47 protein-coding genes and 1 riboswitch (1 of these 48 cut by a window edge) are annotated in these 57520 nt (G+C 68.9%); of the genes, 16 read left to right on the top strand and 31 right to left on the bottom strand.

What is annotated here, in order from left to right:
• From gltX to AB6A65_RS10605, 3 genes are all read left to right on the top strand, one after another.
• Positions 1–725, top strand: the 3' portion of a protein-coding gene (gene gltX / locus AB6A65_RS10615; protein ID WP_371038357.1) for a glutamate--tRNA ligase. The gene continues 691 nt to the left of window position 1, outside the view; 725 of the gene's 1416 nt are visible here — the last part of the coding sequence; its start codon lies off the left edge, out of view; the stop codon is at positions 723–725.
• Positions 726–839: 114 nt separating this feature from the next.
• Positions 840–2135 (top strand): citrate synthase, encoded by a 1296-nt coding sequence (gene gltA, locus AB6A65_RS10610; protein WP_371038356.1) that lies wholly within the window; start codon positions 840–842, stop codon positions 2133–2135.
• 172 nt (positions 2136–2307) lie between these two features.
• The gene (locus tag AB6A65_RS10605) at positions 2308–2961 is read left to right on the top strand and encodes an alternative oxidase (RefSeq protein WP_371038355.1); all 654 of its coding nucleotides are present in this window, start codon (positions 2308–2310) and stop codon (positions 2959–2961) included.
• Between the two features lie 6 nt (positions 2962–2967).
• On the opposite strand, the gene AB6A65_RS10600 is transcribed toward AB6A65_RS10605, so the two are convergent.
• The 10 genes from AB6A65_RS10600 to AB6A65_RS10555 all read right to left on the bottom strand — a co-directional run bounded on the left by AB6A65_RS10600 (position 2968) and on the right by AB6A65_RS10555 (position 14347).
• A complete protein-coding gene (locus tag AB6A65_RS10600; protein WP_371038354.1) occupies positions 2968–3744 on the bottom strand; it encodes an enoyl-CoA hydratase-related protein in 777 nt (258 codons plus the stop codon).
• An 81-nt stretch (positions 3745–3825) separates the two neighbouring features.
• The gene (locus AB6A65_RS10595) at positions 3826–4281 is read right to left on the bottom strand and encodes a cytochrome c-type biogenesis protein CcmH (RefSeq protein ID WP_371038353.1); all 456 of its coding nucleotides are present in this window, start codon (positions 4279–4281) and stop codon (positions 3826–3828) included.
• Positions 4278–6266, bottom strand: a complete 1989-nt coding sequence (locus AB6A65_RS10590; RefSeq protein WP_371038352.1) for a heme lyase CcmF/NrfE family subunit — start codon at positions 6264–6266, stop codon at positions 4278–4280. Before AB6A65_RS10590 ends, AB6A65_RS10595 begins: the two co-directional genes overlap by 4 nt.
• A 55-nt stretch (positions 6267–6321) precedes the next feature.
• Positions 6322–6909: a holin family protein gene (locus AB6A65_RS10585; protein WP_371038351.1), complete on the bottom strand. Its 588-nt coding sequence runs from the start codon at positions 6907–6909 to the stop codon at positions 6322–6324.
• Complete coding sequence (locus tag AB6A65_RS10580; RefSeq protein WP_371038350.1) at positions 6900–7511, bottom strand: holin-associated N-acetylmuramidase; 612 nt, start codon at positions 7509–7511, stop codon at positions 6900–6902. The genes AB6A65_RS10585 and AB6A65_RS10580 overlap by 10 nt, the downstream gene beginning before the upstream one ends.
• A gap of 97 nt (positions 7512–7608) precedes the next feature.
• Entirely contained in the window at positions 7609–8058 is a 450-nt protein-coding gene (gene ccmE, locus AB6A65_RS10575) for a cytochrome c maturation protein CcmE (RefSeq protein ID WP_371038349.1), read from the bottom strand.
• A gap of 19 nt (positions 8059–8077) precedes the next feature.
• Positions 8078–9106, bottom strand: coding sequence for an N-acetyl-gamma-glutamyl-phosphate reductase (argC, locus tag AB6A65_RS10570; protein ID WP_371038348.1), 1029 nt, complete (start codon positions 9104–9106; stop codon positions 8078–8080).
• A 28-nt stretch (positions 9107–9134) separates the two neighbouring features.
• Positions 9135–9947 carry a glutamate racemase gene (locus AB6A65_RS10565; RefSeq protein WP_371038347.1) on the bottom strand — a complete coding sequence of 271 codons (813 nt, stop codon included), beginning with the start codon at positions 9945–9947 and terminating at the stop codon, positions 9135–9137.
• Positions 9948–9960: 13 nt separating this feature from the next.
• On the bottom strand, positions 9961–10839 hold the full coding sequence (locus AB6A65_RS10560; protein ID WP_371038346.1) for a lysophospholipid acyltransferase family protein: 879 nt from the start codon (positions 10837–10839) through the stop codon (positions 9961–9963).
• Positions 10840–10927: 88 nt separating this feature from the next.
• Positions 10928–14347 carry an indolepyruvate ferredoxin oxidoreductase family protein gene (locus tag AB6A65_RS10555; protein ID WP_371038345.1) on the bottom strand — a complete coding sequence of 1140 codons (3420 nt, stop codon included), beginning with the start codon at positions 14345–14347 and terminating at the stop codon, positions 10928–10930.
• Between the two features lie 183 nt (positions 14348–14530).
• On the opposite strand from AB6A65_RS10555, the gene AB6A65_RS10550 reads away from it, so the two are divergent.
• Positions 14531–15436, top strand: coding sequence for a LysR family transcriptional regulator (locus tag AB6A65_RS10550; RefSeq protein ID WP_371038344.1), 906 nt, complete (start codon positions 14531–14533; stop codon positions 15434–15436).
• Between the two features lie 254 nt (positions 15437–15690).
• On the opposite strand, the gene AB6A65_RS10545 is transcribed toward AB6A65_RS10550, so the two are convergent.
• Both AB6A65_RS10545 and AB6A65_RS10540 read right to left on the bottom strand, forming a co-directional pair.
• A complete protein-coding gene (locus AB6A65_RS10545; RefSeq protein WP_371038343.1) occupies positions 15691–15867 on the bottom strand; it encodes a hypothetical protein in 177 nt (58 codons plus the stop codon).
• 166 nt (positions 15868–16033) lie between these two features.
• The gene (locus tag AB6A65_RS10540) at positions 16034–16294 is read right to left on the bottom strand and encodes a hypothetical protein (protein ID WP_371038342.1); all 261 of its coding nucleotides are present in this window, start codon (positions 16292–16294) and stop codon (positions 16034–16036) included.
• A 120-nt stretch (positions 16295–16414) separates the two neighbouring features.
• On the opposite strand from AB6A65_RS10540, the gene purL reads away from it, so the two are divergent.
• The gene (gene purL, locus AB6A65_RS10535; RefSeq protein ID WP_371038341.1) at positions 16415–18574 is read left to right on the top strand and encodes a phosphoribosylformylglycinamidine synthase subunit PurL; all 2160 of its coding nucleotides are present in this window, start codon (positions 16415–16417) and stop codon (positions 18572–18574) included.
• A gap of 87 nt (positions 18575–18661) precedes the next feature.
• On the opposite strand, the gene AB6A65_RS10530 is transcribed toward purL, so the two are convergent.
• Positions 18662–19540 (bottom strand): NAD(P)-dependent oxidoreductase, encoded by an 879-nt coding sequence (locus AB6A65_RS10530; protein WP_371038340.1) that lies wholly within the window; start codon positions 19538–19540, stop codon positions 18662–18664.
• Between the two features lie 91 nt (positions 19541–19631).
• On the opposite strand from AB6A65_RS10530, the gene AB6A65_RS10525 reads away from it, so the two are divergent.
• Positions 19632–22106, top strand: a complete 2475-nt coding sequence (locus AB6A65_RS10525) for a penicillin acylase family protein (protein WP_371038339.1) — start codon at positions 19632–19634, stop codon at positions 22104–22106.
• Here the strand turns inward: AB6A65_RS10525 and AB6A65_RS10520 are convergent.
• Positions 22101–23030, bottom strand: a complete 930-nt coding sequence (locus tag AB6A65_RS10520; protein WP_371038338.1) for a DMT family transporter — start codon at positions 23028–23030, stop codon at positions 22101–22103. The two genes, AB6A65_RS10525 and AB6A65_RS10520, sit on opposite strands and share 6 nt — an antisense overlap.
• A gap of 79 nt (positions 23031–23109) precedes the next feature.
• Between AB6A65_RS10520 and AB6A65_RS10515 the strand changes: the two genes are divergently transcribed.
• Complete coding sequence (locus AB6A65_RS10515) at positions 23110–24054, top strand: LysR family transcriptional regulator (RefSeq protein WP_371038337.1); 945 nt, start codon at positions 23110–23112, stop codon at positions 24052–24054.
• Between the two features lie 21 nt (positions 24055–24075).
• On the opposite strand, the gene hflX is transcribed toward AB6A65_RS10515, so the two are convergent.
• The 5 genes from hflX to AB6A65_RS10490 form a co-directional block, all read right to left on the bottom strand.
• Positions 24076–25350, bottom strand: a complete 1275-nt coding sequence (hflX, locus tag AB6A65_RS10510; protein WP_371038336.1) for a GTPase HflX — start codon at positions 25348–25350, stop codon at positions 24076–24078.
• A 16-nt stretch (positions 25351–25366) separates the two neighbouring features.
• Positions 25367–25606, bottom strand: a complete 240-nt coding sequence (gene hfq, locus AB6A65_RS10505) for an RNA chaperone Hfq (RefSeq protein ID WP_371038335.1) — start codon at positions 25604–25606, stop codon at positions 25367–25369.
• 168 nt (positions 25607–25774) lie between these two features.
• On the bottom strand, positions 25775–27289 hold the full coding sequence (locus AB6A65_RS10500; protein ID WP_371038334.1) for a TrkH family potassium uptake protein: 1515 nt from the start codon (positions 27287–27289) through the stop codon (positions 25775–25777).
• Positions 27290–27296: 7 nt separating this feature from the next.
• Positions 27297–28673 (bottom strand): Trk system potassium transporter TrkA, encoded by a 1377-nt coding sequence (gene trkA, locus AB6A65_RS10495; protein WP_371038333.1) that lies wholly within the window; start codon positions 28671–28673, stop codon positions 27297–27299.
• A 93-nt stretch (positions 28674–28766) separates the two neighbouring features.
• Positions 28767–31187, bottom strand: coding sequence for an FAD-dependent oxidoreductase (locus tag AB6A65_RS10490; RefSeq protein ID WP_371038332.1), 2421 nt, complete (start codon positions 31185–31187; stop codon positions 28767–28769).
• A 211-nt stretch (positions 31188–31398) separates the two neighbouring features.
• Here AB6A65_RS10490 and AB6A65_RS10485 point away from each other — a divergent pair, with 211 nt between their 5' ends.
• Positions 31399–33807 carry an FAD-dependent oxidoreductase gene (locus AB6A65_RS10485; protein WP_371038331.1) on the top strand — a complete coding sequence of 803 codons (2409 nt, stop codon included), beginning with the start codon at positions 31399–31401 and terminating at the stop codon, positions 33805–33807.
• Positions 33808–33863: 56 nt separating this feature from the next.
• Positions 33864–34478: an NTP transferase domain-containing protein gene (locus tag AB6A65_RS10480; protein ID WP_371038330.1), complete on the top strand. Its 615-nt coding sequence runs from the start codon at positions 33864–33866 to the stop codon at positions 34476–34478.
• On the opposite strand, the gene AB6A65_RS10475 is transcribed toward AB6A65_RS10480, so the two are convergent.
• The 3 genes from AB6A65_RS10475 to AB6A65_RS10465 form a co-directional block, all read right to left on the bottom strand.
• Complete coding sequence (locus tag AB6A65_RS10475; RefSeq protein ID WP_371038329.1) at positions 34451–35074, bottom strand: Hint domain-containing protein; 624 nt, start codon at positions 35072–35074, stop codon at positions 34451–34453. The genes AB6A65_RS10480 and AB6A65_RS10475 overlap by 28 nt on opposite strands.
• A 198-nt stretch (positions 35075–35272) precedes the next feature.
• Positions 35273–37003, bottom strand: a complete 1731-nt coding sequence (locus AB6A65_RS10470) for a Hint domain-containing protein (RefSeq protein ID WP_371038328.1) — start codon at positions 37001–37003, stop codon at positions 35273–35275.
• Positions 37004–37691: 688 nt separating this feature from the next.
• Complete coding sequence (locus AB6A65_RS10465; protein WP_371038327.1) at positions 37692–38933, bottom strand: Coenzyme F420 hydrogenase/dehydrogenase, beta subunit C-terminal domain; 1242 nt, start codon at positions 38931–38933, stop codon at positions 37692–37694.
• 165 nt (positions 38934–39098) lie between these two features.
• Between AB6A65_RS10465 and AB6A65_RS10460 the strand changes: the two genes are divergently transcribed.
• The 4 genes from AB6A65_RS10460 to AB6A65_RS10445 all read left to right on the top strand — a co-directional run bounded on the left by AB6A65_RS10460 (position 39099) and on the right by AB6A65_RS10445 (position 42814).
• Complete coding sequence (locus AB6A65_RS10460) at positions 39099–39776, top strand: rhomboid family intramembrane serine protease (protein WP_371038326.1); 678 nt, start codon at positions 39099–39101, stop codon at positions 39774–39776.
• A 140-nt stretch (positions 39777–39916) separates the two neighbouring features.
• Complete coding sequence (locus tag AB6A65_RS10455; RefSeq protein ID WP_371038325.1) at positions 39917–40399, top strand: UDP-N-acetylglucosamine--LPS N-acetylglucosamine transferase; 483 nt, start codon at positions 39917–39919, stop codon at positions 40397–40399.
• Entirely contained in the window at positions 40396–40977 is a 582-nt protein-coding gene (locus AB6A65_RS10450; protein ID WP_371038324.1) for a glycosyltransferase, read from the top strand. Before AB6A65_RS10455 ends, AB6A65_RS10450 begins: the two co-directional genes overlap by 4 nt.
• Before the next feature lie 220 nt (positions 40978–41197).
• Complete coding sequence (locus AB6A65_RS10445; RefSeq protein WP_371038323.1) at positions 41198–42814, top strand: hypothetical protein; 1617 nt, start codon at positions 41198–41200, stop codon at positions 42812–42814.
• 153 nt (positions 42815–42967) lie between these two features.
• On the opposite strand, the gene AB6A65_RS10440 is transcribed toward AB6A65_RS10445, so the two are convergent.
• Positions 42968–43684: a VPLPA-CTERM sorting domain-containing protein gene (locus tag AB6A65_RS10440; protein ID WP_371038322.1), complete on the bottom strand. Its 717-nt coding sequence runs from the start codon at positions 43682–43684 to the stop codon at positions 42968–42970.
• Between the two features lie 494 nt (positions 43685–44178).
• Here AB6A65_RS10440 and AB6A65_RS10435 point away from each other — a divergent pair, with 494 nt between their 5' ends.
• The gene (locus AB6A65_RS10435; protein ID WP_371038321.1) at positions 44179–44856 is read left to right on the top strand and encodes a VPLPA-CTERM sorting domain-containing protein; all 678 of its coding nucleotides are present in this window, start codon (positions 44179–44181) and stop codon (positions 44854–44856) included.
• A gap of 449 nt (positions 44857–45305) precedes the next feature.
• Here the strand turns inward: AB6A65_RS10435 and AB6A65_RS10430 are convergent, their stop codons facing one another.
• From AB6A65_RS10430 to AB6A65_RS10410, 5 genes are all read right to left on the bottom strand, one after another.
• Positions 45306–45818, bottom strand: a complete 513-nt coding sequence (locus AB6A65_RS10430) for a hypothetical protein (RefSeq protein ID WP_371038320.1) — start codon at positions 45816–45818, stop codon at positions 45306–45308.
• Positions 45815–46480, bottom strand: a complete 666-nt coding sequence (locus AB6A65_RS10425; RefSeq protein WP_371038319.1) for a hypothetical protein — start codon at positions 46478–46480, stop codon at positions 45815–45817. Before AB6A65_RS10425 ends, AB6A65_RS10430 begins: the two co-directional genes overlap by 4 nt.
• Positions 46481–46621: 141 nt before the next feature.
• A riboswitch (SAM-I-IV-variant riboswitch) is annotated at positions 46622–46725 on the bottom strand.
• Between the two features lie 71 nt (positions 46726–46796).
• Positions 46797–49502, bottom strand: coding sequence for a cation-transporting P-type ATPase (locus AB6A65_RS10420; RefSeq protein WP_371038318.1), 2706 nt, complete (start codon positions 49500–49502; stop codon positions 46797–46799).
• Positions 49503–49541: 39 nt separating this feature from the next.
• Positions 49542–51272, bottom strand: a complete 1731-nt coding sequence (locus tag AB6A65_RS10415; protein WP_371038317.1) for a cation:proton antiporter — start codon at positions 51270–51272, stop codon at positions 49542–49544.
• Positions 51269–51508, bottom strand: coding sequence for a helix-turn-helix domain-containing protein (locus tag AB6A65_RS10410; protein WP_371038316.1), 240 nt, complete (start codon positions 51506–51508; stop codon positions 51269–51271). The genes AB6A65_RS10415 and AB6A65_RS10410 overlap by 4 nt, the downstream gene beginning before the upstream one ends.
• A gap of 138 nt (positions 51509–51646) precedes the next feature.
• Here AB6A65_RS10410 and AB6A65_RS10405 point away from each other — a divergent pair, with 138 nt between their 5' ends.
• Positions 51647–52507, top strand: coding sequence for a universal stress protein (locus tag AB6A65_RS10405; RefSeq protein ID WP_371038315.1), 861 nt, complete (start codon positions 51647–51649; stop codon positions 52505–52507).
• 302 nt (positions 52508–52809) lie between these two features.
• Complete coding sequence (locus AB6A65_RS10400; protein WP_371038314.1) at positions 52810–53958, top strand: glycosyltransferase; 1149 nt, start codon at positions 52810–52812, stop codon at positions 53956–53958.
• Positions 53959–54517: 559 nt separating this feature from the next.
• Here the strand turns inward: AB6A65_RS10400 and AB6A65_RS10395 are convergent.
• The 3 genes from AB6A65_RS10395 to AB6A65_RS10385 form a co-directional block, all read right to left on the bottom strand.
• On the bottom strand, positions 54518–55411 hold the full coding sequence (locus AB6A65_RS10395) for a glycosyltransferase family 2 protein (protein ID WP_371038313.1): 894 nt from the start codon (positions 55409–55411) through the stop codon (positions 54518–54520).
• On the bottom strand, positions 55386–56216 hold the full coding sequence (locus tag AB6A65_RS10390; protein ID WP_371038312.1) for a CpsD/CapB family tyrosine-protein kinase: 831 nt from the start codon (positions 56214–56216) through the stop codon (positions 55386–55388). Before AB6A65_RS10390 ends, AB6A65_RS10395 begins: the two co-directional genes overlap by 26 nt.
• Before the next feature lie 27 nt (positions 56217–56243).
• Positions 56244–57520: GumC family protein (locus tag AB6A65_RS10385; protein WP_371038311.1), on the bottom strand; the 1277-nt coding region annotated here is incomplete at its 5' end.

The raw sequence follows: 57520 nt of genomic DNA, 5'->3' as shown, positions 1-57520 counted from the left end.
CGCTGATCCACGGCCCGGACGGCAAGAAGCTGTCGAAGCGCCACGGCGCGGTGTCGCTCACCGAGTACCGCGACATGGGATATCCGGCGCAGGCGATGCGGAATTATCTCGCCCGCCTCGGCTGGAGCCACGGCGATCAGGAGGTGTTTACCGACGAGGAGCTTCGGCGCCTGTTCTCGCTCGAGGGCATCAACAAGGCGCCCGCGCGGCTCGACATGAAGAAGCTCGACAGCATCAGCGGCCGCCACATCGCGGCGATGGAGGATGCTGCGCTGCTGCATGACCTGGAAGCTTTCCTGGCCGCGACGGGGCGTCCGCCGCTCGGCACCGAGAAGCGCGCGCGCCTCCTCATGGCGATGCCGTACCTCAAAGAGCGCGCAAAGACCTTTCCGGAACTCCTTGAAAAGGCGCATTTCGCCCTCGCCGACCGCCCCGTGGAGCCGGACGAGAAGGCCGGACGGGCGCTCGACAATGTATCCCGTGGCATACTGGGAGAATTGACGCCGCAGGTGCAAAGTGCTAGCTGGTCGCGCGACACGCTGGAAGATGTCGCGACCCGCTTCGCAGAGGAAAAGGGCATGAAATTCGGCCAGCTCGCAGCGCCGCTCCGCGCCGCGCTGGCAGGACGCGCAGCGACACCCAGCGTCTTCGACATGATGCTGGTTCTCGGTCGCGAGGAAACCGTGGCGCGACTGGCCGACGCCGCCCGCGCCGGGGAAGAGTGAGACGGGGCGCGCCCGGGGCTTCGACGTCACGCGCGCGCAGCGGCCGGTCCAGCCGGCCCCGGTCGCCAACCGCAATGCGCCCGCGTCCCGGGCGCCGGAGACGAGGGAACCGAGATGCCTGAGAGCACGAAGACGGCACAGCTCACCATCGACGGCCAGAGCTACGACCTGCCCATGTTCAGCCCGACGGCGGGGCCCGACGTCGTGGACATCCGCAAGCTCTACAGCCAGGCGGGCGTGTTCACCTACGACCCCGGCTTCACCTCCACGGCCTCCTGCGATAGCACGATCACCTATATCGACGGCGGCAAGGGCGAGCTGCTCCATCGCGGCTATCCCATCGACCAGCTCGCCGAGAAGTCGCACTACCTCGAGGTCTGCTACCTGCTGCTTTACGGGGAACTGCCCGACGCGGCGCAACTCGAGGATTTCGAGAGCCGCGTGACCAACCACACGATGCTGCACGAGCAGATGCAGAACTTCTTCCGCGGCTTCCGGCGCGACGCGCATCCGATGGCGATCATGGTGGGCGTGGTCGGCGCGATGTCGGCCTTCTACCACGACAGCACCGACATCTCGGATCCCTGGCAGCGCGAGGTGGCCTCCATCCGGCTCATCGCCAAGATGCCCACCATCGCGGCCTGGGCCTTCAAGTATTCCGTCGGCCAGCCCTTCGTCTATCCGCGGAACGATCAGGACTACGCCTCGAACTTCCTGCGGATGTGCTTTGCCGTGCCGGCCGAGGATTACGTGGTGAACCCGATCCTCAGCCGCGCGATGGACCGGATCTTCACGCTGCACGCCGATCACGAGCAGAACGCCTCCACCTCCACGGTGCGGCTTGCCTCCTCGTCGGGGGCCAACCCCTTCGCCTGCATCGCGGCCGGCATCGCCTGTCTCTGGGGGCCGGCCCATGGCGGCGCCAACCAGGCCTGCCTCGAGATGCTCAAGGAGATCGGGGAGGTCGAGCAGATCCCGGAATACATCGAGCGCGCCAAGGACAAGGACGACCCGTTCCGCCTGATGGGCTTCGGGCACCGGGTCTACAAGAACTTCGACCCCCGCGCGAAGGTGATGAAGCAGTCGGCCGACGAGGTGCTCGAACTTCTCGGCGTGGGCGACAACAAGGTCCTCCAGGTCGCAAAGGAGCTGGAGCGCATCGCCCTCTCCGACGACTATTTCCGCGACAAGAAGCTCTTTCCGAACGTCGATTTCTATTCCGGCATCATCCTTGAGGCGATGGGCTTTCCCACCTCCATGTTCACGCCGATCTTCGCCGTCTCCCGCACCGTGGGCTGGATCAGCCAGTGGAAGGAAATGATCGCCGATCCGCAGATGAAGATCGGCCGCCCGCGGCAGCTCTACCTCGGCGCGACGAAGCGCGATTACGTGGACATAGAGGACCGCTGAGACCCGCGCCCGCGACGCGCGGCACCGGCACCACTGTCGAAGAAAGGGCGCGGCGGCCACGTCCGCGCCCTTTGCCGTTCGTGCCGCTGCGCTTTGCCGCAGCGGTCGCAGGCTGCGGAGCGCGCCAAGTCTCCTATCTTTTCTGTCAGGAACATGAAGACAGGAGAAAGAGATGGAACAGCCCCGCCGCATCGACACGCAAGGCGCCGAATTCGTGCCCGTGCATGTGGCGCCCCGCGACGTTCACGATCGCGTCGCGCTGCGCGTGGTCAAGGCGATGCGCTTCTTCGCCGATCGTTTCTTCGCAAGCCGTTACGGCCACCGCGCCGTGGTGCTGGAAACTGTCGCCGCCGTTCCCGGCATGGTCGGCGGGCTCTTGCAGCACCTCAAGGCGATCCGCCACATCCGCGACGACCAGGGATGGATCCGCGAATTGCTGGACGAGGCGGAAAACGAGCGGATGCACCTGATGACCTTCATCAAGATCGCGCAGCCCACGCGCGTCGAACGGGGCCTGATCCTCTTCGGGCAGGCGGTGTTCTACAACTTCTACTTCTGGCTCTACCTGTTCGCGCCGCGCACCGCGCATCGCGTCGTCGGCTATCTGGAGGAAGAAGCCGTGGTAAGCTACACGAACTACCTGGGAGAGATCGACGCGGGCCGCGCGGACAACCCGCCGGCGCCCGCGATCGCGATCGAGTACTGGGACCTGCCGCCAGACGCGCGGCTGCGCGATGTCGTGATCGCGGTGCGCGCCGACGAGGCGCATCACCGCGACACCAATCACGGCTTCGCCGACGCCTACGCCAGCGGCACGGGCAACTGAACGGCTTCAGCGCCCCTCGAAGGTCGCGGGGCGCTTCTCGAGGAAGGCAAGAACGCCTTCCTTGAAATCCCGGCTCTTGCCGCATTCGCCCTGCAAGCGCGCCTCCAGCAGAAGCTGATCGTCCAGCGTGGCCTCGAAGGCGCCGCGGATCGCCTGGCGCACCGCGTTGAACGCCTGCGTCGGGCCCTTGGCAAGGTGCTCGGCGCGTCCGCGCCAGCGCTCCTCGAAGGCGTCGTCGGCCACGGCCTCCCAGATCATGCCCCACGCATCGGCCTGGCGGGCCGGAATGCGCTCGGCGAAGAGGGCGGCGCCCATGGCCTTGGCCAGCCCCATTTGCCGCGGCAGAATCCAGGTGCCCCCCGCGTCGGGAATCAGCCCGATCCGCGTGAAGGCCTGAACGAAATACGCGCTCTCGGCGGCGATCACCACGTCGGCCGACAAGGCAAGGTTCGCGCCGGCCCCGGCGGCGGGACCGTTCACCGCGCTCAGCACCGGGACAGGGCAGTCATAGATCGCGCGCAGCATGGGCACATACTCGTCCCGCAGCACGCGTTCCAGATCCATCTCGTCGGCGTTGGCCCGGTCGCCGAGATCCTGCCCCGAACAAAAGGCGCGCCCCGCGCCGGTCAGCACGACGACGCGCGCCTGCGTCCCGGCCGTGCTGACCGCGTCCCCGATCTCTGCTCGCATCTGGGTGTTGAGCGCGTTCATCTTGTCGGGCCGGTTCAGCGTGACGACCGCTGTCTCGTCCACGATCTCGAGCGTGATGGTCTGGTAATCCATGTCCCCTCCTCCGATGCGTCTTTGCCGCGTTCTACCGGACAGGACGACGGAGGAAAGACAAAAGGCGCGCCGTGCCCGCGCTCACTCTCTCAGCAGGGCTTCGAGGCGCGCCCGCTCGTCGGAGCTCAGGCTTTCATCCGAGGGCGTCTGCGCTCGCGACCTGCCCCGCAGGTAGAAACCCGCGATCAGCAGCCCGACAAGCAGCATCGCGGGCGCGGCGCCCCACAGGATCCAGTTCGCGCCGGTTGCCGTGGGGCGAAGCAGAACATATTCGCCGTAACGATCGACGACGAACTCCACCACTTCGGCGTCGCTGTCGCCGGCCACCAGCCGTTCGCGCACCAGAAGCCGGAGGTCGCGGGCAAGCGGCGCGTTCGATTCGTCGATGCTCTCGTTGCGGCAGACGAGGCAGCGAAGACCCTCGGACAACTCCCGCGCTCGTTCCTCCAGTGCCGGATCGTCCAGCACCTCGTCCGGCTGAAGCGCGGCGAGCGGCGTTGCGAGGACCAGCGTCAGGACAAGCAGCAATCGCCTCATTCCGCCGGCACCCCGCGCGGCTCCAGCTTCTCACGCTGGCGTCGTGCCCCGGCCGCCACCCGGTAGCGACGGTCCGACAGGCTGAGCGCGCCGCCCAGCGCCATCAGCGCAGAGCCCGCCCAGATCCAGTTCGCCAGCGGCTTGATGTAGGTTCGCACGGCCCAGCCGCCATTGTCCTGCGGATCGCCGATCACGACATAGACGTCACGCAGGAGGCGGTAATCGATGGCCGCCTCTGTGGTGGGCATCCGGGCCACGGGGTAGTTCCTCTTTTCGGGCGTAAGCGTGGCCACCTGGCCCCCATCTTCGGTCGCCAGCGCGACCCGCGCCATCGTGGAGTAATAATTCCGGCCGACAGTGGGATCGTAGGGCAGCTCCTCGACCCCCTCGAGCGTCAGCACGAAATTCTCGACGCTCCAGCTCTCGCCCTCCTGAACGACCCGGATGTCTTCCTTTTCCCATGCGGTCAGCCCGGCGATGCCGACGATGATGACGCCGAACCCGGCATGTGCGACCGCGCGGCCCCAGTCGGCCCGCGGCAGTCGGCGCAGGCGGACGGCACGCCGTCCCGCGCGCTGCCAGAGATCCATGGCCGCGCCCGAGACGAGCCACGCGCCGAGCATGAGACCGATAGGTCCGAGGAGCGAATTGCCCGTCTGCATCGTCCAGACAAGCCCGCCCACCGCAAGGGCGAGGATCAGCGCAGGCGTCAGCGTGCGCAGCGACTTGCCAAGCCGGGCCCGCTTCCAGGGCATGACCGCGCCCAGGGGCAGGATCGCCCCGAGCACGACCATGAAGGGCGTGAAAGCGGCGTCGAAGAAGGGCGGGCCCACGCTGAGCTTCCGGTCGAAGAACATCTCGGCCACCATCGGCCAGAGCGTCCCCACGAAAACGACGAAACAGGACACGGCCAGAAGCACGTTATTTGCGACGAGTGCACTTTCGCGGCTGACCACGCCGAAGACGCCCCGCGCCTCCATCACGCTGGCGCGTGCGGCGAAAAGGATCAGTGCGCCGCCCATGAAGGCCGCGAGGATCATCAGGATGAACACCCCGCGCTCGGGATCGGTGGCGAAGGCGTGAACGCTGGTCAGAAGGCCCGAGCGCACGATGAACGTGCCGATCAGCGAGAACCCGAAAGCCAGGATGGCAAGGAGGATCGTCCAGCTTTTCAACGCTTCGCGCTTCTCGACCACGATCGCCGAATGCAGCAGCGCAACGGCGAGGAGCCACGGCATGAAGGAGGCGTTTTCCACCGGGTCCCAGAACCAGAAACCGCCCCAGCCGAGCTCGTAATACGCCCACCAGGAGCCGAGCGCGATGCCGATGGTCAGGAAAACCCAGGCCGCGAGGGTCCACGGCCGCACCCAGCGTCCCCACGCGGCGTCCACCCTACCCTCGATCAGGGCCGCGACCGCGAAGCTGAAACAGATCGAGAGGCCCACGTAACCCAGGTAGAGGAAGGGCGGATGCAGCGCGAGGCCGGGGTCCTGCAGGAGCGGGTTGAGGTCCTGCCCGTCGAAGGGTGGCACCGCCATGCGCAGGAAGGGGTTCGACGTGAAGAGGATGAAGGCCAGGAAGGCGACGCCGATCATGCCCTGCACGGCCAGCACCCGCGCGCGGAGCGTGGGCGGCAGGTTGTTGCCGAACCACGCCGCCATCGCGCCGAAGAGCGCGAGGATCAGCACCCAGAGCAGCATCGACCCTTCGTGATTCCCCCACACGCCCGTGATCTTGTAGATGAGCGGCTTGGCCGAGTGCGAGTTCAGCACCACCAGGCGGAGGCTGAAATCGGAGGTCACGAACGCCCAGGTGAGCGCCGCGAAGGAAAACGCCAGCAGCATGAACTGCGTGGTGGCCGCGGGTTCGGCCACGGCCATCCAGCCGGGCCAGCGCCTGTGCGCGCCGACGAGCGGCACGACGGTCTGGAAGATTGCGACCAGAAAGGCGAGGACGAGGGCGAAGTGGCCGAGTTCTGTAATCATGCCCCGAATATAGCGGGGCGCGCGCGTCCGGCCAATCGGATTCGGTGCACCCGCATCAGCTTGTCGCGCCGGCCCCGCGCAAGGCACGCCATTCCGCAAGCGCCGCGTTCTCTGCGACCGCATCCGGAGGCACGGCGCGCGGCGCCGCGCCTGTGGTCTCTGCCGTCTCTGCCGCCTCCGCGCGTGTCATGCGCTGCGCCGCCGCCTCTGCCAGTTCGTGGGCACGGGCAAGGCCGAGCGCCGCCTCGCGCTGGAACTCCTGGCCCTTGGCTTGGTGGCGCGCGCCGAAATAGAAGCTGACGATCGCGCCCAGAAGCCACCAGAGAGGCTCTGGCACGACGGCGAGGCCCTGCATCCTCTCGGCGAACCAGACGGGCGACGCCATCGCCGCGCCGAAAAGCGCGAGCGTGCCGAGCGCCATGGCCGGGCGCGGTATGCGATTGGCGGCGTCGATGAAGCGATCGAAACGTCCCCGGCGCGGCAGGGCGAATTCGGCCGCGAACTGGGCAAGCGCCGCCTGACGGAAATCGGCGTTGCGGCGCGCCTCGGCCTCGGCGTTCACGCGGAAGACTTCCGCCGTATCGGCGAGGACGTTGCGCTCGCCACCAAAGAGAATGTCCAGAAACCGGCCAATCAGTCCCATGCCGACGTCCTTTCCGCGAATTGCTCGTCCGTCATGCGAAAGCGCGGCGCGATGAAATGCTCGGCCCGAAGGATCCAGCCGCCCTTTCCGCCCGTGCGCGTTCGGGCGTATTTGCGGCTGGCCGGGCGCGCGTCGGCGAGCCGCAAATAGTAGTTGCGCCGCGCAATACCGTAAGCGTCGGCGATGTGATCGGGCGCGGCCGCCGTGGCCCGGGTTGCCGCCGCCTCGGTCTCGGGCCCGATGATGCCATCCACCGTCACGCGCAGGCTCATATCGCCCAGAAGCCGCTGAAGGATACGGACCGCGTTGGCGCCGGCGTTGACGTACATGTCGAAGAGCTGCGGCTGAAGCGCGTCGGGCAGGCGCGCGAGCCCCGGTCTCTCGAAATAGTGGCGCACGAAAATGTCTACCGCCTCGCGCTTCGTGAGGCGCCGGACGTCGTTTTCCGTCACCCTCCCGTCCCCGTCGAGGTCGCGCCCGAGGCGCCGAAGGGTGTGGATGGTCACGCCGTGATTTGTTGCGCCGCCCGGATCATCTGGATCGTTCACGAACCCGCCTTCCCGGGCGACGATCTCCTCGGCGATTTCGCGAATGCCTGGCATCGTCCCGCACCTCTGCCTGAGTGGTGCGGGAAAGCTGGCGCTCTGCGGTTAAGAGCGCGCTGGGGGAGCGTGCGTTGCGTGTTGCTGCGCGGGCAGGTCAGGACCCGCCGGAGGAGGGCTTGTACACGCCCTGCTCCTTGAGCGCGTCCGCGACTTCCTTGGGCATGTAGGTCTCGTCATGCTTGGCAAGGATCTCGTCGGCCACGAACACGCCGTCCACGAAGCGTCCGGTCCCGACCATGCCCTCGTTTTCCGCGAAGAGATCGGGCAGGACCCCGGTGAAGCGCACGGGGATGGAGGCGCCGCCATCCGTCACCGAGAAGCTGACGGTCTCGCCCTGCCCGCGCATCAGCGTGCCGCTTTCGACCAGCCCGCCCAACCGGAACGTTTCGGTCGGCGCGGGCGGTTCGGCCAGAACCTGGCTCGGGGCGCGGAAGAAGTTGATGCCGTCCCGCATGGCATAGCCGATCAGCCCGGTGGACAGGACGAGCGCGAACGCGGCGACCATGATCACTTGGATCCGACGTTTCTTTTTCAGGCCTTTCATGCGCGCACCGCCCTCGATCTCACGGGAAACAGGGCGCCAGCATGAGCCCTGTATGCTCTGGTATATGTAGCATCAGGTTCGCGTTCTGCAAAGCCTGACCGGACGAGCCCTTGGTCAGGTTGTCGAGGGCGGCCACCACCATCGCGCGCCCCGGAACCCGGTCGCCAGAGACGCCGATATGGCAGTAATTCGAACCCCTTACATGGCGAGTCGACGGCAATTCGCCAAACGGCAACACCTGCAGGAACGCCTCGTCGCGATAGGCCTGCGACAGCGTGTCGTGGATCGCCGGCGCCTCGCCCTTCACGTAGGCGGTGGCGAGGATGCCGCGGTTCGCCGGCATGAGGTGGGGCGTGAACTGCACGTGAACGGGACGGCCCGCGAGGGCCGAGAACTCCTGGTCGAACTCGCCCAGATGCCGGTGCGTGCCCCCGTAGCCGTAGGCATGATAGCCCTCGGAGAGTTCGGCATGCAGCAGAGGCTCCTTCAGCGACCGACCGGCGCCCGACACCGCGCATTTGAGGTCGAGAACGATGTCGTCGAGGTCGATCAGTCCGCCCGCCACGAGCGGACGCAGCGCATACTGCCCCGCGGCGGCGTTGCAGCCCGTGCCGGCGACCAGCCGCGCGGCGCGAATTTGCTCGCGGTAGAACTCGGTCAGACCGTAGACGGCCTCGGCCTGCAGATCCTGCGCGCCGTGGGGCTTTCCGTACCACGTCTCGTAGTCTTCCGGGCTGCGAAGCCGGAAGTCGGCGGAAAGGTCCACGATCTTCACGCCGCGCGGCAGGTCGGCGATCACCGCCTGGCTCGTGGCGTGGGGCAGCGCGCAGAAGACCAGGTCGATACCGGCGAAATCGACCTCTTCGATCCGCGCAAGCGGAGGCAGGCCGAGATGGCGCAGATGCGGAAAGACCTGCCCCATCGCCTGCCCCGCCTTGCGGTCCGCGGTCAGCGCCACGATCTCCATGCCGCCATGGGTGGCGATGAGCCGGACAAGCTCTGCACCGGTGTAGCCGGACGCGCCGAGAATCGCGATTTTCGCTGTCATGTGAATGTCTTCCGAAGCATTGTTGATTTCAGACGGCGGCGAAGGCGATCTCGCGTCGAAGAAACTGCACCGCGCGATCGCTCACGCGGCGCGGATCGCCCGTGGTCAGAAAACCCGCCGTGGCGCCGGGGCCCACCATCTCGGGGCGCCGGGCAACGTAGTCGGCAAGGCTTTCGGCGACGATCTCGGGCTGGGAGTAGACCGCGACATGAGGGCCGAGCGCCGCGCGGAACACGTCCTCGACCAGCGGATAATGGGTGCAACCCAGCACCGCCGCCTGGGGATCGGGCATCTTGCGCAAGAGCGCCTCCACATGGCTGCGGACCAGCGCCTCGGCAAGGATCAGGTCGCCCTCCTCGATGGCGTCGACCACCCCGCCACAGGCCTGCGCCTCGACGTCCACGCCGATCGCGCGGAACGCAAGCTCGCGCTGGAACGCGCGGGACGCCACCGTCGCGGGCGTGGCGAAAAGCGCCACGTTCTTCAGGGCGACCTCGCGTGGTGGCGAGTTGTCGCCCCACTGCCGCTCCGTCAACGCCTCGATCAGCGGCACGAACACGCCGAGCACGCGCTTGTCGGGGGGCACCCAGGTCTCCTGGAGACGACGCAGCGCCGCCGCGGACGCCGTGTTGCAGGCCAGCACGACCAGGTCGCAGCCCTCTTCCCACAGCCGGGCGACCCCGCGCTTGGTGAGTTCGGTGATGTCGTCGGCATCGCGCACGCCGTAGGGGGCGTGGGCGTTGTCGCCCAGGTAGACGAAGGGGACGTCCGGCAATCGGCGCGCCACCGCGTCCAGAACGGTCAGCCCGCCGAGACCCGAATCGAAAATGCCCACCGCCATGTGCTGCGCTTTCTCAGGCGCGGTGCCTGTCCTCGAACTCGAAGCCGTAGTCGTAGGACGCAAGCGGCTCCGGCGACAGCTCATAGGTCTTGCGGCGCAGGAAGTCCATCATCTGGCGCGAATCGCGCGCCCGGGCGGCGAGTTCTTCGGCCGCGATGGGCTCTCCGATCACCACGCGCACCGGCGTGTCCACCCGCTTGCGGAATTCCGAGATCAGAAGCCCCATGCGCAGCGTGTAATGCAGGTGGCTGGCCAGCTGGAACATGCGCGAATTCGTGCCGTCGAAGAAGATCGGCACGACCTGGGCCCCCGATTTCGCCACCATCCGCGCCGTGAAGCTGCGCCAGCCCGGGTCCATCGGCCGCGCGAAGGGCCGCGCCGCCGTCGAGACGGTGCCGCCGGGAAAGACGCCCATCGCGCCGCCCGCGGCGAGGTAGGACAACGCCTCCTTGCGGGTCTCCAGCGTCTCGCGCACCGCGTCCTTCGTGTCGTCGAAGTTGATCGGCAGGATGACCCGGTTCAGGTCCTCCGCCTTGCGAAAGACCTTGTGGGCGAGGATGCGGAAATCGCCCCGCAGCACCGACAGGATGTATCCCATCATCAGCCCGTCGAGGATCCCGTAGGGGTGGTTGGCAAGCAGGATCAGCGGCCCCTTGCGCGGGATGGAATCGAGCGTGCCGCCGATCACCTCGAGCGAGAGGCCGTAGCGCTCCACCATGACTTCCCAGAAGTCCCGGCCGGCGGCCACCTCGTGCTCGTACCCCCTGGCGCGCCGGATCAGGCTGATCCGGCCGGTGAGGTTTTCCATCATCTTGATGAGTGCGCGGCCGCCCTTCGTCTGGGCGGAGTGGTAGTAGCTGATGTCGCGCGCGATCTGGCGCTGGCTGGCCATGGGTGGTTGTTCTCCGCGTCGGTCGCTGCGTAGTTATAGCTGGAGTCGGATTTTTTCCAGTTCCCATGACATCGGGGTGACGGCCGCGCTACTCGGCCGCCTGCCGGAGGGGCGCGCCGCCCGCGCGGAAGGCGGCGAGAAGCGCCTCGCGACGCTTCGCGGCCGCCGCCTCGTTGGCCTGCTTCACCGGCCCGAAGCCGCGGATCGAAAGCGGAAGCCGGGCGAGGTCCACGGCGATCTCCCGGGTGGCGTCGTCCACCTTGGGCAGAACCTCCGCCATGTCGCGTTCGTACTGACGCAGGAGCGCACGCTCCATCCGTCGCTCGGCCGTGTAGCCGAAGGGATCGAGCGGCGTGCCGCGCAGCACGCGCATGCGCCGCAGCGCGCGAAGCGGCCAGACCATCCACTCCCCGAAGGCGCGCTTCTTCGGCCGCCCGTTTGCGTCCTTGCCGGGAAGAAGCGGCGGGGCGAGATGGAAGGTCATGCGGAAATCGCCGTCGAATTCCGCCTCGGCCTTCTCGCGCGAGGACAGAAGCAGCCGCGCCACCTCGTATTCGTCCTTGTAGGACAGGAGCTTGTGATACCCCTCGGCCACCGCGGCCCGAAGCTCGGCATCCTCGATGCTGTCCACCAGCCGCCGGTAGCGCCGGGCGAGCCGCGGTCCTGCGTAGTCGCGCAGGTGCCGCTCACGGTAGTCGGCCTTGTCCTCGGCCGATGCGGGCAGGTCCACCACCTTGGGGGCGAGAAGCCGCGCCGCCTCTTCCGGCGCCGCCGCAGCCCAGCGACCCACCTCGAAGGCGCGAAGATTGGCCGTCACCGCCGCGCCGTTGAGGCGGATCGCTTCTGCGATCGCCTCGGCCGAGACGGGGATGAGGCCGCGCTGCCAGGCCGCGCCGAACACCATCATGTTCGAGAAGATCGAATCACCCATCACCGCGCGCGCCAGTTCCGATGCGTCGAGCAGGAGAAGATCGTCCTTCAGACGGCGCTCAAGCGCGAGCGCGAGCCGCCCGCTGGGCAGTTGGAACTCGGGGTCGCGGGTAAAGGCGCCGGTCATGATCTCGTGGCTGTTGACCACGGCGCCGGTGCGCCCCGTCGCCGTCAGGCCAAGCGTCTTGGCGCCCGCGCTCACCACCAGATCGCCGCCGATCAGCGCATCGGCCTCGCCGGTCGCCACGCGGATCGCGGTGATGTCCTCGGGCCGTTCGGCGATGCGGCAGTGGATGTGCACCGCGCCGCCCTTCTGCGCGAGGCCCGCCATCTCCATCATCGCCGCGCCCTTGCCGTCGATCTGCGCGGCCTGCGCGAGCACCGCGCCCACGGTCACGACCCCGGTGCCCCCCACCCCGGTGATGATCAGGTTGTGCGTGCCGCGGATTGCCGGCAGCGCCGGGTCCGGCAGCTCGGGCAGCTCGAGCTCGGCAGTAGCCTGCTTGCGCGGCGTCGCGCCCTCCAGCGTCACGAAGGACGGGCAGAAGCCCTTGAGACAGGAGAAATCCTTGTTGCAGGCCGACTGGTCGATCTCGCGCTTGCGGCCGAGCGCCGTCTCCTTGGGAACGATGGCCACGCAGTTCGACTGCACTCCGCAATCGCCGCAGCCCTCGCAGACGTCCGGGTTGATGAAGACCCGTCTGTCCGGGTCCGGAAAGGCGCCCTTCTTGCGGCGGCGGCGCTTCTCGGCGGCGCAGGTCTGGATGTAGAGGATCGCGGAAACCCCCGGAACTTCGCGCAATTCCGTCTGCACCGTATCGAGGTCGGCGCGCGGATGCCGCGTCGCGGTTTTCGGGAACCCGGCCCAATCGGGTTCTTCCTTCTCGTCGAAGACGACCGCGATCCGGCCCACGCCCATCGCTTCGAGCTCTCGGGCGATCCGGTCGGGGGCGAGGCCGCCCTCGTTCGTCTGCCCGCCCGTCATCGCCACCGCGTCGTTGTAGAGGATCTTGAAGGTGATGTTGGTGCCCGCCGCGAGTGCCGCGCGGATCGCCTGGACGCCGGAGTGATTGTAGGTGCCGTCGCCCAGGTTCTGGAACACGTGCGGCGTCTTCGAGAAGGGCGCCTCTCCGATCCAGTTCGCGCCCTCCCCGCCCATGTGGGTGAAGCCGAGCGTGTTCCGGTCCATCCACTGCACCATGTAGTGGCAGCCGATGCCCGCATAGGCGCGGCTGCCCTCGGGCACGCGGGTGGAGGTGTTGTGCGGGCAGCCCGCGCAGTACCAGGGCTGGCGCGTCGCGATCTCCTCGGCGTTGTCGGCGCGCCGCGCCTCGGCGAGCGTGGCGAGCCCCGCGCGGATCGCGTCGGTGCCGCGCCCCTCCTCGACGAGGATCTCGCCCAGCTTCTGGGCGATCCCGACGGGGTCGAGCGCGCCGCGGGTCGGGAAAAGCTCCTCTCGGTGCATGGAGCCCGCGCCGCCCTTGTACCAGCCATAGACACGGCGGCCCCGGCGGTCGTCGAAGATCGCCTCCTTGATCTGCACCTCGATGAGCTTGCGCTTCTCCTCCACGACGACGATGAGGTCCAGCCCCTCGGCCCAGTCGTGAAAGCCCTGCATGTCGAGCGGAAATGTCTGGCCCACCTTGTAGGTGGTGATGCCCAACCGCTCGGCTTCGGCCGCGTCGATGCCGAGAAGCGACAGCGCATGGCAGAGGTCGAGCCAGTTCTTGCCCGCCGCGACGAAGCCGATCTTCGCGCCGGGCTTGCCCCAGACGCGCCGGTCGATGCTGTTGGCGCGGGCGAAGGCTTCGGCGGCGAAGCGTTTGAAGTCGATCATCCGCGCTTCCTGCGCGTGCGGGGTGTCCTGAAGCCGGATGTTGAGCCCGCCCTCGGGCAGGTCGAACTCGGGCCGGACGAGCTGCATCCGGTCGGGCCGGCCATCGACCACCGCCGTGGCCTCGATCGTGTCCTTCATCGTCTTGAGCCCGACCCAGACACCGGCGAAGCGCGACAGCGCCCAGCCGTAGATGCCGTAATCCAGGATCTCCTGCACGCCGGCCGGGCTCACCACGGGCATGTAGGCGTCCACCAGCGCCCACTCGGACTGGTGAAGCACCGTGGAGCTTTCGCCGGTGTGGTCGTCGCCCATCGCCATCAGCACGCCGCCATTGGGCGATGTTCCGGCCATGTTGGCGTGGCGCATCACGTCGCCCGAGCGGTCGACACCCGGCCCCTTGCCGTACCAGAGCCCGAAGACGCCGTCGTATTTCCCCTCGCCGCGCAGTTCCGCCTGCTGGCTCCCCCAGAGCGCGGTGGCGGCGAGATCCTCGTTCAGACCGGGCTGGAAGAGGACATCCGCATCGGCGAGCGGCTTCGCGGCCCGGGCCATCTGCATGTCCACGGCGCCAAGCGGGGAGCCCCTGTAGCCGGTGACATAGCCTGCGGTGTTCAGTCCCGCCGCGCGATCGCGCGCCTTCTGCATCAGCATCAAGCGCACGAGCGCCTGGGTGCCGTTCAGCAGAACGGGCGATTTCGACAGGTCGAACCGGTCGTCCAGGGAAACCTTCTGAATGCTCATCTGGCATCCTCCTGACGCAAGGTACCTAGTATTTACCGTTCGGGATAATAGGTCATAACACATGACCCGTATAGCCCATTCGGATCGCGTTTCGTCACGGAAAAGAGACCTGGATGCGACAAGGTCCGCATGATTGTCGGGGACGGGCTTGAGCGGGGGCGCAAGTTGAGGAACGATACGATCATGGATTGGGACAAGTTGCGGATCTTTCACGCGGTCGCGGCCGCGGGAAGTCTCACCCACGCGGGCGAGGTGCTGGGCCTGTCGCAATCCGCGGTAAGCCGTCAGATCCGCGCGCTCGAGGAAAGCCTGAACGCGACGCTTTTCCACCGCCATGCGCGGGGTCTCATCCTGACCGAACAGGGCGAGCTTCTCTTCGACGCGACATCGGCCATGTCGAAGCGGCTCGACGCCGCCTCGGCCCGCATCCGCGACAGCGAGGAAGAGGTCTTCGGCGAATTGCGGGTCACCACCACGACGGGGTTCGGCTCGCTATGGCTCAGCCGACGCCTGCACCGCCTCTACGAGAAATATCCCGACCTCAAGATCGACCTGATGCTCGAGGAGCGCGTGCTCGACCTGCCCATGCGAGAGGCCGACGTGGCCATCCGCATGAAGGAACCCTCGCAGGCCGACCTGATCCGCAAGCGCCTGATGGGCGTGCGGATGCGCCTTTACGCCTCGCCCGCCTATCTCGAGGCTGCCGGGCGTCCCGAGACGCTCGACGATATCGCCAGCCACCGGCTGATCTGCCAGAGTCCGAGCTCGGTCCAGGTCAGCGCGGGGGCGACGCTCGTGCAGCACCTGATGACCTACAACGTCCGCTCCACGCTGACCGTGAACAACTATTTCGGCGTGCTGCAGGGCGTGCTCAGCAATCTCGGGATCGGCGTCCTGCCGGACTACCTGATGCACGACTTCCCGGATCTCGTCAGGGTACTCGATACCGTGGAAAGCAACGAGGTGCCGGTCTTTCTCGCCTATCCGGAGGAATTGCGCCAGTCGCGCCGCATCGCCGCCTTCCGCGACTTCGTCCAGTCGGAGATCGCCGCCTACCGGCGCCAGCGCCGGGCCGAAGCGGCGGAGTGAGCGCAACCGTGTTGAGGCATGCTGGCAACGCATGGCGGCATTGTCGTCCCGGCACCGGCTTAGTGCTTGATCGACTCGAAACCGCTCACTAATTCGGCAAGTGAAGGCGATGGCGCCAAGGGCCTCATCATCTTCACCTCCCTGTTGGACTATGGCCGAGACTTGGTCTCGGCCATTTTTTTTTGCCCGCGCCGTAAAACGCAAACGGCCGCACCCTGTCTGGGATGCGGCCGGTTCGTTCGGCAAGGCGGAGGTCAGGAGGGGTCCACGAGCCTGCGGCGCATGCGCTCTTCGATGCCGTCCCGCGAGAGAGAGGATTTCGGGCGCCCGCCGTCGAGGCGCTGCTTTTCGGTCACCCGTGCGGAGATGTAGGCGAACGCGAGCACGAAGCCGAGCGTCCCGAGGCAGAGAATGATTGGAAGGCTGTCCATGACGTGATCCTTTCCTGTTGCGCTGTTGTGGTAAAGATACGCGCCGGTCACAGGCGCGGATCACGCGACAAGTCCCAAAAAACCAGTTTTTTCAATGGCATACCAAAGAATACCGCGCAAAAGTCGCGTTACGTCAACCATTTGCGTGCTGCGCTGCGGCAGGCTGTCACGCCACGAGAAGAATGACGCCAATCCAGAAGATCGCGAGTCCCAGAAGGCCGAACTGCGCCGAAAAGAGGCTGAGAAGAAAGAGCAGGCCCAGCACGCCGCCCACGGCACCGGCCTGTCTTGCGGGCGGCAGCGCCTCGAGGCGGGCAATCACGCTCTGCACGTCCTCGCCGGGCCAGAACGGCGCCATGAGCGCGGCGGCGACGTCGCGCGCGCGCCGCGCGAGCGGGACCAGCAGTGTCAGCCGCGGGGTGCTCATCGCGGTGGCGTCCTCCCGGGAACCCGCATACCACGGTGTGGCGCGCCACGGCAACGCCCCTTCCCCCGGGCGCGGCCATGTCCTAAGACGTGCGCCGACTGGCGAAAACTGGGAAGACGCATGCAGGAACCGGCCATCACGCCCGAAATCGTCGAAGCCCACGGGCTGAAGCCCGCGGAATACGCCAACATCCTGCGCCTGCTGAACCGGGAGCCGACCTTCACCGAGCTCGGCATCTTCTCGGCCATGTGGAACGAGCACTGCTCCTACAAGTCGTCGAAGAAATGGCTGCGCACGCTGCCCACCGAGGGGCCGCAGGTGATCTGCGGGCCGGGCGAGAACGCGGGCGTGGTGGACATCGGCGACGGGCAGGCCGTCGTCTTCAAGATGGAAAGCCACAATCACCCCTCCTACATCGAGCCCTACCAGGGCGCGGCCACCGGGGTGGGCGGAATCCTGCGCGACGTCTTCACCATGGGCGCGCGGCCCATCGCGGCGATGAACGCGCTCTCCTTCGGCCGGCCCGATCACCCGCGCACCCGCGCCCTCGTCCACGGGGTGGTCGAGGGGATCGGCGGTTACGGCAACGCCTTCGGCGTGCCCACGGTGGGCGGGGAGGTCCGCTTCCACCCGGCCTATGACGGCAACTGCCTCGTCAACGCCTTCGCCGCCGGGCTCGCCGACGCCGACCGTATCTTCTATTCCGCCGCCTCGGGCGTGGGGCGCCCGGTGGTCTATCTGGGCGCCAAGACGGGCCGCGACGGGGTGGGCGGCGCCACCATGGCCTCGGCGGAGTTCGACGAGACGCTGGAGGAAAAGCGCCCCACCGTGCAGGTGGGCGATCCCTTCACCGAGAAGCGGCTGATGGAGGCCTGTCTCGAACTCATGGTCACGGGCGCGGTCGTCTCCATCCAGGACATGGGCGCCGCGGGGCTCACATGCTCGGCGGTGGAGATGGGCGACAAGGGCGGCCTCGGCATCCGGCTCGACCTCGACGCCGTGCCCTGCCGCGAGGCGGCCATGACCGCCTACGAGATGATGCTCTCGGAAAGCCAGGAGCGGATGCTCATGGTGCTCGACCCCGCGCGGGAGGCCGAGGCCAAGGCTGTCTTCGACAAGTGGGATCTCGATTTCGCGATCGTCGGCGAAACGATCCCGGAGGATCGTTTCCTCGTCATTCACAATGGCGCGGTGAAGGCCGACCTGCCCCTGCGTGCGCTCTCGGGCGAGGCGCCGGAATACGACCGCGCCTGGGAGCCCGCGCCCGACCCCGAGCCCCTGGGCGAGGTGCCGCAGGTGGACGCGATCGACGCGCTCCGCGCGCTCATCGCCAGCCCCAACTACTGCTCGCGGGAATGGGTCTGGCGGCAATACGACCACATGGTGATGGCCGACACGGTGGTGGGCCCCGGCCACGGCGCGGCCATCGTGCGGGTGCACGGCACGGGGAAGGCGCTGGCCTTCACCTGTGACGTGACGCCCCGCTATGTCGAGGCGAACCCGGTCGAGGGCGGCAAGCAGGCGGTGGCCGAGGCGTTCCGAAACCTCGTCGCCAAGGGCGCGCGGCCGCTCGCCGCGACCGACAACCTGAATTTCGGCAATCCCGAGAAGCCCGGGATCATGGGCCAGTTCGTCGGCGCGATCGAAGGGATCGGCGCGGCCTGCCGGGCGCTCGACATGCCGATCGTGTCGGGCAACGTGTCGCTTTACAACGAGACGGACGGCCAGCCGATCCTGCCCACGCCCACGATCGGCGGCGTGGGGCTGATCGAGCATCTCGACGAGGCCATCACCGGAACCGTGCGGGACGGGCACGTGGCGCTGCTGGTGGGCGAAACGGCCGGGCATCTCGGGCGCTCCGCGCTGCTTTGGGAGGTGTTCAACCGCACCGACGGCGACGCCCCGCATGTCGACCTTCTCGCCGAACGGCGGAACGGCGATTTCATCCTCGAAAACCGCGCGTTCATTCGCGCCTGCACCGACCTGTCCGACGGCGGTCTTGCGCTTGCGGCCTTCGAGATGGCCGAGGCGGCGGGCGTGGGCGTGGTCCTCGACGACAGCGACATGCCCGCCCTCTTCGGCGAGGACCAGGCGCGCTATCTCGTCGCCTGCAACTTCGACCAGGCCGAGGCGCTGATGATCGCGGCGGGAAGGGCGGGCGTGCCGGTCCGCGCCGTTGGGCGCTTCACCGGCGACGCGGTACGGATGGGCGGCGCCGAAGCGCCGCTCGCCGAGCTCTCCGCGCTCTACCGTGGCCGTTTCGCGGAGCTTTTCGCCTGAGCGGGACGCGGGGGCATCCGCGAGGATGTCCCGTCCCGACAGCATGACCGGCAAGCACAGGACCCTGGATCGGGGGTCCTGCGCCGGTTAGCGGCTGTCGAGCGCGCGAAGCCTCCGCACCAGCGAGGACGTGTCCCAGCGCCCGCCACCCAGCGCCTGCACGTCCTTGTAGAACTGGTCCACCAGCGCCGTCACGGGCAACGCCGCGCCGATCTCGTCGCCCGTGTCGAGGCAGATCCCGAGGTCCTTGCGCATCCAGTCCACCGCGAAGCCGAAATCGAACCGGTCGGCGAGCATCGTCTCCGCCCGGTTCGCCATCTGCCACGACCCGGCGGCCCCCTGGCTGATGACCTCGAACACCTTCTCGCCGTCGAGGCCGGCCTTTTCCGCGAAGTTCACCGCCTCGGACAGCGCCTGGACGAGACCGGCGATTGCGATCTGGTTGCACATCTTGGTCATCTGGCCTGCCCCCGGGCCGCCGATGCGCCGGCAGAGCTTCGCGTAGGTCGCGATGACGGGCTCGGCGCGGGCATAGACGTCCTCCTCGCCACCGCACATCATCGACAGCTGCCCGTTCTCGGCGCCCGCCTGGCCGCCCGAGATCGGCGCGTCGACGAAATCGAGGCCCGCCTCCCGCGCGGCGGCATGCAATTCGCGCGTCACCTGGGCCGAGACGGTGGTGTGATCCACGAAGACCGCGCCTGCCTCCATGCCGGCAAAGGCGCCCTCCTCCCCCAGGCAGACCGCGCGCAGATCGTCGTCGTTGCCGACGCACGCCATCACGAATTCCGCACCCGCCGCCGCCGCGGCCGGCGTCGCGGCCCGGTCGCCGCCATGTTGCGCGACCCAGGCTTCCGCCTTGGAGGCCGTGCGGTTGTAGACCGTGACGGAATGCCCCGCGGCCGCGAGATGCCCTGCCATGGGGTATCCCATGACGCCCAGTCCGAGAAATGCGATCTTCGCCATGCGGCCTCCCCTCGCGTCTGTCTTGCCTTTCGGCCCGTCCCCGGTTTCTCTCGCGCCCGGGAATGGAAGACAAGGGCGCAAGGAGGTCGCGATGACGCGTCTCGTCGGTTGGCTGCTCAGGATCGCGGGCGGACTCGTCCTGCTCGTCGTCCTGGCGGTGACCATCGTCTATTATCTCGCGTCGCGCTCGCTGCCCGACTACGGCAAGACCGTGACCGTGGCCGGCCTGTCCGCGCCCGTGGAGATCGTCCGCGACACGGCCAACGTGCCGCACATCTTCGGCCAGGCCGACGCCGATGTCTTCTTCGGGCTGGGCTACGCCCATGCCCAGGACCGGCTCTGGCAGATGATCACCATGCGCCGCACGGTACAGGGCCGGCTTTCGGAAGTGTTCGGTCGGCGCACACTCGAGATCGATACGCTTCTGCGCCGTCTCGGCCTCTATCGCCGCGCGCAAAGCTCCGTGGGCGTTCAGGACGCCCGCACCCTCGCCGCGCTCGAGGCCTACGCGGCGGGCGTCAACGCCCGGCTCGAGGAGATCAATCGCGGCAGCCTGGGGCGCGGCGCGCCGGAGCTGTTCATCTTCAACCAGCCGATCGCGCCATGGCAGCCGGCGGATTCGATCGCCATGGTGAAGCTCATGGCGCTACAGCTGTCCGGGCATATCAACGAGGAGGTGCTGCGCGCGCGGGTCTCCCTCGCGCTCGAGGACCGGGCCGGACGGATCGCGGACATCCTGCCCGACGTTCCGGGCCAGGGGGTCGCCGCCCTGCCCGACTACGCGAGCCTCGTGCCCGGGCTGCCGCGCTACGCCGAGGCGCCCCGCGGCGCGCCGCGCGACCCGCTCTCGCCGGTGCCGGCGAGAGGCTTCGCCGGGGCCTCGAATGCCTGGGCCGCGGCGCCCTCGCGCTCGGCGGCGGGCGGCACGCTTCTGGCCAACGACCCGCATCTCGGCTTCTCCGCGCCGACGACCTGGTATCTCGCGCGGCTCGAGCTGTCCTCCGGCGGGGTGATCGGGGCCACGATACCCGGTATTCCCGCGGTGCTTTCGGGACGAAGCGCACAGCTCGGCTGGGGGCTCACCTCCGCCTATCTCGACGACCAGGACATCCTGCTCGAGGAGCTCAGCCCCGCCGACGCCTCGGAATACCGCACCCCCGATGGCTGGGAACCCTTCGAGACGCGCCGCGCCATCGTGGAGGTCGCGGGCGAGGCGCCGGTCACCATAACGCTGCGCAACAGCGCGAACGGCCCCGTCCTTCCCGGCACGCAATACGACCTCGGCACCGTGACGCCGCCCGGTCACGTGGCCGCGCTGTCCTGGACGGCGCTGGAGCCGGAGGACACGACGATGCGCGCGGCCATCGCGCTCATGTATGCCAGCTCCGTCGAGGAGGCGCTCGGGGCGGTCGAATACTATGTCGCGCCCGCGCAGAACCTCACGCTCGTCGATTCCGAGACCATCGCGCTCAAGATGATCGGCGCGATGCCCCGGCGGGACGACGCGCACCAGAGCCGCGGGCGGCTTCCGGTCTTCGGCTACCTTCCGGAGAACCGCTGGCAGGGCCGTTTCCCGGTGACCGCGAACCCCGAGTTCCTCGCGCCCCGCGGCGGCATCGTCGGCAACACCAACAACAAGCTGCTGGAGCGGCCGTTCCCGCTTCACGTCTCCTATGCCTGGGGCGATACGCAGCGGGTGTTCCGCTGGCAAAGGCTGATGCAGAACCGCGAGGTGCACACCCGCGACAGCTTCATCGAGGCGCAACTCGACACCGTCAGCTTCACCGCGCGCTCCCTTCTGCCGCTCATCGGGCGCGATCTGTGGTTCACCGGCGAGGCCGCACCCGAAGGAACGCCCGAGCGGCTGCGCCAGCGCGCGCTCCTGCTGCTGGCGGAGTGGAACGGCGAGATGAACGAACATCTGCCCGAGCCGCTGATCTACGCGGCCTGGCTTCGTGCGCTGCAGGACCGGCTCATCCGGGACGATCTCGGCCCCCTCGCCGACACGTTCAGCCATGTCGAGCCGCTCTTCATCGAGCGGGTCTACCGCGACGTCGACGGGGCGAGCGCGTGGTGCGACATCCGCCAGTCCACCGCGACGGAAAGCTGTACCGACATCGCGCGCCTCGCCCTCGACGACGCGCTGGTCCGGATCGCGGAGCGTTACGGCTCGCAACTCGAGTCGCTGCGATGGGGCGACGCGCACCAGGCCACGCATGATCACGCCGCGCTGGGGGAGGTGCCGGTGCTGCGCTACTTCGTGAACATCCGCCAATCCACCAGCGGCGGCGACAATACGCTGATGCGGGGCCTCACCTCCGGCGAGGACCCGGACCCGTTTCTCAACGTGCACGGCGCGGGCTACCGGGGTGTCTACGATTTCGCGGATCCGGACAGTTCGGTCTTCGTGACCGCGACCGGCCAGTCCGGGCACTTCCTGTCGCGGCACTACGACGATCTGGGGCAACTCTGGCGACGGGGCGAATACGTCAACATGTCGCTCGACCCCGACCTCGCGCGGGCGGGCGCCGTCGGCGTGACCGTGCTGCGGCCGAGCGACTCATAGGCCGAACAGGCGCTTCCGGCCGGTCAGGCCGGGCTCGCCGGGCCGCACCGCCGGCGCGATCAGGATCGCCGAGAGCACCAGCGCCGCCGCCGCCATCTCCCGCGCGCCGAGCGCCTCGCCGAAGGCCAGCGCACCGACGGCCAGCATGGTGGGCAGCTCGACGCTTCCGGCCGCCGCCGCCCGGCCCGGCCCGACCAGCGGCACGGCCGATACGTAAAGCAGTTGCGGAACGAGCGCCGTGGCAAGGCCCAGCCCCGCGACCATCAGCCAGGCGGACGCGCCCACGGGCACGAAGGTCGCGACGGGCGCGGCGACCACGAGCGGCATCATGCCCAGCACCGATCCCAGCGTCGCGCACACCATCCGCTCGGGCGCGGTGAGACCGTTCATGAAGGACGAGATGATCACGATCCCCAACCCGAAGGTGAGCGGCGCGGCCAGCGCCTTGAGCACGGCAAGCGGCGTCGCGCCACCAAGCCCCCCGCCTTCGGTCAGCAAGAGCGCGCCGCCGAGGATCATCGCGCCCGAGAGCCACCCGCGCCAACCCACCCAGGCGCCGGCCAGCAGCCATCCCAGAAGAAGCGCGAAGAGCGGGTAGCTCATGTAGATCACGCCCGCCGAAGCCACCGGCAGCGTCCGGAGCGCATCGAGATAGCCCAGCCAGCCGAGGCTCATGAGCATGCCGGTCCCCACCATGATCGCCGCCGGCTTCCGCTTTGCCCGCGTGCGCGGCAGGAAGGGCAGCATGATCGCGGTGGACAGCGCATAGCGATAGAAGGCGATCGAGGCGTCCGCCATGCCGGCCGCCTGTAGCTCGCGCGCGAAAAGCGGCACGAGACCGAAACAGACCGATGCGATCGCGATTGCCGCAGTGGCCGCGGCGGGGCTGGCAAAGCGGGGGGTGGAAAGCGTGGCGTGTGACATGCCACCCCCATACGCCGTTGCAGCCGACAAGAAAAATTCCTAAGTTTCAATCCCCACATGAAACGGTTTCATTTCCCGGATGCTGCCCCGTCTCAATCTTCACCATCTCGCCGTGCTGGAAACGCTGGCCGAAACAGGCACGCTCACCGCGACCGCGGCACGGCTCGGCGTGACGCAATCCGCCGTGTCGCACCGCCTGCGAGAGGCCGAGCGACGGCTGGGCGCGCCGCTCACGCGGCGTGGCGCGGGGGGCCGGTTGCACCTCACGCCCGAGGGCGAGCGGCTGAGGGACTTCGCCGCCCGCAGCCTCGGCGAACTCGCCCGCATCGAGCGCGAGATCGCGGCCGAGCGCGCGGGCGACCGTCGGCTCGTCCGGCTCGGCCAGGCGACCTACAGCCGGTATCACTGGCTTCCCGATTTCCTGAGCTTCCTCGCCACGCACGAGCCGGATCTGACCGTGGATCTTTCCGGCCAGGCGACGGCGCGGCCCTTCGCCAGCCTCGCCGAGGGTGCGGTGGACGTCGTCACGGTCTACGGCCGCCCGTCGGCCCTGCCCCGGCTGCGCTGGTATCTGCTGGGCGCGGATCCGCTGGTGGCGGCCATGGCCCCCACGCACCGCCTCGCCGCGGCGGAGATCGTGGACAGCCACGCCGTCGCCGGCGACCGGCTCTTCAGCTACCCGATTTCCGCCGAACCCGGGTTCGAATGGGAAACGCTGATCGGCCGGCCCAACGCGCCGATGCGCAACGTCACGCAGATGCCCACGCCGGAGGCCGTCATCGACCTTCTCCGCGCGGGCTTCGGCGTCGGCCTCTTCAGCCGCTGGGCGGTGGAGCCCGAGGTGAAAGACGGAACGCTCGTCACCCGGCCCGTGGGCGAGGAGGATGTCGCGCTCGACTGGTGGGCCGTGATGCGCGAAAGCGACCCCGAGGATGGACCCGCCGGCCGGCTCGCCCGCGGGCTCTTGCAGTGGTCGGAAGGGTACCGCAACCCGCTGGCGCGGCTCGGTTTCGAGACGGGGTGACCGTGCCGGAACGACCGGGCCTCAGCCCTGACGGTCACGCTCTGCCATGGCGCGGAACTGCGCCGCGTGACGCGGGCTCCAGCGCACGTCGATGTGGTAGCCCTCTTCGTCCTGCGTCTCGCCGGTGACGAGACCCTTGTCGAAAAGCCACGCCCGGCGGCGGCCGTCGTCGAACCCCAGATCCACCCGCTCCGTCCGCCGCTCGCCTTCCAGCGCGCGGGAGATCATCTGCGTCAGCGCCTCGAGCCCCTCGCCCGTCCAGGCCGAGATCATCGCCACGCCCGGTTTCCGCGCCGCCGCGGCGCGCGCGGCGTCCACGGCCGGCGGCGCCATCCGGTCGAGCTTGTTCCAGACCTCGATCTGCGGGGTCGTTTCCACGACGCCCAGATCCTCGAGGATGGTGCGGACATCGCGCGCCTGCTCCTCGGTCTCGGGGTGCGAGATGTCGCGCACATGCACGATGAGATCGGCTTCCAACACCTCTTCGAGCGTGGCGCGGAAGGCCGCGACGAGTTCCGTCGGCAGGTCGGAGATGAATCCCACCGTGTCCGACAGGATCACTTCGGGCCCGTCCGGCAGGCGAATCGCGCGCATGGTGGGATCGAGCGTGGCGAAGAGCATGTCCTTCGCCATCACCTCCGCGCCTGTCAGGCGGTTGAAAAGCGTCGACTTTCCGGCGTTGGTGTAGCCCACCAGCGCAACGATCGGATAGGGCACCTTGGCGCGCGCCGCGCGGTGCAGCGTTCGCGTCTTCACCACCTTGTCGAGCTGGCGGCGCAGACGCACGAGCTGTTCGTCGATGGCGCGGCGGTCGGCCTCGATCTGGGTTTCGCCGGGGCCGCCCACGAAACCGAGGCCGCCGCGCTGACGCTCGAGGTGGGTCCAGGCGCGCACGAGCCGCGTGCGCTGGTAGGAAAGCGCCGCCATCTCGACCTGGAGGACACCCTCCCGCGTCGCGGCGCGGTCGGAGAAGATCTCGAGGATCAGCCCCGTCCGGTCGAGGAGTTTCACCTTCCAGGCACGTTCGAGGTTGCGCTGCTGCACGGGCGTCACCGGCCCGTCGATCAGGACAAGCTCGATGCCGTCCTCCGTGAAGCGCCGGCCAAGCTCCTCGATCTTCCCGGACCCGAAGAGCGTGCCGGGATGGGCCTTGGGTAGCCGCACGATCTCGGCCCACTCGACGTCGAGCCCCGGCAGCGCGGCGGCGAGCGCCACGGCCTCTTCCAGCGCGTGGACGGGCTCGCGGCGCACAGGCTCCGTACGGATATCCGGATGAAGCACCGCGGCCGGGGTCATCCCGCTTTGCGAGGTGTCAGCTATTTTCGTCGCCGTCGTAAAGGTTGATGGGCTGGGCCGGCATCACCGTGGAAATCGCGTGCTTGTAGACGAGCTGCGATTGCCCGTCGCGGCGCAGGAGCACGCAGAAATTGTCGAACCAGGTGATCACGCCCTGAAGCTTCACGCCGTTTATCAGGAAGACCGTCACCGGAACCTTGGTCTTGCGCACATGGTTGAGAAAGGCGTCCTGAAGATTTTGTCGGTCCGATGCCATGAATTCTTGCCCTGTTTTCTTTCGGTCTTTTGCTCTGTTGCCGTTCCATCGGGCCACGCGCAACCGCCCCGCGAGGCCCGGGCGCACTTTCCCGGCCGGAGTATGTCTTGCATGACCCGGAGTTTCCAGCCCCAATCCGGGCGAGCGCCGCCGCCAGCCGCGGCGCGCTCACCGTCGCCAGAGTTCCGGCGTGATCAGGGCGATGATGGCAAGCATCTCGAAACGGCCGAGCACCATGGCCGCGCAGAAGACGAGCTTGGCCGCCCCCGGCAGCATGGCGAGCGAGATGGGCGTCTCGAGCGCGGAGGTGACGAGCGGCCCGGTGGTCGAAAGCGCCGCGATGGTCAGCACCAGCGCCTCCTCGAAACCGGAGCCGAGCGCGGCGAACACGACCGTCACGAGCGCGAGGCTCAGCGCGAAGAGCATGAAGAAGATCCACGCCACGAAGGCCCCGCGGCGCCGCAGCCGTCGGGAGAAGACGCTCGCACGACCGACCGAGGAGGGATGAACAAGCCTTTCCACCTCGCGCATCCCGTTGAGATAGAGCGCGTAGACCCGCAGAAGCTTGACCCCGCCCGCCGTGGTGGCCACGCCGCCCCCCACGAGCGCGAGCCCGAGCAGGATGAGTCCGGTCGTCTCCAGCCCCGACCAGTTCTGCGCGGCGTCCCAGTCCGCGCTCATGAAGCCGGTGGTGGTCAGATACGACAACACGGTGAAGATCGCGCCCCAGAGCGCCCGCAGCACGGCGCCGAGGTTTTCCTCCTCGCCGAAATCGAAGGCCCCGAGCCAGTGTCGCAGGAACAGAACGAGGGGCACGCCCAGTACGATCAGAAGCCCGAGGCGGAATTCCGGATCGTTGTGCAGCCCGGTCCGCTGCGTCGCGATCGTGTCGCTGGAAAAGGTGAGCCGCGACAGGGCGAAAAACAGGAACAGGAAGATCACCATCTCGCCGCCGCGCCCCGCGCCCGAGACCTCGAGCCCCCCGGTCGCGGAGATCCCCGAGGTGGACATCACCGACATGGCGTGCACCAGCGCGGGCAGCGTCGTTTCGCCCATGATCATCAGCATCACCCAGAGCGCGCCGGTCAGCCCGACATAGACGGGCGCGAGCGCCGCGGTGGCCCGCGCAAGCCGCGTCGCGGGCGCGGCGGCATGCATCTGGGGCTGGCGGCCCTCGCCCTGCCCCGGCTCGGCCGAGGCGGTCACCTCGAAGCCGCCGAGGTTCAGCGGCGCGAGGATCGACGCGGCGGCCACCCAGATCAGGAGGCCGCCCAGCCAGCCGACCTGCGCGCGCCACAGATGCAGTGCGGGCACCAGCCGGCCGGGATCCTCGAAAAGCGTGGCGCCCGTCGTCGTCAGGCAGGATACCATCTCGACATAGGCGTTGAGGAAGGACGTGGTCCGCACCGCCTCGTGGAAGGGGATCGCCATCGCGGCGGGCAGCAGCGTGAACACGCCGAGCAGCGACAGCAGCTGTCGCAGCGTGTCGCGCTCGGGCGGGCGACCCCAGCGCGCCACGGCCACGAGCGTCACCAGGATGAGCCCGAGCGTGCCGGCATAGAAAAAGGTGCGCGCGACGTGGTGATCGCCGTCCACCCGCGCCACCCCCGCGGGAAGGTACATCGACAGGGCGACGACGCCGGTCAGCAGCAGAAGAAGCGGAAGACGGTAGAGCCTGCCCATCGCCGGCTCAGAAGAAATCGATCGAGACCTGGAGCAGGCGCTCCACCTCGGGCACGTCGCCGGCGAGCGCGAAGAACAGGACCACGTCGCCATCCTCTATGCGCAGCCCGCCGGTGGGCTTGAGAACCTCGCCGTTCTTCTTGACCGCGCCGACGAGGACGCCCTCGGGAAAGTCGATGTCGCGGATCCGCTGTCCCGCGAGGGGCGAGGTCGACAGAACCTCCGCCTCGATCACCTCGGCCTCGGCGTCGCCGATGGAATACACGCCGCGCACCCGCCCGTGCCGGATATGGCGCAGGATCGAACTGACCGTGGTGGCGCGCGGGTTGATGTAAGCGTCCACGCCCAGCGTGCCCATCAGCGGCTCGAGGGTCGGGTCGTTGACCAGCGCGATGCCCATCGGGCAGCCCAGCGACTTCGCGCGCACCGCGGCGAGCATGTTGGTCTTGTCGTCGTCGGTCACGCAAAGAACCGCGTCGGCGCGTTCGATGTTGGCCTCTTGCAGAAGCGCCACGTCGAGACCGTCGCCGTAAAGCACGATGGTGCGTTCGAGCGCGTCCGCCGCGCGTTCCGCCTGGGCGCGGTCGCGCTCGATCACCTTCAGGCGGATGCGCTGGGCGCGTGCCTCGAGCGCGCGGGCGACCGTCAGCCCGACATTGCCGCCGCCGATCAGCACGACGCGCTCGGTGCGCTTGTGATCCTTGCCGAAGATCTCGAGCGTGCGGCCCACGTCCTTGGCATGGGCGACGATATAGGCCTGATCGCCCGGAAAGAGCTGGTCGCCGGGCTCGGGCGCGAAGAGCGTGCCCTCCCGGCGCACGCCCACGACGACGGCGCGCAGCGTGGAGAAGAGGTCGGTCAACTGCCGCAGCGGCGTGTTGACGACCGGGCAGGCCTCACCGATGCGCAGCCCCAGAAGCTGCGCGTCGCCGTCGAGGAAGGTCTCAGTGTCGAAGGTCGACGGCGCCGACAGGCGCTGCAGCGCGGCCTCGGCCACCTCGCGCTCGGGGCTGATGACCACGTCGATCGGCATGTGGTCGCGCCGGTAGAGGTCGGAATAGATCGCCGTCATGTAGGACTGGGCCCGCAGCCGAGCGATCTTGCGCGGGACGGAAAAGACCGAATGCGCCACCTGGCAGGTCACCATGTTGACCTCGTCGGAATGGGTGGCGGCGATGATCATGTCCGCGTCGCGCGCGCCGGCGCGCTCCAGGATGTCGGGGTAGGAGGCGAAGCCCGCAATGCCCTGCACGTCGAGCGAGTCCGTCGCGCGGCGCACCAACTCCGGGTTGTTGTCCACCACCGTGACGTCGTTGCGTTCCCCCGAAAGGTGGCGCGCGATCTGCCAGCCGACCTGCCCCGCACCGCAGATGATGACCTTCATGTGGAGCGGGCTCCCCTGCTTCCGGAAGCCTCTGCTTGGCAGAAGCCCCGCCCGGGGTCAATCTCGCCCCGGTCGCGGCGCGGTCCCCGGGACTCAGGCCCTCAGCCGCGCGCCCTGCGGATCGAACGGGGCCTGCGGCAGCACGCGGGCCGGGTGCGGCCGGCCAAGCAGCATCACCTCCACCTCCGCGCCCGGGGCCACGCCGTCGAGGAAGCCCAGGGCGAGCGAGCGCCCGACCGCGTAGCCGTAGGCGCCCGAGGTCACGCGGCCCGCGCCGCGGCCTTCGTGAAAGACCGGCTCGCCGCCCGTGGCGTCAGCCCGCGAGGCCTCTGCGGCGGCGTGGTCGATCTCGATCAGGCGAAGCGCCTCGCGGGCCGGGCGGCCCATCGTCTCGGCGGCGGCGTCGCGGTTGAGGAATGGTTTGTCGAGCTTCACGAGCCGTTCCAGCCCGACCTCCTGGGGCCAGTATTCCGGGCTGTATTCGCGCCCCCAGGAGCCGTAGCCCTTCTCGATGCGCAGCGACATGAGCGCGCGCGAGCCGACGGGCGCGGCGCCCAGCGCGCGCCCCTCCTCGAGGAGCGCCTCGTAGAGGCGGAGCTGGTCGTCCTCGCGGCAGTGCAGCTCCCAGCCGAGATCGCCGGTGAAGGAGACCCGCAGCGCCGTCACCTCGACGCCCGCGACCTCGATCCGCTTCGAGCGCAGGAAGGGAAAGTCCGGCGTGGCGAGCGAGGCGCCTGTGAGGTTTTGAAGAAGCGCGCGGCTTTCCGGCCCCGCGACGTTGAAGCCGCAATGGCTGTCGGTACGGGACTCGAAGACGGTGCCCGCCGGCAGCGGCACCTCGCGGAAGAAGCGGCTGTGGTAACGCTCGGCGAGCCCAGAGCCGATGATCCAGTATTCCTCCGGCGCGAGGCAGGTCACCGTGAAGTCGCCCGCGATCCCGCCGCGCTTCCCGATCAGCGGCGCAAGGCAGGAGCGACCGGGCTCCGCGGGAATGCGGTTGGCGAAGACCGCCTCGCACCAGTCATGGGCGCCGGGTCCGGCGACGCGGTACTTGGCGAAATTCGAGATGTCGATGATGCCGGCGCGCTCGCGGAGCGCGCGGGCCTCCTCGCCCACCGGCGCCCACCAGTTCTGCCGCGTGAAGCCCAGCGTGTCCTCGGTGCCCGGCGCGTCCGCGAACCAGAGCGGATGCTCCCAGCCGTAGTTCAGCCCGAAGACCGCGCCCATCGCCTTCTGCGTGTCGTAGACGGGGCGCGTGCGCACCGGACGGCCGGCCGCGCGTTCCTCGTTCGGGAAATGGATCGCGAAGCGGTGGGCGTACTGGTCGCGCACCCGCGCCCTGGTGAAGGCGGGCCCCGCCCAGGCACCGAAGCGCGCCACGTCCCAGGCGAAGAGGTCGTGGCGCATCTCGCCCTCGGTGATCCACTGCGCGGCCATCAGCCCCATGCCCCCCGACTGCGAGAAGCCGGGGATGATGCCGTTGGCGCAGAAGTAGTTCGACAGCTCCGGCACCGGCCCGAACAGCACGTTCGCGTCCGGCGACCAGATCATCGGCCCGTTGATCACGCGCTTGATCCCCGCCTCGCCCACGGCGGGCACCCGCTCGATCGCGCGCATCATGTTCTCCTCGATGCGCTCGAGGTCGTCGGCAAAGAGCTCGTGGCCGAAGCCCCCCGGCGTGCCCTCCTCGGCCCAGAGCCGGACGTCGCGCTCGTAGGCACCCACGAGAAGCCCCTGCCCTTCCTGGCGGAGGTAGTATTCCCCGTCCCGGTCCGCGACCGAGGGCAGGCGGCGGTCCATCGCGGCGATCTCGGGGATCGTCTCGGTGACGAAATACTGGTGCTCGGTGGGCTGGAGCGGAAGCTCGATGCCGGCCATGCGCGCCACCTCGCGGCCCCAGAGCCCGGCCGCGTTCACCACCCAGTCCGCGCGGATGTCGCCCTTCTCCGTCCGAACAAGCCAGGTGCCGTCGGGCATCTGCTCGGTCGCGGTGACGGGGGCGAAGCGGTGGATCTCGGCGCCCCGCGCCCGCGCGCCCGCGGCGTAGGCGGCGGTGACGCCCGAGGGATCCACGTTGCCGCCGTCGGGTTCGCACATGATGCAGCGCACACCGTCGAAATCGACGAGCGGGTGCAGCCGCTCGGCCTCGTCGCGGCCGATTTCGTGAAAATTCATGCCGTAGAGGCGGGCCTTGGCCGCCTGCAGGCGGAGCTGGTGCTCGCGCGCCTCCGTCTGGGCGAGGTAGAGCGAGCCGGGCTGGAACACCCCGCAGCCCTGCCCCGTCTCCTGTTCCAGTTCGCGGTAGAGCTGCATCGTGTAGTGCTGGATGCGGCTTATGTTGGTGTTGTCGTGCAGCCCGTGGATGTTCGCGGCGGCGTGCCAGGTGGAACCCGAGGTGAGCTCGTCGCGCTCCAGCAGCACGACGTCCGTCCACCCCGCCCTGGCGAGGTGGTAGAGGATGGAGCATCCGATGACGCCGCCGCCGATCACGACGGCCTGGGCATGGGTTCTCATGAGGCCTGTTCCTTCGCGGTTTCGGCCAGACTGCACCGCGCCGACCCGCGCGGATCGCCGGAACCCGACATTCGATGTCGCCATGGGCCTTCGCGCAAGCGGCCCCAGCCCCCGGCGCCGCACCTCATCCGCGACATTCCGTGTCGCAGCCGGGCTTGCCATCCGGCCCGCAGCTTCAGAGGGTGGCGCAAAGCCAACGCGGAGGATCCCCATGAAGACCACCACCCGTGTCGCCGTGATCGGCGGCGGCGTCGTCGGCTGCAGCGTGCTCTATCACCTGACCAAGCTCGGCTGGAGCGACGTGATGCTGATCGAGCGGTCCGACCTCACCTCGGGGTCCACCTGGCACGCGGCGGGGGGGTTTCACACCCTCAACGGGGACACCAACATGGCCGCGCTGCAAGGCTACACCATCCGGCTCTACAAGGAGCTGGAGGAAATCACCGGCATGTCCTGCGGGCTGCACCACGTGGGCGGCGTGACGCTGGCCGACGACCGCGACCGCTTCGACATGCTGCTCGCCGAGCGCGCGAAGCACCGATACATGGGCCTCGACACCCATATCGTCGGGCCCGACGAGATCCGGAAGATCGCGCCCATCACCAATCTCGAGGGAATCATCGGCGCGCTCTACGACCCGCTCGACGGACATCTCGACCCCTCGGGCACCACCCACGCCTACGCCAAGGCCGCGCGGATGGCCGGCGCCGAGATCGTCACCCACTGCATGGTGCGCGAGACCAACCAGCGCGCCGACGGCAGCTGGGACGTGGTGACCGACAAGGGCACGATCCATGCCGAGCACCTCGTGAACGCCGCCGGCCTCTGGGCGCGCGAGGTGGGCGCGATGGCGGGCGTCTATTTCCCGCTGCACCCGATGGAGCACCAGTACATCGTCACCGACGAGGTACCCGAGATCTACGAGCGCGACGAGGAGCATCCCCATGTCATGGACCCGGCGGGCGAAAGCTATCTTCGCCAGGAGGGGCGCGGCCTTTGCATCGGCTTCTACGAGCAGCAGGCAAAGCCCTGGGCCGTGGACGGGACGCCCTGGGATTTCGGCCACGAGCTGCTGCCCGACGATCTGGACAAGATCGAGGAGTCGATCGCCTTCGCCTATCGCCGCTTCCCCGTGCTGGAGCGCGCGGGCGTCAAGTCGGTGATCCATGGCCCCTTCACCTTCGCCCCCGACGGCAACCCGCTGGTGGGCCCGGTGCCGGGGATGCGCAACTACTGGTCCGCCTGCGGCGTGATGGCCGGCTTCAGCCAGGGCGGCGGCGTGGGGCTGATGCTCGCCCAGTGGATGATCGAGGGCGAGTGCGAGCGCGACACCTTCGCCATGGACTGCGCCCGCTTCGGCGACTGGATCACGCCCGGCTACACGCGCCCCAAGGGCGTCGAGAATTACCAGAAACGCTTTTCCGTCTCCTACCCGAACGAGGAGCTGCCGGTCGCGCGGCCTTTCCGCCAGACGCCGATGTACGACATCTTCGATCGCATGGGCGCGGTCTGGGGCCACCAGTACGGGCTCGAGGTGGCGAACTACTTCGCCGAGGAAGGCGAGCCGCGCTGGGAAACCCCGAGCTTCCGCCGCTCCAACGCCTGGGACGCCACCCGGCGCGAGGTGAAGACCGTCCGCGAGGCCGTCGGCATCAACGAGGTCCACAACTTCGGCAAGTATCTCGTGACGGGGCCGAACGCGCGCGCCTGGCTCGACCGGATCATGGCCGGGCGCATCCCGAAACCCGGTCGGCTCTCGCTCACACCGATGCTCTCGCCCTGCGGGCGGCTCTGGGGCGACTTCACGGTCTCCTGCCTCAACGAGGAGAGCTTCCAGCTGACCGCGAGCTACGGCGCGCAGGCCTTCCACATGCGCTGGTTCCAGATGAACGAGACGGAGGGCGTGCGGATCGAGAACGTCTCGGACCGGCTGAACGGCTTCCAGATCGCGGGGCCGTTGGCGCGCGACGTGCTGGCCGCCTGCACGCGCAGCGACATCGCGGACATGGCGTTCCTTGACGTGCGTCGGCTCACCGTCGGCATGGCCGATTGCCTGGTACAGCGCGTGAGCTATACCGGCGATCTCGGCTACGAGATCTACTGCGACCCGATGGAGCAGCGCGCGCTCTGGTCGGCGCTTCAGGAGGCCGGGCAGCCCCACGGCATGAAACCCTTCGGGATGCGCGCGATGATGTCGCTCCGCCTCGACCGGTTTTTCGGCTCCTGGGGATCGGAGTTCTCGCCCGATTACACCGCCGCCGAAACCGGGCTCGATCGCTTCATCGCGTTCCGGAAGAACGCGGATTTCATCGGCCGCGCCGCTGCCGAGGCCGAGCGCGCGGAGGGCGCGACCCGGACGCTCCGCCCCTTCGAGGTGGACACGCTCGACGCCGACGTCCACGCCTACGAGCCGATCTGGATCGGCGGCGAGGTCCGGGGCTTCTGCACCTCCGGAGGCTATTCGCACCACGCGGACAAGGCCGTGGCCCTGGGGCTGATCCCCACCGAGGCTGCCGCGCCCGGCCTCGAGGTCGAGATCGAGATCCTGGGCGAGATGCGGCCGGCGCGGATGCTGGAAGACGCGCTCTTCGATCCCGATGGCGCGCGGCTGCGGGGCTGAGACCCCGCGCAGGGTTCGGGCCGGGAATTGGGGTGTCTGCCTTCGATGGAACGCGGATGACACAGGGCCTCGCGATCCTGATCCCGGCCGCGGGGGCGTCGTCCCGCATGCGCGGGCGCGACAAGCTGATCGAGGAGGTGGAGGGCCGGCCGCTGCTCGCGCTTCTCGCCGGGCGCGCGCGCGCCGTGACGGACACCGTGATCGTCACCCTGCCGGAGCCGCCCGGCGCGCGCGGGGCGGCGCTCGCCGCGCTCGACGTGACCTGCGTTGCCCTGCCCGAGGCCCGGCAGGGCATGGCCGCCTCCCTGCGCGCGGGCGTCGCGGCGCTGCCGCCCGGCATTCGCGGGCTGATGATCCTGCCCGCGGACATGCCCGAGATCCGGCAGGAGGACATGCAGCGGCTGGCGGACGCGTTCGCGAAGGCCCCTGAGGCGATCTGGCAGGGCACGGCCGAAGACGGCACGCCGGGCCATCCCGTGCTTTTTCCCGCCGACTGCCTGCCCGCGATCGCGGCCGTGACCGGGGATACCGGTGCACGCGCGGTGTTGCGCGCGCAGGCGCACCGCTTGCGCCGCCTGGCGCTGCCGGGCCGGCGCGCGCTCACCGACCTCGACACGCCGGAGGACTGGGCGCGATGGCGCGCTCAGCGCGCGGCGGACAGGACCGACTGAGCGCCCGGCGCCGGGGTCGATGGCCTCGCCCAGCCGCGCAGCGTCACGAGTTCGGGGTAGAGGCGCAGAAGTTCCTGGCGCATCGGGTTCGACGGGTCGCCCAGCGCCTCGTCGTCGACGCGCGCGGCCTCGAGCCAGACGCCATCGGCATTGATGGACTGCGTGCCGACGAACATCGGATGGATGTAGGTCGTGTCCCGCGCCGGTTCCTGCTCCACCCCTTCGAAACAGGTCAGGTGGATCGCCGCCATCGGAACCTCGCGCTGCCCGACCCAGCTGAGCGTGCGCGCGTCCGCGAAGGCGACCCGCGTTTGCGGCGACACGACGAGATCACGCTCCGGCAGGCCCGGCCCGAACGCCCCCGCCCGGATCCGGACCGGGCGCAGTTCGGGGGTTCCCGCCAGCCGGTCGCGCGACAGAAGCCGCCGCCCGAGCCACACGATCTTGCGCGGCCCCGCGTCGCGGGTCAGAAGCTCCACGCCGACGGAGAGACGTTCCAGCGCCTCGCCACCGCGCGACGTGGCGACGAAACCACCGGTGTCGCGGCATTCCGGCGCGATCTCGCCGGTCTCGGTGAAGGTGATGGCGAACGGCATGATCTCAACTCCATTTACGCGGCCCCGAAGGACCAGACACGATACGTCCCCCGGCCGGACCTGTCCGGCCACGGGGAAGGATGGGGCGCCGGCCGTTTGCCGGCCGGCGCCGGGCGGGCCCTTCCGTTTCGGGAAAGGTGCCGCCCGCGGGATGGTCCCCCGGCAGACCCCGGAGCCGGTGCCGGCCCCGGCCGCAAGTCAGTCCTGCAGCAGCCGCGCCTCGTGCTTCTTCAGCGTGCGGCGCGCCGCCCGGAAATCGCCATCTGCGCTATTTGTCGCAAGCTCCGGGAAAAGTTCGAGGATTTCGTTACGCTGGGCGTTTCCAATGCCCTTCAAAGTGTAATCGCCGGGCTGGAAGCTTTCCGTCCACGCCCCGTTCGACAGCACCACCTCGTGGTGCTCGAACATGAAGTGCAGGTAGGTCACCCCCAGCGTTCCGACCTCCTGCACCCCGGAGAGCCCGGTCAGATGCTTGGCCGCGGCCAGCACCTCCCGCTCGTCGAAGTAGAGGGTGGTCTTGTCGTTGGCGACGAGAACCCGGTGGTTCGGGCTGACCAGGAGGTCACGCTCCGGCAGCCCGTTGCCGAGCGCGCCCGCCTCGATGAGAATCGGCCTCAGATGCGGCATCCGGGCAATCTGGTGCCCGGTCAGCGTCTGTGTGCCGATCCAGGCGATTTCCTGGATGCCGTTGTCGCGGGTGATGACGCGGTCGCCCGCCTTCAGATCCTCGACCAGCCGTTCGCCGCGCGGGGTCGCGATGACCGTGCCCGGCGTGAAGCACGGAATCACCTTCTCGATGTTCCAGAACTTCGCGCTGCCGGCCACGGCACCGTCCCCGTCGAGGAATTCCACCCGTCCGTCGAGGCCGTTGCCGTCCTTGTCGGGCCGGGTGTCCACCACCCGCAGCGGACCCGCGCCCGTCAGGTCGAGCGTGTCGAAATCGTCTCCGCCGAAGCCGCCGAATATCTTGTCGCCATCGGTGATGTCGCGGAACACGTCCCGGCCGTGACCGCCGGACAGGATATCGGCCCCGCTGCCGCCTGAAAGCGTATCGTCGCCGGCGCCGCCGAAAAGCAGATCGTGCCCGCTTTCCCCGTGAAGCACGTCGTCGCCGCGTCCGCCCACGACGATGTCGTTCCCCTCGCCCGCCAGGACCGTATCGTCACCCGCGCGGGCTTTCACGATGTCGTCGTCGGGCCCGAGGAAGGGAAACTTGTTGTCGCCCCCGTCGATTACGTCGCCGTGACGGTCGCCGGTGTAGGCGACGTCGATCAGATCGTCCCCCTTGGTGCCCTCCACGAAGCCGTTGGCGTTCGCGCATGGCGGCAGGGTCGAGAAATGCATGTCGCTCAGCGTGATGCCTTGCGCGCCGCCCGTGCCGTCGGCGTCGTCGATCTCGATGCGGGCGACCGGCCCCGGGATTTCCACCAGCGTGGAGGCGGATGCCGGGCCCGCCCCGCCATCATCCTGCGCCCCGGTCAGCAGACCGCCGGACCGCAGCACGCCCGCGCCGGGCGTGACGGTCACCGGAACGGCCTTGCCCGTGGCGTCGAAGGCGCGCACGCTGGCCAGCTCTGCCTGAGATCCCGGCAGCCCGCCCCGACCGTCATCGGCCGCGATGCGGAAGCACACGTTCTCGACCTCGGGCCCGAAGGCCGGGCCGGTGGCGGTGAAATCGAAAGTGGCGATGGCCCCACCCGCCGTGTGTTCGGACCCCGGGTGGCCAGACAGCGCGACGCATGAGCCCCGGTCGAAGGCGTCTCCATGCGCGGGACCGAATGCCTTCGATCCGGCTTCCGCCGGTGCGGTCGCGGGGGCACGGCCAAAGCCGATCTGGACGGCGACACCGTCGAGGTCGACCGACTTCGTTTCCCCGGAAGCCTCCGCGGCCGGTCCAAGCGATGTCCAACTCAATACGCGTTCGGGCATTGCCCGTCACCTTTCCCTCTCGACCCATCCTTAGGATGGACGTCGCTCGCCCTGCTTTCCTGTCCGCGCCCGGGTCGCAACGCAGCGCGCTGACGGCCTTCGGGCGTTCCATGTCACGCGCCGCTCGCAGGGCATGCCCGGGCAACGCGACCCTCGCAAGGCGACTGTAGAAGGCGCAGCCCAGATCCCAAACGCAAAAACGGCAAGAAAGGGGTCACGGAATGGCTTACTCGCCATGATTTTCGCGGTCGCGCCCCCTGGCAACAGGACCGCATTGTTTCCCCCACGGTATACGAAGAGCCTCCCGACCCATCATAATTTCCGTTTCGTCGGGTAATCACGGGCCGGGCCGACCGATGCGTTCGGGTATACTGCAAAGATTGGTTCTGATTAGTGAACAATCGGAAAACCGGAATGTGGCGGAACATGGGCAACGCGCGCGCCCGCCACTGTTTGCGCGGGCCCATCAATTGCCCGGTGCGCGCGCCATTGGCCACAGCGGCCGCGGCGTCCGCGCGAATCGATCCCGAGGCTTCCGTCCTGCAGGCTGGAACGACCGCCGCGATCACACGCCAGCTGCATGGAAGCTCCGCGACTCATGCGCCGGCAAGGCCGCGCAGGCCTCTTCCACGCCGCGTCCGGGCGGAGCGGTCCGCGGCGCGTGGCTGTCCCGGACGCAGCGAAGGTTTTACGGCGCGCGGCCGCGAAGGATCCGCCGCGCCATCCCGGCGAAGTTCTTCACGAACGCCCGCGGAGCGGCTTGTCGCGCCGCGGCCCCGAGGCGCAATCCCCGGTAGCGCGGCACGGGCTTGCCGAAAAGCCGAAGCGCCGCGAGACGCGCCAGAAGCACGGTGCGGCGATTGAACTGGCCGGGCTGCATCCGCGCCAGCGCGCGCGGGTCGAAAGCGGTGGTTTCCAGCCGGCCCGCGGCCTCGGCAGCCGCGAGAAGGCGTTGCCCGGTCTTCGTGCGCGCGACCACGAGGCTGACGCCGTCGCGCTCCTCGAAGACGGGATAGCCTTTCTCGTCGCACTGCCATGCGTCCGCGCAGACGATGTCCGCGGCCTTGCCCGTGCCGTCCGCACAGATCTTGCAGCGGTGCTGGACGTGGCGGCTGAGGATCCCGCCCCAGCTTTCCGCATAGCTCATCGAGCGGCTGACGCCATCGGCCCGCGTCGCGGTGGCCTGGCCGGGCCAGCCCCGTCCACGGTACCGGAAGGCCGTGATCCCGGACGGGTCGAGACCGAGCGCACGAACCACCTCCTCGGCACCGGTTTGCGACGGCACGCCGGCGCAGAAGAAGGAAAGGACCACGGGAAAGGTTTCCGCGATGCGCGGATCCTGCCGCGACAGCGCCCGCAGCGCCGCCACGTCACAGGGCTTGCCGACGAAAGCGAAACGGCGCCCGGTTCCGAGAGACGCGCCGAGGCCCGCCAGCGGCGCGGAGGGCGCATAGCGCGAGCCTGCGGCCCCACAAATTTCCGAAACCTTGGTGGAGACCGCCGGGGTGTTGGCGTAGGGGGGCGCTTCGGCCGCCCGCGTCTGGATCACGCCGTCGACCTCTCCTTCCGCCAGCAGATGCACGAGAAGGGCGGAAAGCGCACCGCCCGAGGACGCGTCGAAGCGAAGTCCGGGATCGGTCGAATGCCCCGCGCGCATCTCCAGGTAGGGCCCCCACAGCGCGTGATCCCGCCGCTCGCCGGCGTCCACCGTCTGGCCGAGCCCGGGACAGACCTGCGAGATCAGCCGCTCCTCTGTCTCGGTCAGAGCCCCGGACTGGCGCGGGCGCAAGAACCCCGGCGGCTCCATCTTCATGCTGACGCGCTCGGGCGCGATCATCGCGCACGCGCCACACCCGGCGCAGAGGTTGCCGCGCGCGACACGGGCCAGCGACGGCGACGGGGCTTCGGTTCTGGCGCGGCTCTCGGTCATTCGGTCTCGATCCCTCGGGGTCATGCAATCCTGGGCCCGCTTACCTTTCGCATCCGCCGTCCTGCCCGGTCCAGCCCGCAGATGGGTGCGGGACCCGGTGCGGCCGGCAAGGGGCGCGGCGCGGCGCCTCTTGTCAACCCTGCCGTCAGCCTGCAGGAGACGGTCATGAGGCCCTTTGGAACGAGACATTCGGGACCCGGCGCCCGCCGGCGCGTCGGTCTGCCCGGCGCCGTCCTCGCGCTGGTCGCGATCAACCTGCTCGTCGAGGCCTGTCTCGCGGGCGCGGATGCCGGATGGTGGGGCAGTCCGGCCTGGCGCACGCTCGCCTACCACAACGGCGCTTTCTGGGGCGGCCTTCTGGACAACTGGCGCCCGAACTACCCGCTGCAGCCCGCGACGATGTTCGCGACCTACGCGTTCCTCCACGCCGGCCTCGGACATCTGGCCGGAAACATGCTGGTGCTCCTCATCCTCGGCGGCATCGTGGCGCGCCGCGCCGGTCAGGGCGGCTTCGTGGTCATCTACCTCGCATCGGCGGTCCTGGGCGGCGCGGCCTTCGCGGTCCTGAGCGACAGCCCGCAACCGATGGTGGGCGCATCGGGGGCGCTTTTCGGGCTCGCCGGCGCCTGGAAGGCGTGGGAACTGGACGAGCTGCGCGCCGCGGGTCTCAGCCGCTGGCCGGTCTGGCGCGACATCGCCGCGCTCGCAGCCCTCAACGTGATCTTCTGGTATCTTCTGGGCGGCGTGCTGGCGTGGCAGACGCATCTGGGCGGATTTCTCGGCGGGGCTCTGGTCTCGACGATCATCGGGCCGCGGCACATCCGGCCCTGCCCCGGCGATTGACCCGGCGGCCCGGACCGGCCCGCGCCGTCCTTGGCAGTTTCCTGTTTACGCCACAGAGTCTCCGCGCAAAGGTCAGGAAGGCGGGATAGCCCTCAGCCGATGGATGCGAGCCTCGAGCAGCCGACGGAGCCCGAAACGCGATGAAGAGACCGATCCGCATCATGGCCGTCGCCTCCGCCGGGGGCCACTGGATGCAACTCTTGCGGCTGCAGCCGGCCTGGGACGGCTGCGAGGTCACGTTCGTCAGCACCGATCCCGGTTTGCGGTCGGAGGCGGAAAGCGCCGCGGCCGCCCGTGGCCAGGCCAGGCCGGGGTTCGTCGTCGTGCAGGAGGCGAACCGCTGGCAGAAGGCCCGTCTCGTCCTGAGCCTGCTGCAAACCGCGCTCGCGGTGCTGCGCCTGCGGCCCGACGTGGTGATCACGACCGGCGCGGCGCCGGGTTTCTTCGCGGTGCGGCTCGGCGGGCTGATGGGCGCGCGGACCGCCTGGGTCGACAGCATGGCGAATGCCGAGAAACTGTCCCTGTCCGGCAAGAAGGCCGGACCGCACGCCGACCTGTGGCTCACGCAGTGGCCGCATCTCGCGTCGCCCGACGGCCCGGATTACAAGGGGTCCGTGATTTGATCTTCTTCACCGTCGGCACGCAGCTTCCCTTCGACCGCCTGACCCGGGCGGTGGACGAATGGTGCGCGGAGACCTCCGCCGACCTGCCGGTTTTCGGGCAGGTCGGCTGCCTGGGACCGAACAGCTACCGCCCCGCCTCCTTCACCTTCGAGGAGCGGATCACGCCGCAGGAGTTCGTGGCGAAGGCGAAACAGGCGACCGTGATCGTCAGCCACGCGGGCATGGGCACGATCATCACGTCCCTGACCCTCTCCAAACCGCTCGTCGTGCTCGCGCGGCGCGCGCAATACGGCGAGCAGAGGAACGATCATCAGGTCGCGACCGTGCGGCATCTGGGCCAGCGCAGCGGCCTGACCATCGCCGCGAGCGAAGCGGATATCCCGAAGATCCTCGACCGGCTCGTCGCACAGGATCGCCAGGACGCCGCGGCCGACGCCCTGCCGACCTACGCCGACGAACGCCTCATCGCGTCGCTGCGCGACTTCATCCACGACGGGCATCGGGGCGCGCGCGAGACCCGCGCCTCCGACGCGGCACCGCCCGCCCGGTCCGGTCACGCCCGACGCCAGCGGTCCTGATAGGGGCGCGGCGGGCGCGCGGCAGCCTGCGGCATTCCCGGCCCTTGCGTCCGGGCATGGTCTTCGGCCAGCTTCGTGACGGTGGGAGGGGCCCGCACCCGGCGCGCGCCCGGCGCGGCGGCGGGCACGGCCCGAAACGCACCTCCCGCACGAGCCGACGCGGCCCGGCGCGTCGGCGCGCCCCGCGAACCGCGCCCGGAACAAGGACCGAGACCGCGCCATGCCCCGTCTGTCCCGCCGAACCCTGGTGACGGCCCTCGCCCTCGCGCCGCTGAGCGCGCGGGCCGAGCTGCGCGGGCGCGGCCCGGGCCTCGTCGCGCGCGAGGGCCGGCTCGAGGTGCGCCGCGCCGCGCTCGAACGGCTGGAGCCGGGCGGCTGGCTGCTCGCCCGCGTCGCCTTCGACGAAAGACGCGCGGCGGTCGTCGATCCTGAGGCGCGCACACCCGCGCACCGGCGCCTCGCGGCGCTCTTCGCGTCGGGCGCCGCGGCGGGCAACCACGGCGACCTTTACGACAACCTGGACGGCGGGCACTCCCGCCTTCCGGCCGGCGACCACCCGCAGCTGACCGCGACGGTCTATGACGAGGCGGCGCAGGACGACGGTCTGGCGCGCGGCCTCGGGCTGCGCCTGCTCTTCGACGCGCCGCTTATCGGCAACTGCTCCATGGCGCTGGTCGGAACCACCTTCTGGCGCTCCCTGCCCCGCGCCGCGCTGACCCGGCCCGACGGCGCGCATCGTCTCTTCCGGGTCTACGCCTCGGGGGCGCTCCGGGTCTTTCCCGAACACAGGGATCACGACCCCGAGCACGGCGACCTCTTTCCCGCCAACACGCCCTACTGTCTCGTCTCGCAGGGCTCCTCCGGGTCGGACCGCCCGCATCTCGAGGCGCTCGCGATGATCCTCGCGGCGTTCCGCCCCGACCCGAAGGCGGCGCTGCAGCGCGCCGGGCTCGTCGCGCCCCCGCTGCAGATGGTCTACCGGCGCGCGCGGCTGGGCATCCTGCGCCGGGAGACCTACCTGACCGGCCGCGCCCATCCCACGGTCTTCGCTGCCGGGGACATCAACCTGTCCGGCATGGTGGCGCTCGCGAACGCCATCGCACCCGACGCCGTGCCCCCCATGGTCCGCCTCGAGGTGGCCGCCGAGACCGAGGCCCGCCCGGGCGTGGATGTCTTCGGCGAGGGGCTGGGCGAGCGGCTCTTCGACACGCCCTCGGCCATCGCGCGTGTCTGGCGCGCGCCGGTCTGGCGGCGCAGCATGATCGTCTCCGCCGCGAAGACCCGCGATCCGAACGGCCGGCCGCTGCGGTTCACCTGGTCGCTCCTGCGCGGCGATCCGGCGCGCACGCGGATCGAGCCGCTCGACGCCGCGGGCCGGCGCGCCCGGATCACGCTGGAGTGGCAGGATCCCCGCCCGGTGCCCGGGCGCGACGATGTCCTCTCGCCGCGGATCGACATCGGGGTCTTCGCCTCGAACGGCGTGCACGACAGCGCGCCGGGCTTCGTGTCGGTGCTGCTGCCCGCGCATGAGGCGCGCGTCTACGAACCCGCGCCCGACGGCGGCCAGAGGATCGCGCGGATCGTGCGGGCGGCCCCGGACGACGTCTACGCCGACCCGGCACTCTTTCCGGTCACCGACTGGACCGACGTCTACCGCTACGGCGCGGACGGCAGCCTGCTGGGATGGACCCGGTCGCGGGCCTCGGGCGACACCCGGTACGACGCCGCGGGGCGGCGGCGCGGCCCGGATGGCGCCTTGCGCGGCGTGCGCTATCCGGTGGACGCCTTGCCCGACGGCCGGCCCGTGCTGCGCGAGGTGCCCGTTATCAGGCCGTGAGGCGCTTGCAGGAGCGACGCGCGGCGTGGGGGATCCGGGCGCGCGTCGCGCAGCGCGATCCTGACCGACGATCCTCCGCCCGCGTGCCCCAAGAAAAAGCGCGCCGCGGCGAGGAGCCACGGCGCGCGATGTGCGTGTGGTAGCCGGCTTGGATCAGGCGCGGCGCCGGCGCCGCGCGACCCCCAGGGCCCCAATGCCCCCGAGCAGCAGCAAGGCCGAGGCCGGCAGCGGCACAGCGGCAACGCCGTCGATCGTGAACGCGTCGTCGGGCTTGTTCTCGCTGTTCTCGATCTTGACGAGCGCAGAGCTCACCGCCTCGCTGAAGCTAACCACGACCAGATACTCCGACCCGCTGGCTTCATTCGGGCCGATCTGTTTCGATGCCCCATTGGCAGTGATGGTGACGAAGATGTCGCTGATATCCGCTGCGTCACGGATGCCAAACACCAGCCGCGAGAAGACACCGCCAGTCGAGGCATCCCACTGGATACCCAGAGTATCGTTCGAGCTGAGCGACCACTCGCCGTTTTCGGGAACGAGATTGCCCTGATCGTTGATCCCCTCATCGTTTTCAAGCGCGATTTGCGTACAGCCCGTCGTGCTGTTGGCAGCACAGGTCGACCCCGACCCGGAGCCCCCGAGGGAGCTGAAGGTGCCGACATTCGTCGAGAGCGGGCCGTCGAGTTCGCCCTCCGACCCGCTAACGAAATTCGCGCCGTCGTGGATCGACTCGAAATCCTGCACGATGCCACCAGCGGTCACGTTCTGCCACTCGGTGAAGTCGAAGGTTTCGATCGTGATCGTCGTGGCATGCGCTGCGGATCCGAGGAGAACGGCGGCCACCGCACTCGTGATTCTGGAAAATCTCATGACTTACCCCCTAAATTGACGGCGAATCGCACGGTTCACCTCCGTTGTCTTTACCATAGGTACACCATCGACCCGGATCCCGGCAAGAAATGTGTCGGCATCAAGGCGGAAACAGTCTGTTCTCTGGGCACGCACCGGGCCCGGAACGGGTGCTGCCGGGACGGGTACGGCGCGGGGACGGGCGAAGGCCCCGCCGGCCGCGGGATCGCAAGTCGAACGCCTCCGCTGTCGCCACGAGGCCGCCGGTAGTCCCGGACCGCCCCTTCCGAACCGGAACACATCGCAGACCCGCACGGCCCGAAACGTCTCGACAGCCCCACCGGATCTGGCGCTACCGTTTCCGGATATTGTTGCAGCGCAGCCTCTTTAACCAAAATGTGGCGCAAAAGAGGCTTGTCGGAACACCATGCCTTCGGTAACCTCGAGGAACAGGCCATGCACGACCATCGCCGCGACAGCCGCGATGTCGTGACATCGAAGAGAAGGTAGACGGTATGAATTTGAAGATTGTCAAACGTGCACTCGCAGGCCTCGCGCTGATCCTCGTGCCGCTCCAGGCCAGCGCGCTGACGCTCAAGCTGATCGACAATCGGGACGGGCACTCTGTCATGATTGCCGCCGGCGCCGATGGGACTGCGCCCGATAACCTCGTGGACTATTACGGAGCGTTCGGTGGGTTCGCACTGGCAATCGCGTCGGGCGCGAACGCGGCATTTCCCCCGGTCGACGGGCTCTTCGCGAACCTGAACGCATTTTTCCTTTCCGAAAAGGTCACTTCCGCAGACATCACTCTCGAGGTGTCGCACATCTTCGACAACACCGCGTCCGGCGTGTCGGGTCCCTACCGGCTTACCCAGAACCTGAACACGCAGCGCGGCTCCGGCACCGTCGAGACGTTCTACGGGGCCACACTGTTCGAGAGAGCCACCCCACTCAACGAGATCGCGTCGAGAAACACCTCCGCAAGTTCGGACACGGGCGGCGTTTTCGACATGACGTCCTATTCGATCACGCATGTCATCACTCTCAAATCCACCGCCAGCGGGTGCGCTTTCTGCACTTTGCAGGGCTCCGCGGATCTTGTCGCCCCGGTGCCGGCGCCGGCCGCGGGGCTGATGCTGCTTGCCGGGCTGGGCGGGCTGGCCGTCATGCGGAGACGCAAGCGCGCCTGACCTCGGCGTCTCGACGCCCGACGACGGCGGCTTGGTGACAAGTCGCCGTTTTTCGTTGGGCATGAGCCCCGACATGCATAGGCAGTCCGAGCGGGTCCGATCGGCACGCGGCGGTGACCAAAGCCCCCGGAGACACCTGGCCGCCGCCGCGGCGCGCGGCGGGTGCGAAAATGGCTTCGTTTCGGGAAACGTCGTCGAAGCGGTCGCCCTGCGACTGGATCGTCGGTGCGCTTGCATGGCTTCGTTTCGGAAAACCGACGCGAGGCGCAAGGTGTCCGCCGCCCGTCGCCCGACCTTCCGAGGGTGCGCCGGGATCGGCTTCGTTTCGGAAAACCGCCCGTCATATGGCTTCGTTTCGGAAAACCGACGCGACGCGCCAGGTGTCCGCCGCCCGTCGCACGACCTTCCGAGGGCGCGCCGGGATCGGCTTCGTTTCGGAAAACCGCCCGTCATGCCGGAACGCCCGCCTGGCGCAGCCAGTCCACCCAGCCCCGGAACGCGCGCTTCCGCGCGCCCCTGGCCTCCCGCAGGTAGCGCCGGGCGAGTTCGCTCTCCGGCGCATGTTTCTCGCGGACGCGGGTCTCGACAAGCTGGCCGTCGATCCACGTTTCGGTCACCTTGCGACCGACGAGCACCATCGCGTCCTCGACGCCGGGCGCGTGACCGGGCCCGCCGGCCAACGCCGCGAGCCGGGCCTCCAGCCCGGCGACCCGCGCTTCCGCCCGCGCGAGCACCAGCGCGCGGGAGAGCCCCTCCTCCTCCCGGAAGGCCGCCGCGGCGGGCAGTTCCGTACGATCGAGGATCACCGTGAGCCATCTTTGCACCGCCTCGGGCGCGGGCGCCGCGGTCAGCCCGTGGCGCCGGGCGTTGCCCGATGCCCGTGCCTTGCCCGAAGCGGAGCGCGGCCCGGTACTCCGCTGCGCGTTCCGCCGGTTGGCGGCGACCTGGCGCGCGCTGGTCACGACACCTCCGCCACCGCCTCGATCGGGCGGGCGGCCTGAAGCGCGTCGAGATCCCGCTTCACCTCGCGGCGGCGCGGCTCGAGCTCGGCGATCTTGCGGTCATGGAAGCGCGTCGCGACCTCGCCGGCCTGCCAGAACTCGGCCATCAGCGCGACCATGTCCAGTCCGAGCGCCGCGATCTCGGCCTCCGCCGCGGCCACGGTCCCGGCGTCGCGCGACACCGCGCGCGCCGCGAGCTCGGTCGCCTCGCTCAGGGCGCCCGGCCGGTCGAACGGCGCTTCGTGGAAATCCTCCTCGGACTTGCCGGCCTCGATCCACGCGTCCCAGGCTTGGTCGAGATGCGCCTCGTGGCGGGCGTGGCAGGCCTCGACGACGGCCTCCGTGATCTTGTGCTCGACCTGGCGCGCAAGGACGCGGTCGCGCATCCGGCGGTGCTGCAGCAGGTCCCACTCGATCGCGATCAGGTTTTCCGCGATCACCGCCTCGTAGGGCGTGACGGGCGCCAGCGCGCGCAGAAGCCCCGCCTCGAAGGCGGGGAATGCGGCCGGCGACTGGCCGGGCAAGGGGTCCCGGCCCGGCAGCAATTCGAGGAAGGACGCAAGTCCGAAGCGCTGCGGATCGGGCGGCGTCAGGGCGGTTCCGGGGTCTGATGTCGTGGCCATCATGGCCTCCTTCTGGCTGGGCGACGCGGCGGCGCGCGCCGTCGTCGCGGTGGGTGCGCGGCCCCGATCGGCCGAGGGCGCCGCATGCGCGCGGCGGTCCCGACGGCACGGGGCCGGCAATCAATTGCACCAGGAGAAGGAAACGCCCCTCTTCGTTGCCGTGTCGGCCACATCGCCTTGCGGGCAGCCACCTTGCCGGGGTCGGCAGGTTGGCGGAGGCTCGCGCCCCACTCATGATGCACGCGCACATTACCTCATTCGCGAATCGTCGCGCAACCCCAATCCTCGCGCCCCGGTCTCACCCGGGGCGCGCGGGTCATCCCGCGGCCGGCGCCCGGAAGGCGAGCCGCATCTGCTTCTCGGTCTCGATCAGGGCGAAGAAGACCGCGCCGATCGCCACGATGATCACGCCGTCGGCCAGCGGCACCGGCGCGGTCCCCATGATCCGCTGCAACGGCGGCAGGTAGGTGATGGCGACTTGAAGGCCGGTCACGGTCAGAACGCTGATCCAGACGACCCGGGTGCCCAGCAGCGCCGTCAGGCGCAGCGAGGCGCCGTGGATGTTGCGGATGAAGAAGAGGTAGAAGATCTCGAGAACGACGAGCGTGTTCATCGCCATCGTCTGCGCCAGCTCGACCGGATACCCCCGGTCGGTCGCGTAGAGAAAGGCGCCGAAGACCGCGGCGAGAAAGAGCCCCGAGACCAGCACGAGTTGCCAGATCAGCCCGCCGGTCAGCAGCGGCTCTCCGCGCGGGCGCGGCGGGCGGCGCATGGTGCCGGGCTCGGACGGCTCGAAAGCCAGCGCGATGCCGAGGGTCACGGCCGTGACCAGGTTCACCCACAGGATCTGCACCGCCGTGATCGGAAGCGCGAGGCCCGCGAAGAGCGCCAGGATGATCGTCATCGCCTCGCCCGCGTTGGTGGGCAGGGTCCAGCTGATCACCTTCTTGATGTTGTCGTAGACCGTGCGCCCCTCGCGCACCGCTGCCGCGATGGACGCGAAATTGTCGTCGGCCAGCACCAGTTCGGCGGCCTCCTTCGCCGCCTCGCTGCCCTTGAGCCCCATCGCGATGCCGGCGTCGGCGCGCTTGAGCGCGGGCGCGTCGTTCACCCCGTCGCCGGTCATCGCCACGGTGAGCCCGCGCGCCTGCAGCGCGGTGACGAGGCGCAGCTTGTGCGCGGGAGAGGTGCGCGCGAAGATGTCGGTCTCCACCACCATGTCGGCGAGCGCGGCGTCGTCCATCGCCTCGAGATCGGCGCCGGTGAGCACGCGGTCGTGGTTCGTCAGACCGATCCTGGCCGCGATGGCGCGCGCCGGCGCCGCGTGATCGCCGGTGATCATCTTCACGCGGATGCCCACGGCGTGGCACTCGGCCACGGCCTCGATGGCCTCCGCGCGCGGCGGGTCGATCAACCCGATCAGCCCGATCAGCGTGAGGCGCCCCTCGAGATCGGCGCTTTCGAGGGTTTCCATCTCCCGCGGCGCCGGGCGCGCCGCAACGGCGATCACCCGCTGGCCTTCCGCGGCCAGCGCCTCGACCTCGTCGCTCCAGTGCCCGGCGTCGAGCGGCGCCACCCCGCCATCGGGCGCGCGCTGGTCGGCGCAGAGCGCGAGCACCGCCTCGGGCGCGCCCTTGACGTGGATGCAGGCCTCGCCGCCGCGGCCGTGATGCAGCGTCGCCATGTAGCGGTGCGCCGCGTCGAAGGGGATCGCGTCGGCGCGCCGCCACGCGCGCAGGGGCTCGGCCCCGTCGCCGGTGATCTTGCCCGCAAGCGCGATGAGCGCGCCCTCCATCGGGTCGCCCTCGACGTGCCAGCCATCCTCCGCGCCGCGCAGCCGCGCGTCGTTGCAACGCGCCGCCGCGCGGGCGATCTCGGTCAGCACCGCGTGCTCGTCGGGATGGGCGTCCGCCTCGCGCCAGCGCACCGCGCCCTCGGGGGCGTAGCCGCTGCCGCCCACCGAGTAGACCCGGCCCGCCGCCGCCAGCGTCGCCGCCATCATCTCGTTGCGGGTCAGCGTACCGGTCTTGTCCGAGCAGATCACCGAGACCGAGCCCAGCGTCTCGATCGCCGGCAGCCGGCGGACGATGGCGTTGCGCCGCGCCATCGCCTGCACGCCCACCGCCAGCGTGATGGTCAGCACCGCCGGCAGCCCCTCGGGGATCGCCGCGACCGAAAGGCCCACCACCGCCATGAAAAGCTCGGAAAACGGCAGGTGGTCCACGAAATAGCCGTAGCTCAGCAGCGCGCCGGCCACGATCAGGATGAAGAGCGTGAGCCAGCGCGCGAAGCGGTCCATCTGCGCCACGAGCGGGGTGGTCAGCGTCTCCACGCGGCCCAGCATGCCGCTGATCCGGCCGATCTGCGTGTCGGCCCCGGTGGCCACCACGACGCCGCGCCCCGCCCCGGCCGCCACGAGCGTGCCTGAAAAGAGCATCGGGCTCCGGTCGCCCAGCGACACCTCCGCCGCGACGGGCGCGGTGCCCTTGTCGACGGGCACCGACTCGCCCGTCAGCACCGCCTCCTCGGCCTTGAGCCCGCGCGCCGTGATCAGCCGCAGATCCGCGGGCACGCGGTCGCCCGCCTCGATCAGCACGATGTCGCCCGGCACGAGCCCGGCCGCGTCGAGGCTCGTGCGCCGCCCGTCGCGCAGCACCGTCGACTGCGGCGCCAGCATCCCCCGGATCGCGGCCATCGCCTGCTCGGCCCGGCCCTCCTGGATGTAGCCGATCACCGCGTTGACGAGCACCACGGCGAGGATCACGCCGGTGTCGATCCAGTGCTGCAGCGCGGCCGTCACCGCGGCGGAGGCGATGAGCACGTAGATCAGCACGTTGTGGAAGTGCCCCAGGAACCGCAGCACCGGGTTGGGCGCCGGCGGCTCGGGCAGGCGGTTCGGCCCGTGCTCGGACAGCCGGCGGGCGGCCTCCCCGGCGCCGAGCCCGTCGGGCCCCGTCGCGAACGCGTCGAGCAGGTCCGCGGCGGGGCGGGCGTGCGGGGCGGTCTCGCGGGTGTCGGTCATCGGCTGCGCCTCGCCTTTCCCGACGCCGCGCGTTTTCGCTCACGACGCCTGCTTCTCCTCCGTCCGGATCTCCGGGATCTCGGTACGTTCCTTTTCGGGCGCGCCGCACAGCAGGTCAACCGCTTGATCGGCCGCGTCCTGGAACGGCTCGAGCACGATGCCGGCGCCCGCGCCGAAAAGCGCCTCGGTGTCGCGGGGGTGATGCGAGGCGACGGCGATCCGGCCCGAAAACCCCGCCGCCCGCGTGAGCTGGATCAGCGTCGTGCGGGTGTCCTCGTGGCTCAGGCCGGTGGGGTGGATCGGCACGGTCGAGACGATCCAGTCGGCCTGCGAGAGCGGAAGCTCGGCCACGAACTCCGGGTCGGTCGCGTCGCCGAACTCGCTCGCGAGGCCCAGTTCGCGCCACCGCCGCACCGCGAGCGGGTTGAAATCCGCCCCGAGCACCGTGACGCCGCGCTTTTGCAGCCGCATCCCGATGGCGGTGCCGAACCGGCCCAGCCCGAAGACGATCACCTTGTAGCGGTCGCCGCGATGCGCGGCCGCGTCGGAGGGCTCGCGCGGGGTGCCGCGGCGCTCGAAGATCCCGAGCACCGGCTCGAAGAGCGCGTAGAGCCGGTGCGAGTAGGTGATCATGTAGGTGGAGGCCGCGATGGTGACGAGCCCGACCATGGTCACGAGGCCGAGCGCGTCCTCCTCGACATGGCCGATGGAGACCCCCATCGCCACGAAGATCAGCGAGAACTCGCTGATCTGCGCGACCGTCAGCCCGGCGAGGAAGCCGGTGCGCTTGCAGTAGCCCATCGCCCCCATGATCGCGAGCACGATGAGCGGGTTGCCGATCAGTACGAAGAGCGAGAAGACGATCGCGCCGGTGACATGCGTGCCCAGAAGCGACAGGTCGAGCGTCGCGCCGAGCGCGATGAAGAAGAAGAGCAGCAGGAAGTCGCGGAGCGGGGCGAGCCGCGCCGCGATGGTCTCGCGGTAGGGCGTGGAGGCGAGCGCCACGCCGGCCAGGAGCCCGCCCACCTCCTTGCCCAGCCCCACGAAATCCCCGATCGCCGCGAACATCGCCGCCATGGCGATGGCGAAGATCACCAGCAACTCCTGCGCGCGGGCGAGACGCTCGGTCAGCGGATCGGCGATGTAGCGCACGAAGAGCACGACGAGCGCGACCATCGCCACGCCCGAGACGAGCACCGACATCACCGTGCCGCCGCCGTGGCCGCCGCCCTCCGCCGCCGCGCCGATCCCGATGGCCGAGAGCACGATCATCGCCAGCACGACGACGATGTCCTGCACGATCAGAAAGCCGAGCGCGATCTGCCCGTGCAGGCTGTCGATCTCGCGCTTGTCGGAGAGCAGCTTGACGATGATGATCGTCGAGAAGAACGTCAGCGCCACCGCGACGTAGAGGCTGGTGACCGCGCCCAGCCCCAGCGCGAGCCCGATCAGGTAGCCGAAGACCGAGGTGAAGGCGACCTGCCCGAGCCCGGTCGTGAGCGACACCGCGCCGAGCGACCGGATGAGCTTCACGTCGAGCTTGATGCCGACGAGGAAAAGCAGAACGGCGATGCCGAGCTGCGACAGAAGATCGATCTGCGCGTCGGCGCGCACGACGTCGAGCGCCGAGGGCCCCGCGATCAGGCCGACGGCGATGAAGCTCACGATCAGCGGCTGGCGCAGCGCGATCCCGAAAAGCCCGATGGCCGCGGCCATCACCAGCAGAAGCGCGACCTCGGCGAAGGGCGAGTGGGTCAGCGCGTCGATCATGCGTCCCGCCCGCCCGGGGGCCCGGGCGAGGCGCCCGCCCTCGGCGCGTCCGGCGCGCGCGCCCGCGTGGCGTAGCTGGCCAGGAACGCCGCCAGGTCCGCGTCGGCGATCCGCCACCCCTTGCCGATCACGATCGCGCGCAGCTCGCCCTGCCGGATCCAGCCGCGCACCGTCGCCTCGCTGACCTTCAACCGGTCGGCCACTTCCTTGACCGTCTGATACGCGTCGCGGGCCATGGCATGGACCTTTGCCGTGTCGTTGCGTGACGGATAGCGTTCTTTGGTGCAATCGGGGTGATTTCGGTGAAATGATTTTCCGCAGGCACCGGTTGGGGTCAAGAACGTGACGACCCGTCGGCGAGAAGGGGGCATGCGATGAAGACGATCCTGCTGGCCACCGACTTTTCCGAGCGCTCGGACCGGGCGTTCCGGCGCGCGTCCCTGCTCGCCCGGCAGGTCGGCGCCACCCTCGTGGTCGTCCATGTCGTCGACGACGACCAGCCGCGGCGCATCCTCGACAGCGAACGCGAGGCGGCCGCCGGGCTGCTGGAGGATCTGCGCGCCACGGTGCGCCGCGTCGACGGGCTCGCCTGCGAAACCCGCCTGGTCCTGGCCGACCCCTTCGCCGGCATCGCGCAGGCGGCCGCGGAAAGCGCCGCGGACCTGCTCGTCATCGGCCCGCACCGGCGGCAGGCCCTGCGCGACGTCTTCGTCGGCACCACGGCCGAGCGCACGATCCGGTCGGTGACGACGCCCGTGCTGATGGTCAACGCCCCGCCCGTGGCGCCTTACGCCCACGTCATGCTCACCACCGACCTCTCCGACGGCGCCGCCGCGGCGGCCCGCGCCGCGGCGCGGCTCGGGATCGCGGGCGAGGCCCGGCGCTCGATCCTGCACGTCGTCGACGCGCCGGTGGGCCATCTCGTCCTCGGCGGCAACGTCGCGCCCGAGGGGCGCGCCGCCTACCGCGACGACGCGCGCAGCGAGGCCGCGCGCGAGCTTGCGGCCTTCGTCGAGGCGACGGGCCTCGGCACGCTCCGCCAGAGCCCGCGCCTGAGCGACGCCGCCCCGGCCGACGCGATCCTCGAGGCCGCGCGGGAGGAGGCGGCCGACCTCGTGGTGGTGGGCACCCACGGCCGCAGCGGCCTCGCGAAGCTCTTCCTGGGCAGCGTGGCCGAAGCGGTGCTGCGCAAGGCCGACCGCGACGTTCTCGCCGTCCCGCCCGCCGCCGCCTGAGCGGGCGGCGGATCGCAACTCGCTACGATCGCTGTCCGAGGGTCTTCCTCTCCAACATCGCGCCCGCAGACACTGTCATCCTATGGTTCTTTCCGCGAATCACTGGACCGTGAGAACGACAGGTTCTTCCCGAATCGGTAAGGCGATACTCTAGTCGCAGCGACAGCCACCGGACTAGGCGGGTGATGGAAAGTTTGTTCCGGTTTCCTGTGCGATCAGACCGAACGCTCACGCTGAGTCCAAGATTTTTCGGCAATTTAACGCGTTTAACACGTCGCCCTGTTGTACTATGAACTTGTCTCATGATGGGACCTATCATTCGCACACTGGTGCCGATGGCGTGTGACGGCAACGGCCCGAGCTTTACCTGCGTAAATCTTTTACGTGGAATGAAGTCGGCTGGGCTTGACACACATCTATACGTAACACGAAACCGGCTTTCTATAGGTGACTTGCCCCACGCAAACGCAGTTCCAAGCTTTCTTTCGTGGGTCCCGTATACCTTCGTCGAAGCGCCCGCATCCCGGCGTATCGAAAATTGGTTTCTTTCCGACATCAAGCCGGGCGAACTTGCATATCTTTGGCCGGCGGCATCTTTGGACGCGCACCGACAAGTGTATAAGCAGGGAAACCCAATCATTATGGAGGCCATTAACACGAGAATGTTAAGGGCAAAAGAAATTCTCGATCAGGCGTACGAGGATTTTGGATCCGCACCACAACACTCTATCACCCGCAAGAGAATTGAAGAAGAGGAAATAAAACTCGAATATGCGTCAGCAATATTTACATCAAATCGTGAAGTTGAAAAAGCCCTCCAAGGAAGCCATGCTCAGAATAAAATTCTGTCGTCCAGCTATGGTATAAACCTGCGGAACGCATCACCGCAGAGAAATTACGAGGAAAAGAAGTCATTAAAATATATGTTTTGCGGCTTTGCATGTGTGCGCAAGGGTGTACATTTTTTGCTTGAAGCCTGGAAAAAAATGCCTGAAAATCATCAATTGATCTTGGTGGGTGATATTGAGCCAATTATTAGGGATAAATACTCAGATCTACTGAGTAGCGAGCACGTCAAATGCGTTGGATTTGTCAAAAATGTTCATCCTTGGCTTGCCGATGCAGATGTTTTTGTGTTTCCGTCTCTTGAGGAAGGAGGTCCGCAAGTGACATTTGAGGCTGCCATGCATGGGCTCCCGATCATTGCTTCGCCCATGGGCGCGAGCCGCCTCGGTGAAATTGAAGGCACTATGGAAATCGTAAATCCAACGCACGTCGAGGCCATGTTGGAAAAGATGCTCAGCTTAAGTTGTGCAGAAAAACGAGCAAAACTGGGTCGGAAAGCGCGCGAAGAGGTCGAGCAGTTCGACTGGATGAAGATTGGAGCGCGACGAACTACATTGCTAGCTGACTTTTTTCATTTTGAAACGCCTTTGAATTTCGAGCGGTAGAAGGGGGGCGACGGTATTCTCGTACCGCCTCTCTGCGAGCCGCTGTGAAGTATGCTTCAACGTTGATCGCGATTGGGATGCCGAAAGAGCGCGGACTCGGCCACATGCTGCGAGGCCGGACGGCTGCTGCAAGCGCCACGGCATCAGGTCTTCGTTGCCGCTTTGGGAAAAAACTGTCGAGGAGTACGCGGAGGGTGTCGACGAGGCAATCGATGGGTCTCACGCTGGACATCCTTGAGGTGGCGACGCGCGAGGCGAGCACGATCAACTCCTCGCGCACGGGCCCCTCTTTGGCAGCGAAGAGGGCATTCTTCTTTAACAACGTGATCTTTCGGATCTGGTTTCCGACCGGGTTGGTCTCGAGGTCGAGGGGGCCGTCATCCCAAAAACTAGTCCGACCAGGTTATTTCGCGACGGTGTAGCGAATGCAGGCGCCAAACGCGCGCTGCCTTGACTATTCTGCGAGCAACCCCGGGCCAAAGACGCGATCTCCCGCGGCACCATCGTGAGCGCCGGAGCGGCTGGGGTCACGCGCGTCTTGCTCGCGTCGCGAAAGGGGTTAGACCAGCCGACGCCCGAGCGCCTGGCGCAGCATCCACCCCATGCGCAGGAAGCGCAGCCGCGCCAGCGTGAGCGCCGCGAGCCAGCGCTCTCCCGGGGAGCGCAGGTCGCGGTGCGACAGCACGCGCGGCAGATGCGCCAGGATGCTCGCCGGCATCAGGAGCGCCTTCACCACCCACCGGCGGCGCGGCCGGCCCTCCGCCCGCTCGAGCGCGTGCGCCTCCTCGGTCAGGCGGCGCCACTTGGTCCTGAGCGCGGGCCAGTCCGGGCGAGACGGGTGCCCGACCCGCAGCCCGTCGTCGTAGACCAGGCGATAGCCCTTCGCCACCGCGCGCTTCGTCCATTCCGCGTCTTCCGAGAGGCCGTTGACGAAGGGCCCGACATCCTCGAAGACCGCGCGCTTCGTCACGAGGTTGCCGGCCCCGGAAAACCCCTTCTTCTCGATGTAGGTCCTGAAATCGAACGCGAAGACCGCCTCGAAGGCCTGCGCGCCGGTGCGCGGCGGCGGGGTCTCGTCGAAGACCGAGACGCGCCCGCCCACGAGGTCGGCACGGGATGCGGCCCGGCGCACCGCGGCCAGCCAGTCGCGGGCCGGCACGCAGTCGGCGTCGATGAAGGCGAGGATCTCGCCGCGTGCGGCGCTCACGCCGCGGTTGCGCGCGGGCGCGGCGCCCTTTTCCGTCTCGGTGAGAAAGCGCACCGCGGGAAACCTCTCCCGCACCGCGTCGATCGGCACGGTGGAGCCGTTGTCGACCACGATGATCTCGACGCCGCCCGTGTCGTTCTCCATCAGCTCGCAGAGGCAGAGCCCGAGCCGTTCGGGGTCGTTGTAATGCGGGATGACGACCGAGACCTCGGGGACGGGCTCAGTAGTAGCCTTGCTCGTATCCATAGGCCCCGTCCGTGTAGCGGCTCTTGTTGAGCACGATGCCCATCACGTTGGTGAGTTCGGCCACCTGCCGCTCCGCCACGTCGATGAGATCGAGGCCCGTCTTCTCCGCGCCCGCCAGGATGAGCGCGCAATCGACGTTGCGCAGGAACCCGAAACTGTCATCCGTCGCCATCATCGGCGGCAGGTCGAAGAGCACGATGTCGGGGCTGAGCGCCGCGTCGATCTCGTCGAGCACCTCGGCCGTCCGGCGGCTCTGCAGCACTTCGGCGGGGTTGCGCACGGCGGCGCCGTTGAGCCCGAAGGCGAGGTTCTCCTCGTAGCGGCACCCGTGCTCCTCGAAACGCACCCGCCCCTCCAGCACGTCGGCCATGGTGTGCACGACGCGCTGGCCCAGCATGCGGCCGAGCGCCCGCCGGCGCAGGTCGAGATCGAGCACCAGCACGCGCATGTCCCGCCGCCGCGCGAGGCTGAAGGCGAGGTTCGCCGCCGTCGTCGTCTTGCCGCTGTGGCTGTCGGGCGAGGTGATGGCGATGCGCCGCCAGCCATGTTCCTTCGCGCGCTGCAGAAGCTTGGTCCGGAGCATGTCGTAGGGCCCCGCCTCGGGCCCGCCGTCGAAGGTGACGACGCGGTTCCTGCGCAGCACGCGCCGGTCGAAGCTGATCCGCGCGAGCGCGTCCCAGGCGGTGTCGTCCCGCGGCGGGGGCGGCGCCGCCGCCGCGCTCGCCGCGGCGGGGGGCCGCGGTGCCGGATCGCCTGCGTCGCGCTCCCTGCGTGCCTTCTCGATCGCCGCCTGTAGCCGTTCCATTCAACCCACTCCCGAATTCACCGCCTCTCAGAGGCGGATACCGACCTTGTTCATCGCGCGATCGGCGATCACGTCGAGCGGCAGATAATAGGTGTGCACCGCGTAGACCGCCGCGGGCACCCCCACGAGGATGATCAGCAGCATCGCGACCTTCACCGAGCGCTGCAGGATCACCTGCCGGCGCGTGCGGATGAAGGGGATGGTGCCGATCGGCGCGATGTTGAACCGCTTCACGAGATCCTCCGGCCGCCGCGCCGAACGGTTGAGCGCCTCGATGAGGAAGACGAGCAGCCCGCCCGCGAAAAGCCCGAACACTCCCCCGCCCGCGGCGATGAGCATCCGGTTGGGCTTGGTGGGCTCGCTCGGCACCGCCGGCGGCTCGATCACCGAGATCTTCTGCCCCCGCGAGCGCGTCTCGATGAGCTGGCCGGTCCGCGCGCGCGACAAACGATCCTGCGCGATCGCGAGTTGCTGCTGCACCGCCTGGTACTCGCGCGTCATCTCCTCGAGCCGGATCGAGACCGTCGGCGTGCGCTCGATGCTCTCCTCGAGCGCGGCGAGCTGCGCCGCGGTGGCGGCCTTCTGTTCCTCGAGGATCGCGACCCGGCTGTCGATCTCGCTCAGCTGGATCTCGAGCACCGCCGGACGCGCCGCGGCCGCGGCGCTCTCCTCGGTCTCCTCCTCGGTCTCCTGCGCGGCCGCGCGCGCCGCGATCTGCTCCTCGAGCCGGGCGATCCGGGTGCGCAGGAGCTGCACCCGCGGCGCGCTCTCGGAATAGACGGCGAGCGCGGCGTCGAGCTCCTGCTCGAGCTCGTCGAGGCGCTGCTCCTCCCGGCTCGGCGGGCGGCCGGCGGCCGCCTCGACGCGGCCCGTAGTCTCGAAAAGCGTGATGAGCCGGTCGCGCTGGTCGGTGAGCGCCGCGATGTCGCGCTCGATCTGGGAGAGACGCTCCTGCAGCGTGGACTGCTGCGACAGGCGGTAGTCGAGCGTCTCCGGCAGCGCGCCCGAGTTCGCGTTCTTGAACTCCAGGATCTCGGCGCTCTTCTGATCGGCCTCGCGCGAGAGGTCGGCGACCTGCTGCTCGAAGAAATCCAGCGTCTCGCCGGCGCTGCCCCGCCGGAAGGTCGCATCCTCGCGCTGGATGAGGGTGAGGTATTCTCCCAGAACCGCCGCCGCCGTGCGCGCCTCTGGCGCCTCGAAGCCGATCGTCATCAGCGTGGCCGCGTTGCGCCCGGAGGAGACGTTCAGGCTGGTGCGCGCCCGCATCGCCTCGACGATCTGGTCGGGGCTCATCTCGTCTAGAT

The sequence above is a fragment of the Rhodosalinus sp. FB01 genome, from assembly GCF_041365715.1.
GTDB lineage: Bacteria > Pseudomonadota > Alphaproteobacteria > Rhodobacterales > Rhodobacteraceae > Rhodosalinus.
The sequence above is the reverse complement of the archived record's forward strand: the minus strand, read 5'-3'. Positions and strand labels throughout refer to the sequence as shown.

Coding starts and splice junctions, on each gene's coding strand:
- AB6A65_RS10565 (WP_371038347.1), bottom strand. CDS start 9,947: ATGGCGGTGGGCATTTTCGATTCGGGTCTCGGCGGGCTGACCGTTCTG.
- AB6A65_RS10540 (WP_371038342.1), bottom strand. CDS start 16,294: ATGAGCACCCCGCGGCTGACACTGCTGGTCCCGCTCGCGCGGCGCGCG.
- AB6A65_RS10475 (WP_371038329.1), bottom strand. CDS start 35,074: ATGCCGTTCGCCATCACCTTCACCGAGACCGGCGAGATCGCGCCGGAA.
- AB6A65_RS10525 (WP_371038339.1), top strand. CDS start 19,632: ATGACGCGTCTCGTCGGTTGGCTGCTCAGGATCGCGGGCGGACTCGTC.
- AB6A65_RS10395 (WP_371038313.1), bottom strand. CDS start 55,411: ATGGATACGAGCAAGGCTACTACTGAGCCCGTCCCCGAGGTCTCGGTC.
- AB6A65_RS10425 (WP_371038319.1), bottom strand. CDS start 46,480: ATGGCCACGACATCAGACCCCGGAACCGCCCTGACGCCGCCCGATCCG.
- AB6A65_RS10490 (WP_371038332.1), bottom strand. CDS start 31,187: ATGAGAACCCATGCCCAGGCCGTCGTGATCGGCGGCGGCGTCATCGGA.
- AB6A65_RS10390 (WP_371038312.1), bottom strand. CDS start 56,216: ATGGAACGGCTACAGGCGGCGATCGAGAAGGCACGCAGGGAGCGCGAC.
- AB6A65_RS10480 (WP_371038330.1), top strand. CDS start 33,864: ATGACACAGGGCCTCGCGATCCTGATCCCGGCCGCGGGGGCGTCGTCC.
- AB6A65_RS10585 (WP_371038351.1), bottom strand. CDS start 6,909: ATGGGACTGATTGGCCGGTTTCTGGACATTCTCTTTGGTGGCGAGCGC.
- AB6A65_RS10470 (WP_371038328.1), bottom strand. CDS start 37,003: ATGCCCGAACGCGTATTGAGTTGGACATCGCTTGGACCGGCCGCGGAG.
- AB6A65_RS10485 (WP_371038331.1), top strand. CDS start 31,399: ATGAAGACCACCACCCGTGTCGCCGTGATCGGCGGCGGCGTCGTCGGC.
- AB6A65_RS10595 (WP_371038353.1), bottom strand. CDS start 4,281: ATGAGGCGATTGCTGCTTGTCCTGACGCTGGTCCTCGCAACGCCGCTC.
- AB6A65_RS10455 (WP_371038325.1), top strand. CDS start 39,917: ATGAAGAGACCGATCCGCATCATGGCCGTCGCCTCCGCCGGGGGCCAC.
- AB6A65_RS10555 (WP_371038345.1), bottom strand. CDS start 14,347: ATGAGCATTCAGAAGGTTTCCCTGGACGACCGGTTCGACCTGTCGAAA.
- AB6A65_RS10465 (WP_371038327.1), bottom strand. CDS start 38,933: ATGACCGAGAGCCGCGCCAGAACCGAAGCCCCGTCGCCGTCGCTGGCC.
- AB6A65_RS10440 (WP_371038322.1), bottom strand. CDS start 43,684: ATGAGATTTTCCAGAATCACGAGTGCGGTGGCCGCCGTTCTCCTCGGA.
- AB6A65_RS10500 (WP_371038334.1), bottom strand. CDS start 27,289: ATGGGCAGGCTCTACCGTCTTCCGCTTCTTCTGCTGCTGACCGGCGTC.
- gltA (WP_371038356.1), top strand. CDS start 840: ATGCCTGAGAGCACGAAGACGGCACAGCTCACCATCGACGGCCAGAGC.
- AB6A65_RS10400 (WP_371038314.1), top strand. CDS start 52,810: ATGATGGGACCTATCATTCGCACACTGGTGCCGATGGCGTGTGACGGC.
- AB6A65_RS10515 (WP_371038337.1), top strand. CDS start 23,110: ATGCTGCCCCGTCTCAATCTTCACCATCTCGCCGTGCTGGAAACGCTG.
- hflX (WP_371038336.1), bottom strand. CDS start 25,350: ATGACCCCGGCCGCGGTGCTTCATCCGGATATCCGTACGGAGCCTGTG.
- purL (WP_371038341.1), top strand. CDS start 16,415: ATGCAGGAACCGGCCATCACGCCCGAAATCGTCGAAGCCCACGGGCTG.
- AB6A65_RS10460 (WP_371038326.1), top strand. CDS start 39,099: ATGAGGCCCTTTGGAACGAGACATTCGGGACCCGGCGCCCGCCGGCGC.
- AB6A65_RS10580 (WP_371038350.1), bottom strand. CDS start 7,511: ATGCCAGGCATTCGCGAAATCGCCGAGGAGATCGTCGCCCGGGAAGGC.
- hfq (WP_371038335.1), bottom strand. CDS start 25,606: ATGGCATCGGACCGACAAAATCTTCAGGACGCCTTTCTCAACCATGTG.
- AB6A65_RS10405 (WP_371038315.1), top strand. CDS start 51,647: ATGAAGACGATCCTGCTGGCCACCGACTTTTCCGAGCGCTCGGACCGG.
- AB6A65_RS10550 (WP_371038344.1), top strand. CDS start 14,531: ATGGATTGGGACAAGTTGCGGATCTTTCACGCGGTCGCGGCCGCGGGA.
- AB6A65_RS10560 (WP_371038346.1), bottom strand. CDS start 10,839: ATGGCCAGCCAGCGCCAGATCGCGCGCGACATCAGCTACTACCACTCC.
- AB6A65_RS10445 (WP_371038323.1), top strand. CDS start 41,198: ATGCCCCGTCTGTCCCGCCGAACCCTGGTGACGGCCCTCGCCCTCGCG.
- AB6A65_RS10605 (WP_371038355.1), top strand. CDS start 2,308: ATGGAACAGCCCCGCCGCATCGACACGCAAGGCGCCGAATTCGTGCCC.
- ccmE (WP_371038349.1), bottom strand. CDS start 8,058: ATGAAAGGCCTGAAAAAGAAACGTCGGATCCAAGTGATCATGGTCGCC.
- AB6A65_RS10435 (WP_371038321.1), top strand. CDS start 44,179: ATGAATTTGAAGATTGTCAAACGTGCACTCGCAGGCCTCGCGCTGATC.
- AB6A65_RS10520 (WP_371038338.1), bottom strand. CDS start 23,030: ATGTCACACGCCACGCTTTCCACCCCCCGCTTTGCCAGCCCCGCCGCG.
- AB6A65_RS10545 (WP_371038343.1), bottom strand. CDS start 15,867: ATGGACAGCCTTCCAATCATTCTCTGCCTCGGGACGCTCGGCTTCGTG.
- AB6A65_RS10530 (WP_371038340.1), bottom strand. CDS start 19,540: ATGGCGAAGATCGCATTTCTCGGACTGGGCGTCATGGGATACCCCATG.
- AB6A65_RS10410 (WP_371038316.1), bottom strand. CDS start 51,508: ATGGCCCGCGACGCGTATCAGACGGTCAAGGAAGTGGCCGACCGGTTG.
- argC (WP_371038348.1), bottom strand. CDS start 9,106: ATGACAGCGAAAATCGCGATTCTCGGCGCGTCCGGCTACACCGGTGCA.
- AB6A65_RS10600 (WP_371038354.1), bottom strand. CDS start 3,744: ATGGATTACCAGACCATCACGCTCGAGATCGTGGACGAGACAGCGGTC.
- trkA (WP_371038333.1), bottom strand. CDS start 28,673: ATGAAGGTCATCATCTGCGGTGCGGGGCAGGTCGGCTGGCAGATCGCG.
- AB6A65_RS10420 (WP_371038318.1), bottom strand. CDS start 49,502: ATGACCGACACCCGCGAGACCGCCCCGCACGCCCGCCCCGCCGCGGAC.
- AB6A65_RS10590 (WP_371038352.1), bottom strand. CDS start 6,266: ATGATTACAGAACTCGGCCACTTCGCCCTCGTCCTCGCCTTTCTGGTC.
- AB6A65_RS10415 (WP_371038317.1), bottom strand. CDS start 51,272: ATGATCGACGCGCTGACCCACTCGCCCTTCGCCGAGGTCGCGCTTCTG.